Annotated in this window: 55 protein-coding genes (2 of these 55 running past the window's edge); 28 read left to right on the top strand and 27 right to left on the bottom strand. The window is 43.4% G+C overall.

Annotation, left to right across the window (positions count from 1 at the left end; translation table 11 throughout):
* The 3 genes from ilvD to F887_RS00080 all read left to right on the top strand — a co-directional run.
* Positions 1 to 63: the final stretch of a dihydroxy-acid dehydratase gene (gene ilvD, locus F887_RS00070; RefSeq protein ID WP_032863035.1), read on the top strand. The gene continues 1,767 nt to the left of window position 1, outside the view; 63 of the gene's 1,830 nt are visible here — the last part of the coding sequence; its start codon lies beyond the left edge, outside the window; it ends in the stop codon at positions 61 to 63.
* 143 nt (positions 64 to 206) lie between these two features.
* Positions 207 to 1,496, top strand: coding sequence for a hypothetical protein (locus F887_RS00075; RefSeq protein ID WP_005297761.1), 1,290 nt, complete (start codon positions 207 to 209; stop codon positions 1,494 to 1,496).
* A gap of 80 nt (positions 1,497 to 1,576) precedes the next feature.
* A complete protein-coding gene (locus tag F887_RS00080; protein ID WP_005297760.1) occupies positions 1,577 to 2,308 on the top strand; it encodes a sulfite exporter TauE/SafE family protein in 732 nt (243 codons plus the stop codon).
* A 12-nt stretch (positions 2,309 to 2,320) separates the two neighbouring features.
* On the opposite strand, the gene F887_RS00085 is transcribed toward F887_RS00080, so the two are convergent.
* The 4 genes from F887_RS00085 to F887_RS00100 all read right to left on the bottom strand — a co-directional run bounded on the left by F887_RS00085 (position 2,321) and on the right by F887_RS00100 (position 8,314).
* Positions 2,321 to 3,211, bottom strand: coding sequence for a LysR family transcriptional regulator (locus tag F887_RS00085; RefSeq protein WP_005297746.1), 891 nt, complete (start codon positions 3,209 to 3,211; stop codon positions 2,321 to 2,323).
* Between the two features lie 108 nt (positions 3,212 to 3,319).
* On the bottom strand, positions 3,320 to 4,615 hold the full coding sequence (locus tag F887_RS00090; RefSeq protein ID WP_004656921.1) for a solute carrier family 23 protein: 1,296 nt from the start codon (positions 4,613 to 4,615) through the stop codon (positions 3,320 to 3,322).
* Positions 4,616 to 4,924: 309 nt separating this feature from the next.
* Positions 4,925 to 7,606 carry a phosphoenolpyruvate carboxylase gene (gene ppc / locus F887_RS00095; RefSeq protein WP_005297744.1) on the bottom strand — a complete coding sequence of 894 codons (2,682 nt, stop codon included), beginning with the start codon at positions 7,604 to 7,606 and terminating at the stop codon, positions 4,925 to 4,927.
* 84 nt (positions 7,607 to 7,690) lie between these two features.
* Entirely contained in the window at positions 7,691 to 8,314 is a 624-nt protein-coding gene (locus F887_RS00100; protein WP_005297742.1) for a TetR/AcrR family transcriptional regulator, read from the bottom strand.
* A 151-nt stretch (positions 8,315 to 8,465) separates the two neighbouring features.
* On the opposite strand from F887_RS00100, the gene F887_RS00105 reads away from it, so the two are divergent.
* The 6 genes from F887_RS00105 to F887_RS00130 all read left to right on the top strand — a co-directional run bounded on the left by F887_RS00105 (position 8,466) and on the right by F887_RS00130 (position 16,145).
* Positions 8,466 to 9,566 (top strand): efflux RND transporter periplasmic adaptor subunit, encoded by a 1,101-nt coding sequence (locus F887_RS00105; RefSeq protein ID WP_005297740.1) that lies wholly within the window; start codon positions 8,466 to 8,468, stop codon positions 9,564 to 9,566.
* Between the two features lie 2 nt (positions 9,567 to 9,568).
* Positions 9,569 to 12,697: an efflux RND transporter permease subunit gene (locus F887_RS00110; protein ID WP_005297736.1), complete on the top strand. Its 3,129-nt coding sequence runs from the start codon at positions 9,569 to 9,571 to the stop codon at positions 12,695 to 12,697.
* 132 nt (positions 12,698 to 12,829) lie between these two features.
* Entirely contained in the window at positions 12,830 to 13,207 is a 378-nt protein-coding gene (locus F887_RS00115) for a hypothetical protein (protein WP_005297734.1), read from the top strand.
* A gap of 143 nt (positions 13,208 to 13,350) precedes the next feature.
* Entirely contained in the window at positions 13,351 to 14,463 is a 1,113-nt protein-coding gene (dnaJ, locus tag F887_RS00120) for a molecular chaperone DnaJ (protein WP_005297732.1), read from the top strand.
* Positions 14,464 to 14,577: 114 nt separating this feature from the next.
* Complete coding sequence (gene dapB / locus F887_RS00125) at positions 14,578 to 15,399, top strand: 4-hydroxy-tetrahydrodipicolinate reductase (protein ID WP_005297729.1); 822 nt, start codon at positions 14,578 to 14,580, stop codon at positions 15,397 to 15,399.
* A 95-nt stretch (positions 15,400 to 15,494) separates the two neighbouring features.
* Positions 15,495 to 16,145: an START domain-containing protein gene (locus F887_RS00130; protein WP_005297727.1), complete on the top strand. Its 651-nt coding sequence runs from the start codon at positions 15,495 to 15,497 to the stop codon at positions 16,143 to 16,145.
* 39 nt (positions 16,146 to 16,184) lie between these two features.
* Here F887_RS00130 and F887_RS00135 read toward each other — a convergent pair whose 3' ends face one another.
* Entirely contained in the window at positions 16,185 to 17,372 is a 1,188-nt protein-coding gene (locus F887_RS00135; RefSeq protein WP_005297725.1) for an MFS transporter, read from the bottom strand.
* A gap of 1 nt (position 17,373) precedes the next feature.
* Positions 17,374 to 18,180 carry a 2,5-didehydrogluconate reductase DkgB gene (gene dkgB, locus F887_RS00140; protein WP_005297723.1) on the bottom strand — a complete coding sequence of 269 codons (807 nt, stop codon included), beginning with the start codon at positions 18,178 to 18,180 and terminating at the stop codon, positions 17,374 to 17,376.
* Positions 18,181 to 18,317: 137 nt separating this feature from the next.
* On the opposite strand from dkgB, the gene F887_RS00145 reads away from it, so the two are divergent.
* Complete coding sequence (locus F887_RS00145) at positions 18,318 to 19,220, top strand: LysR family transcriptional regulator (protein ID WP_005297721.1); 903 nt, start codon at positions 18,318 to 18,320, stop codon at positions 19,218 to 19,220.
* Here F887_RS00145 and F887_RS00150 read toward each other — a convergent pair.
* On the bottom strand, positions 19,168 to 19,578 hold the full coding sequence (locus F887_RS00150; RefSeq protein ID WP_005297719.1) for a hypothetical protein: 411 nt from the start codon (positions 19,576 to 19,578) through the stop codon (positions 19,168 to 19,170). The genes F887_RS00145 and F887_RS00150 overlap by 53 nt on opposite strands.
* Positions 19,579 to 19,668: 90 nt before the next feature.
* Here F887_RS00150 and F887_RS00155 point away from each other — a divergent pair, with 90 nt between their 5' ends.
* Together F887_RS00155 and F887_RS00160 are read left to right on the top strand one after the other, a co-directional pair.
* Complete coding sequence (locus F887_RS00155; RefSeq protein WP_005297717.1) at positions 19,669 to 21,096, top strand: aminotransferase-like domain-containing protein; 1,428 nt, start codon at positions 19,669 to 19,671, stop codon at positions 21,094 to 21,096.
* Positions 21,097 to 21,134: 38 nt separating this feature from the next.
* Positions 21,135 to 21,953, top strand: coding sequence for an isocitrate lyase/PEP mutase family protein (locus F887_RS00160; RefSeq protein ID WP_005297716.1), 819 nt, complete (start codon positions 21,135 to 21,137; stop codon positions 21,951 to 21,953).
* A gap of 51 nt (positions 21,954 to 22,004) precedes the next feature.
* Here F887_RS00160 and ahr read toward each other — a convergent pair whose 3' ends face one another.
* From ahr to F887_RS18425, 7 genes are all read right to left on the bottom strand, one after another.
* Positions 22,005 to 23,030 carry an NADPH-dependent aldehyde reductase Ahr gene (gene ahr / locus F887_RS00165; protein ID WP_005297714.1) on the bottom strand — a complete coding sequence of 342 codons (1,026 nt, stop codon included), beginning with the start codon at positions 23,028 to 23,030 and terminating at the stop codon, positions 22,005 to 22,007.
* Between the two features lie 36 nt (positions 23,031 to 23,066).
* Positions 23,067 to 23,621: a DNA-3-methyladenine glycosylase I gene (locus tag F887_RS00170; RefSeq protein WP_005297713.1), complete on the bottom strand. Its 555-nt coding sequence runs from the start codon at positions 23,619 to 23,621 to the stop codon at positions 23,067 to 23,069.
* Between the two features lie 36 nt (positions 23,622 to 23,657).
* Positions 23,658 to 23,903, bottom strand: coding sequence for a hypothetical protein (locus tag F887_RS00175; RefSeq protein ID WP_005297711.1), 246 nt, complete (start codon positions 23,901 to 23,903; stop codon positions 23,658 to 23,660).
* 9 nt (positions 23,904 to 23,912) lie between these two features.
* Positions 23,913 to 24,464 (bottom strand): M23 family metallopeptidase, encoded by a 552-nt coding sequence (locus F887_RS00180; RefSeq protein WP_416201974.1) that lies wholly within the window; start codon positions 24,462 to 24,464, stop codon positions 23,913 to 23,915.
* Positions 24,465 to 24,487: 23 nt separating this feature from the next.
* Positions 24,488 to 25,525, bottom strand: a complete 1,038-nt coding sequence (mutY, locus tag F887_RS00185) for an A/G-specific adenine glycosylase (protein WP_005297707.1) — start codon at positions 25,523 to 25,525, stop codon at positions 24,488 to 24,490.
* A 589-nt stretch (positions 25,526 to 26,114) separates the two neighbouring features.
* Positions 26,115 to 26,852: a dienelactone hydrolase family protein gene (locus F887_RS00190; protein WP_005297705.1), complete on the bottom strand. Its 738-nt coding sequence runs from the start codon at positions 26,850 to 26,852 to the stop codon at positions 26,115 to 26,117.
* Between the two features lie 158 nt (positions 26,853 to 27,010).
* The gene (locus F887_RS18425) at positions 27,011 to 27,169 is read right to left on the bottom strand and encodes a DUF1328 domain-containing protein (RefSeq protein WP_004776391.1); all 159 of its coding nucleotides are present in this window, start codon (positions 27,167 to 27,169) and stop codon (positions 27,011 to 27,013) included.
* Between the two features lie 186 nt (positions 27,170 to 27,355).
* On the opposite strand from F887_RS18425, the gene F887_RS00200 reads away from it, so the two are divergent.
* From F887_RS00200 to F887_RS00230, 7 genes are all read left to right on the top strand, one after another.
* Positions 27,356 to 27,808 carry a YcgN family cysteine cluster protein gene (locus F887_RS00200; protein ID WP_032863226.1) on the top strand — a complete coding sequence of 151 codons (453 nt, stop codon included), beginning with the start codon at positions 27,356 to 27,358 and terminating at the stop codon, positions 27,806 to 27,808.
* A 108-nt stretch (positions 27,809 to 27,916) separates the two neighbouring features.
* Positions 27,917 to 29,080 carry a PQQ-dependent sugar dehydrogenase gene (locus F887_RS00205; protein ID WP_005297701.1) on the top strand — a complete coding sequence of 388 codons (1,164 nt, stop codon included), beginning with the start codon at positions 27,917 to 27,919 and terminating at the stop codon, positions 29,078 to 29,080.
* Positions 29,081 to 29,105: 25 nt separating this feature from the next.
* Positions 29,106 to 30,293 (top strand): class C beta-lactamase, encoded by a 1,188-nt coding sequence (gene ampC, locus F887_RS00210; protein ID WP_005297698.1) that lies wholly within the window; start codon positions 29,106 to 29,108, stop codon positions 30,291 to 30,293.
* 82 nt (positions 30,294 to 30,375) lie between these two features.
* On the top strand, positions 30,376 to 31,650 hold the full coding sequence (locus F887_RS00215) for a replication-associated recombination protein A (protein ID WP_171067499.1): 1,275 nt from the start codon (positions 30,376 to 30,378) through the stop codon (positions 31,648 to 31,650).
* 103 nt (positions 31,651 to 31,753) lie between these two features.
* The gene (yddG, locus tag F887_RS00220; protein WP_032863031.1) at positions 31,754 to 32,638 is read left to right on the top strand and encodes an aromatic amino acid DMT transporter YddG; all 885 of its coding nucleotides are present in this window, start codon (positions 31,754 to 31,756) and stop codon (positions 32,636 to 32,638) included.
* Positions 32,639 to 32,771: 133 nt separating this feature from the next.
* Positions 32,772 to 33,890, top strand: a complete 1,119-nt coding sequence (locus F887_RS00225) for an acyltransferase family protein (RefSeq protein WP_005297692.1) — start codon at positions 32,772 to 32,774, stop codon at positions 33,888 to 33,890.
* Between the two features lie 146 nt (positions 33,891 to 34,036).
* The gene (locus F887_RS00230) at positions 34,037 to 35,776 is read left to right on the top strand and encodes an amidohydrolase (protein ID WP_005297690.1); all 1,740 of its coding nucleotides are present in this window, start codon (positions 34,037 to 34,039) and stop codon (positions 35,774 to 35,776) included.
* 42 nt (positions 35,777 to 35,818) lie between these two features.
* On the opposite strand, the gene F887_RS00235 is transcribed toward F887_RS00230, so the two are convergent.
* The 4 genes from F887_RS00235 to dapA all read right to left on the bottom strand — a co-directional run bounded on the left by F887_RS00235 (position 35,819) and on the right by dapA (position 40,736).
* Positions 35,819 to 38,227, bottom strand: a complete 2,409-nt coding sequence (locus F887_RS00235; protein ID WP_005297688.1) for a TonB-dependent receptor plug domain-containing protein — start codon at positions 38,225 to 38,227, stop codon at positions 35,819 to 35,821.
* A gap of 242 nt (positions 38,228 to 38,469) precedes the next feature.
* Entirely contained in the window at positions 38,470 to 39,189 is a 720-nt protein-coding gene (gene purC, locus F887_RS00240; RefSeq protein ID WP_005186090.1) for a phosphoribosylaminoimidazolesuccinocarboxamide synthase, read from the bottom strand.
* Positions 39,190 to 39,224: 35 nt separating this feature from the next.
* Positions 39,225 to 39,827, bottom strand: a complete 603-nt coding sequence (locus F887_RS00245; protein ID WP_005297687.1) for a hypothetical protein — start codon at positions 39,825 to 39,827, stop codon at positions 39,225 to 39,227.
* Positions 39,828 to 39,842: 15 nt separating this feature from the next.
* Positions 39,843 to 40,736 carry a 4-hydroxy-tetrahydrodipicolinate synthase gene (dapA, locus tag F887_RS00250; protein WP_005297685.1) on the bottom strand — a complete coding sequence of 298 codons (894 nt, stop codon included), beginning with the start codon at positions 40,734 to 40,736 and terminating at the stop codon, positions 39,843 to 39,845.
* A 290-nt stretch (positions 40,737 to 41,026) separates the two neighbouring features.
* Between dapA and pncA the strand changes: the two genes are divergently transcribed.
* The 3 genes from pncA (at position 41,027) to F887_RS00265 (ending at position 43,071) form a co-directional block, all read left to right on the top strand.
* Positions 41,027 to 41,659 (top strand): bifunctional nicotinamidase/pyrazinamidase, encoded by a 633-nt coding sequence (pncA, locus tag F887_RS00255; protein WP_005297683.1) that lies wholly within the window; start codon positions 41,027 to 41,029, stop codon positions 41,657 to 41,659.
* A gap of 91 nt (positions 41,660 to 41,750) precedes the next feature.
* Positions 41,751 to 42,215 (top strand): Lrp/AsnC family transcriptional regulator, encoded by a 465-nt coding sequence (locus F887_RS00260; protein ID WP_005147848.1) that lies wholly within the window; start codon positions 41,751 to 41,753, stop codon positions 42,213 to 42,215.
* Between the two features lie 217 nt (positions 42,216 to 42,432).
* Positions 42,433 to 43,071 carry a YitT family protein gene (locus tag F887_RS00265; RefSeq protein ID WP_005297681.1) on the top strand — a complete coding sequence of 213 codons (639 nt, stop codon included), beginning with the start codon at positions 42,433 to 42,435 and terminating at the stop codon, positions 43,069 to 43,071.
* 79 nt (positions 43,072 to 43,150) lie between these two features.
* On the opposite strand, the gene glmS is transcribed toward F887_RS00265, so the two are convergent.
* The 8 genes from glmS to F887_RS00305 all read right to left on the bottom strand — a co-directional run bounded on the left by glmS (position 43,151) and on the right by F887_RS00305 (position 51,455).
* A complete protein-coding gene (gene glmS / locus F887_RS00270) occupies positions 43,151 to 44,989 on the bottom strand; it encodes a glutamine--fructose-6-phosphate transaminase (isomerizing) (protein ID WP_005297679.1) in 1,839 nt (612 codons plus the stop codon).
* 12 nt (positions 44,990 to 45,001) lie between these two features.
* Positions 45,002 to 46,366 (bottom strand): bifunctional UDP-N-acetylglucosamine diphosphorylase/glucosamine-1-phosphate N-acetyltransferase GlmU, encoded by a 1,365-nt coding sequence (gene glmU / locus F887_RS00275; protein ID WP_005297678.1) that lies wholly within the window; start codon positions 46,364 to 46,366, stop codon positions 45,002 to 45,004.
* A gap of 21 nt (positions 46,367 to 46,387) precedes the next feature.
* On the bottom strand, positions 46,388 to 46,909 hold the full coding sequence (locus F887_RS00280) for a phosphatidylglycerophosphatase A family protein (protein WP_005186069.1): 522 nt from the start codon (positions 46,907 to 46,909) through the stop codon (positions 46,388 to 46,390).
* On the bottom strand, positions 46,887 to 47,804 hold the full coding sequence (gene thiL, locus F887_RS00285; RefSeq protein WP_005297675.1) for a thiamine-phosphate kinase: 918 nt from the start codon (positions 47,802 to 47,804) through the stop codon (positions 46,887 to 46,889). Before thiL ends, F887_RS00280 begins: the two co-directional genes overlap by 23 nt.
* A gap of 15 nt (positions 47,805 to 47,819) precedes the next feature.
* The gene (nusB, locus tag F887_RS00290) at positions 47,820 to 48,269 is read right to left on the bottom strand and encodes a transcription antitermination factor NusB (protein WP_004803459.1); all 450 of its coding nucleotides are present in this window, start codon (positions 48,267 to 48,269) and stop codon (positions 47,820 to 47,822) included.
* 3 nt (positions 48,270 to 48,272) lie between these two features.
* Complete coding sequence (gene ribE / locus F887_RS00295) at positions 48,273 to 48,743, bottom strand: 6,7-dimethyl-8-ribityllumazine synthase (RefSeq protein WP_004803462.1); 471 nt, start codon at positions 48,741 to 48,743, stop codon at positions 48,273 to 48,275.
* A gap of 11 nt (positions 48,744 to 48,754) precedes the next feature.
* Positions 48,755 to 49,876, bottom strand: a complete 1,122-nt coding sequence (gene ribBA, locus F887_RS00300) for a bifunctional 3,4-dihydroxy-2-butanone-4-phosphate synthase/GTP cyclohydrolase II (protein WP_005147838.1) — start codon at positions 49,874 to 49,876, stop codon at positions 48,755 to 48,757.
* Between the two features lie 283 nt (positions 49,877 to 50,159).
* Entirely contained in the window at positions 50,160 to 51,455 is a 1,296-nt protein-coding gene (locus tag F887_RS00305) for a hypothetical protein (protein ID WP_171067412.1), read from the bottom strand.
* Positions 51,456 to 51,516: 61 nt separating this feature from the next.
* On the opposite strand from F887_RS00305, the gene serB reads away from it, so the two are divergent.
* The 3 genes from serB to F887_RS00320 all read left to right on the top strand — a co-directional run bounded on the left by serB (position 51,517) and on the right by F887_RS00320 (position 54,107).
* Positions 51,517 to 52,737, top strand: coding sequence for a phosphoserine phosphatase SerB (gene serB / locus F887_RS00310; RefSeq protein WP_005297670.1), 1,221 nt, complete (start codon positions 51,517 to 51,519; stop codon positions 52,735 to 52,737).
* A gap of 406 nt (positions 52,738 to 53,143) precedes the next feature.
* Positions 53,144 to 53,479 carry a ciprofloxacin tolerance protein AciT gene (gene aciT / locus F887_RS00315; protein WP_004803470.1) on the top strand — a complete coding sequence of 112 codons (336 nt, stop codon included), beginning with the start codon at positions 53,144 to 53,146 and terminating at the stop codon, positions 53,477 to 53,479.
* A gap of 148 nt (positions 53,480 to 53,627) precedes the next feature.
* Positions 53,628 to 54,107 (top strand): hypothetical protein, encoded by a 480-nt coding sequence (locus F887_RS00320; RefSeq protein ID WP_005147825.1) that lies wholly within the window; start codon positions 53,628 to 53,630, stop codon positions 54,105 to 54,107.
* 50 nt (positions 54,108 to 54,157) lie between these two features.
* Here F887_RS00320 and dtd read toward each other — a convergent pair whose 3' ends face one another.
* Entirely contained in the window at positions 54,158 to 54,598 is a 441-nt protein-coding gene (gene dtd, locus F887_RS00325) for a D-aminoacyl-tRNA deacylase (RefSeq protein ID WP_005297668.1), read from the bottom strand.
* Positions 54,599 to 54,795: 197 nt separating this feature from the next.
* Between dtd and F887_RS00330 the strand changes: the two genes are divergently transcribed.
* The 3 genes from F887_RS00330 to pncB form a co-directional block, all read left to right on the top strand.
* The gene (locus F887_RS00330) at positions 54,796 to 56,319 is read left to right on the top strand and encodes a catalase (protein ID WP_005297666.1); all 1,524 of its coding nucleotides are present in this window, start codon (positions 54,796 to 54,798) and stop codon (positions 56,317 to 56,319) included.
* Positions 56,320 to 56,445: 126 nt separating this feature from the next.
* The gene (locus tag F887_RS00335) at positions 56,446 to 56,931 is read left to right on the top strand and encodes an ankyrin repeat domain-containing protein (protein WP_005297664.1); all 486 of its coding nucleotides are present in this window, start codon (positions 56,446 to 56,448) and stop codon (positions 56,929 to 56,931) included.
* A 139-nt stretch (positions 56,932 to 57,070) separates the two neighbouring features.
* A protein-coding gene (gene pncB, locus F887_RS00340) for a nicotinate phosphoribosyltransferase (protein WP_005297663.1) crosses the window boundary here: on the top strand, positions 57,071 to 57,671 show its beginning. The gene runs 605 nt beyond the window's last position; 601 of the gene's 1,206 nt are visible here — the first part of the coding sequence; the start codon lies at positions 57,071 to 57,073; the stop codon falls past the right edge of the window.

Below are 57,671 nucleotides of genomic sequence, written 5' to 3'. Positions count from 1 at the left end.
TCATTGAAGATTTACGCAATGCATTCGACCAGTGCAGCCAAAGGCGCAGTACGAGTTTTGTAATCCCATTTAGTCCCTCTTTCAATTAAGGGGGACTTTTTTCTCATTTTATAAGATACTGAATACACTTATTGGCTCACTTGTTAGAGCACAAGTTTGAAAAAACTTTTCCATTTATAAATTTATGACCATTAGAGGCTATCGACATGTCTTTGTTACGTCGTTGGTTTGACCCCATTCGATCGAGTTGGTTCTATCAGAAACCTTCGCGTCAGGCGGTGTTACCCACGGAACAGGGTTTGAGTATTTACCTGCGTCTGGACGATGTTTATAGCTATCTTGCGGTACAACAACTGGATCAGCTCAATGAAATTTTGAGTGATGAGTTGAAACCTTTAAAAGTGATTATTTCCAGGCAAGATGCTGAACCTCCGAACGAGATGTCCAAGCAGGATTGGCAAAGCTATTGTCTAAATGATGCCAAAATTCTGGCCAAACAACACCGTTTTGGCTTCGATGACACCCCAGAAATCCCCAGCGCAGAAGCATTACAACAAGCTGAAACCATTCTTCGAAATACCCCGTTACGTGAACAAAACTTCTTACATTTGCTTGAAGATGTGTTCCATATGCTATGGCAGCAACAATATGGCAAATTGCGTACCTTATACGCAATGGCAAGCCAGCATCAAAGCCCTCAAGATTATCCTGAACGTATTTTTAAAGATGTGCCTGTTGCGGCCAGTTATTTTGAATTTGGTGAGCGTAAATACCAAGCGGTCGATGATCTATTGCGTCTGACTCGCCGTTTGAAACAACAAAAATTACTGACCGGAAATCCAATTTTCCTGATCAATCATATCGAATGGCGTGAGCATTTGATTAACGATGGTGAAGCTTTGGCAGAAGTTCAAGCTTTGCATCCTGAATTGGATCTGTATATTGCGCTTGAAGACCCGATGAGTTGGTTATTATTGGCCTATATCAAAGAAGAGTTGGCCAATTATTATAATATCCAGTTGAAGGTCTATCCCCTGAGCTATCATGGACGCGACTGGTTTGACTGGAGTCTTGCGACTCGTGTCTCCAAGCGTACCCAAGTGGCATTTACCCCATTCTGTCGTCCAACCAAAGAAGCAACCTATGAAATGGCGCGACTGTTTTATAGTGTGCCAGAAGAACAGCAAGTGGATTGTATCCATCAGATTTTTGAAGGGGTGTGGACGCGGGGCAAAGACTTGTCATTTAAAGCACATTTCCAACGCATGCAAAAACGCTTAGAGATTGAAAGCATCACCGAACAAGATGTTGAAGCTTTGCTAAAACAGAATGATGAATTGTGTCAGCAAAAGCATCAGCCAGATTTTCCGGTACTAGAATTACGCATCGACGGGCAGAGCTATGTGTTTAATAGCCTGTATCGAGTCTGGATGATTGAAAGCATTATTAGTAATGTTTTGGAAGATAAATATAAAACAGCCTCAAGCTCTGCCTGAGGCCTACTCCTAAAAATAAGAATAGGGCAAGCGTCCATTTTTTTCGTAGCATAACTCCGACGTAACATCGGAGATTCGGCGTGACTTTTTTAGCAATCATTGTGATGGTATTTGTCTTTGCGGGCATGATTAAAGGCATGATCGGCTTGGGTTTACCTGCGGTCTCGATGGGACTGCTCACGATTGCCATGAGTCCGTTTCAGGCAGCATCGCTACTTATTGTTCCTTCGATGATTACCAATATTTGGCAGTTGTTTGCAGAAGGTCGGGTGTGGTTATTTATTCGCCGCTTCTGGACTTTACTGGTTGGAATCGTAGTAGGGTCGATCTGGAGTTTCTTACCGACCTTAAGCCAGAGTCATGGCAAGACCAGTGAAATATTATTAGGCAGCATGTTGGTGCTCTATGGCCTGTATGGTCTATGTGTCAAAAATCTACCTCATTTGGCAGCGCATGAACGTTGGTTATCCCCTTTGGTGGGTTATATCGGTGGTGCGGTGACTGTCGCAACAGGTGTGGTCATTATTCCAGTCGTACCTTATTTGCAGTCTTTGCATCTGAAACGTGATGAGCTGGTTCAGGCTTTAGGATTGACCTTTACCGTGTCCACCATTTGCTTGGCCGTATTTTTACACCATAACCCGATGCAGGGGATCACATTGGATTATCGTCTATCGGTTGTGGCTTTGGTGGCAGCTTTGGTTGGGATGTGGTTGGGTAAAAAAATTCGCTATCAACTGAATGAACAACGTTTCCGCCGTTTATTTTTTATCGGCTTGGTGGCGTTAGGTGGATATATGCTGTCACATTAATCTTGCTATGAACTAAGGACGATGCTGTAACAGAAACTCAGAAAATTGCTGATAATTTTCGGGCAGTTGACTGAAATCTTGTGTTGCCAACAGCAGCTTGCGATTGGCCCATGCACCTAATAATTGAACCATGTGGAAATGATAGTCGGGTTGTAAACGTTGTGCAGCACGGGCAGGCATAATGGCGATACCAACGCCTTTGGCGACTACCTCTGCAATCGCAGCAAAATTAGGTAAGCGCAAACGGTATTGGATATTAAAGCCGAGCAATTTGGCTTGGGTTTCAATCGATTGTTGCAAAGAATGATGTGGCATCAGCCCAATAAAGCCATAACTCAGTGCCTCGACCAGATTCAACGACCTATGCTGAGCTAAGGCATGGACCGCAGGGCAGATCAACACCAGAGGATCGCTGGCAAATTCCTGTGTCTGTAAATGTTGAGTATCAAAAAAACTGGACACCAAGCCGAGTTTGGCAATGCCTTTGCTCAGTGCCGCGACGATTTCAGAACTTTCTGCTTCATGCAGATCGATATTCATTTCTGCATGGCGCATTAGAAATTGTGGTAACAGCGGTGGCAGATATTCACTTTGTGCAGAAGAGTTACACCACAGGGTTAATGATTCGGGCGGTTGTTGCCGAAAGCGTTGCATCTCGTGTTCAAGTTGATTTTTTTGTCCAATCAAACGGTGTGCATGTTCAGCCAAAGCATGTCCTGCCGTCGTGAGTTCAACCCCAGAGGTCTGTCGAATAAATAAGGCGGTATCGAAGTAATGTTCGAGTTTTTTAATCCGTTCACTGGCCGCTTGCAGCGAAATTGCAGAACGTTCAGCCCCTTTGGTGAGACTGCCAGTGCTGACGATATGCAGAAATAATTGTAAATCAAAAAAATCAAAACGCATGATGGCAACGTATTGAAATATAAAAAGCCATCATACTAAAAAGGCGCTAAATAAAGATAGGGCATTATTGTGGTGCAAAAAAAGGCAGCCTCAGCTGCCTTCAATCTTTTAATTTTTATCTTTTAAACTAAACAACAAGTTGAGGAAAATCGCAGCAAAGGTGGCGGTACCAATACCACCTAAATTGAAGCTACCAAACAGTAATTCAAAGTTACCTGCCCCTAAAATAATGGTGACAGAGGCGATGATGAGATTTTTATTATTTGAGAAATCGACTTTATTTTCGATCCAGATTTTCGCACCTGCAATGGTAATTAAACCAAATACCACGATCGAAGCACCCGTGAGGACTGCTGTTGGGATGGTGCTAATCACTGCGCCAAATTTAGGAGACAGACCCAAGAAAATCGCAAAGACACCAGCGATCACAAACACAATTGTGGAATAAACACGGGTCACTGCCATCACACCAATGTTTTCACCATAGGTGGTCATGCCAGGCGCGCCAACACTACCCGATAGCGTTGTGGCCAAACCATCGGCAACAAAAGCTTTGCCCAATTGTGGCGTAAGATTTTCACCAGTCATTGCACCCACTGCTTTGATATGACCAAGATTCTCTGCCACTAAAATCAGTGCGACTGGCGCAATGATCAGAATCGCATTTAAATCAAAAGTTGGATGTGAAAAGCTTGGAATACCGAACCATGGCGCTGCTGCGATTTGGGAGAAATCGATCGGTTTGCCATAGCCTAAAACATTGGTTGCAATGGCATAAATCGCATAGGCGATCAGCAGGCCCACCAGTAGCAATAACCGCTGTAATAGGCCTTTGGTAAACACTGCAATGATTCCCATACTGAGTACAGTAATGAGTGCCATCCACATTTCAAAAGGCTGTCCTGCAACGCCTTTGATGGTGACAGGTGCAAGGTTAAGCCCAATGATCATTACGATCGCGCCAGTCACCACCGGTGGCATCAGTTTTTCGATCCAACGTGTACCAGTGAGCATGACCGCAAAACCGATCAAAGCATAAAAAATACCGCAGGCCACGATACCGCCTAAGGCTACAGAAAGATTTGGGTTGGCACCTGATCCCGTGATATGGCCTGTCGCTGCAGCAACCACACCGATAAATGCAAAACTTGAGCCTAGGTAACTCGGTACACGTCCACCCGTGATCAGGAAGAAAATGATGGTACAGATCCCTGACATTAAGATGGCAAGGTTCGGACTAAAGCCCATCAATAATGGCGCAAGAACCGTTGCACCAAACATTGCAAATGCGTGTTGAACCCCGAGTACCGCACTTTGTAAGGGCGGTAAATATTCATTTGTCGCAACAGGGCGATGATCGATCTTCCCCTGATACGGCTGCCATTTTGGAAACCAACTTGACATAAATTAGACTCATTATGTGATATCAGCGCGTATGATACCCTGTCTTAAAACGAGCTTTCACCTATAAGCCATTGAGAATATTGCCAGAACAAGCATGGCGAGTTTGTATTTTTACCTTTTGGTAAAATTTGTTTTAAAATAAGCTAGCGGTTTTATTATTTATTTTCGTGCTGATGGTTTGAAAAGTTAACTCTCTTATTTTCAAAATATTTTTTGATTTTTTTCTCTTTTTTAAATTCAGATGGCATATTTTGCCAATCTCGCCATCAATCGGTGTGATTTCTATTGATGGCAAGGCTGACTTTTGAGTTAACCCGTGTTGCGTAGACCCGCAGCAATCCCTGCGATACTGACCATCAAGGCATGATCGACAGGACTGTGTTCGGTTTGGTGTTCCTGTAAATACAGACGACGACGTTTCATCAACTCTGCTTGCAATAAATGCAATGGCAATAAGTACGGTTTGCGCACTTGCATGGATTGATCCAAGACCTCATTGTTGCTCAGCAGTTTAGATTCACCTTTCAAACGGAGCAGGGTATCCACTGCATTTTGTAGCCGTTGGCGTAGCTCAACCCCCAATACTTTCAAGTCCTGATCTTGGGTCAAATGCGACTCATAATACAGAGCAATATCGGCATCAGATTTAGACAACACCATTTCCAGCATATCAATCAGCGTCTGGAAATAAGGCCATTGTTCCAACATCTCATTCAAGGTGTTTTTATGCTGTTCATGCACCTGATTAATCGCCGTACCTGTACCTAACCAAGCAGGTAGCATCAAACGGATTTGGGTCCATGCAAACACCCACGGAATGGCACGCAGTGATTCAATACCACCACTGACTTTGCGTTTGGCTGGACGGGAACCAAGCGGCAACATTTGCAATTCCAGTTCAGGGGTAACCGTACGCAGATAGCTAACAAAGTTCGGATTTTCGCGTACGGTTTGACGATAGACTTTAACTGATAAATCAGTCATTTGAGTCATCAGGTCACGCCATTCTTTTTTCGGTTCAGGCGGTGGGAGCAAGGTCGCTTCTAAGGTCGCTGCGGTATAGATTTCCAGATTTTGCAGCGCAATGCCTTCTAAACCAAATTTGAAGCGAATCATCTCACCTTGTTCAGTGACACGGATCGCACCTGAGATTGAACCTGGCGGTTGCGAGAACAGTGCTTGTTGCGTTGGCGCGCCACCGCGGCTGATTGAACCGCCACGACCATGGAACAAGGTCAATTGCACATCATGCTTTTGCGCGATGGCAGTCAACTCTTCCTGAGCACGATATTGTGCCCAGTTGGCTGACATAAAGCCCGCATCTTTGGCGGAGTCGGAATAACCAATCATCACCTCATGTTTACCCTGAATATGCTGTTTGTACCAATGCATATTGAACAAGGTGTTCATGGTTTTGGCTGCGCCGTCCAGATCCTTTAATGTTTCAAATAATGGGACCACACGAAGCGGATGCTGAATCCCGGCTTCCTTTTGTAGCAACAGCACTGCAAGCACATCACTTGGATATTCTGCCATCGAAATAATATAGGCACCTAAACTCTCAGTCGGTTGTTCCGCCAATGTGCGCATGGTGGCAAACACTTCAAGTACATCGGGATGCTGAATCAAGCTGCCTTCAGGTTCATTAAAAAACTTCGGTAATAATGGGCGCTTGCTTTGCAGTTCCTGAATCAGGAAATTTTGACGTGCTTGTTCAGTCCACGATTCAAAATTGCCTAGACCCAGATATTCAGTAATGGCTGAAATCGCTTGGCGATGACGACCTGATTCTTGGCGAATATCGAGTTTGAGCAGCTCAATACCGAAACAGTTGACTCGATAAATGAAATCGAGCAATTGTCCATTGGCGATCTCCGCCAGATTGCTGTCAATCAATGAGCGATAGCAAAGCAGTAACGGTGCTAATAGTTCATCTTTGTTTCTGATGATATTGCTGTCATCGGCTTCAGTTCCTTGCAGACGGTGTGCCAGCCATGCGCGTGTCGCTTTGAGACGTTCGCGAGTCTCACGTAAATATTCACGATACGGTTCTGGATGCTCATAACCTAAAGCTTGGGTCAGTTCTTCCGAACAGCTTTGAATCGACAATTCCCAACGTAAATTTTCAATATCACGCAGATACAAATCTGCTGCCTGCCAACGGGATAACCACAGTACTTCTTGGGTCACTTGATGGGTCACATTCGGGTTGCCATCACGGTCACCGCCGATCCATGAAGCAAAACGAATCGGAGCAATACTTAAGGGTAAGGTTTGCTCACAATGTTGCTGCGTCAGTTCATTCAGCTCACGTATGAATTTAGGCACAGCATTCCAAAGCGATTGCTCAATCGTTGCAAAGCCCCATTTGGCTTCATCCACTGGGGTCGGGCGATGCTGACGGATCTCATCAGTTTGCCATGCTGAACTGACCAATTGCTTAAGGGTAGCAATGGTCTGTTGGCGTTCTCTAGGCGTGAGTTTCTGTTGATCCAGCTGTGAGAGACAGTCGGTAATATCATCATATTTTTGAATCAAGGTGCGACGGCTGACCTCGGTTGGGTGAGCAGTCAGCACCAGTTCAATTTTTAAATCACAGATCTGCTGAAACAGTTGCTGTGTATTGATCTGTTGGCTTTTAAATTTTTCAAATAAATGCGGCAGTGGATTTGGACTAGGTGCCTGTTCATCAAATTCGGCCTGACGACGGCTACGAACCACATGATATTGTTCAGCAATATTGGCGAAGTTGAGGAAATGTGAGAATGCGCGAGTCAGTGGCAGAATCTCTTCATCTTTTAAACCGAGGAACAGTTGTTCTAGCTGTTTTTCAGCTTCGACCTGGCCGTCACGTGCGCCTTTGGCTAATGCGCGAATTTGCTCAATCTGATTAAACAAATCTTGCCCAGCATGTTGCTTTAAGGTCTCTCCAAGTAAATTGCCCAGTAATCGGACATCTTCACGTAATGGAGCAGTGATTTGCTGAATCATTCTAATTCTCCTGTTGTTCTCATTCGACTATAGCGCGATTGAGAGACAATCCAAGAGCAGAACGTAAAAAAATGTGAATTTTCTCTAAGTTTTAGCTTGATATTTAAGCAAAAAAATCTCGATGGCGTGTTGAATCATCTGATCGATTTCAGTCGGGGTTGGTACAGGTGCTAAACCCAGTAGTACCTGTTGATGACGAATCCCTAGCATCAAGGAAATAATCAGTTCAGTTTGCTTGAGCGGCTCATCGGCTTGAATAAATTTAAATGCGATGGCTTGCTCAAAAAAATCACACCAGACATGACACATACGGGTATGCGAGGCATCAAAAAACTGTTTGGCCAAAGGGCTTTGTTCAGCTGCCAGTTCAAACAGCAAACAGTCCAGTTTCAAGGCTTCAGGTAGATAAATAATCCCTAAAGCACGTTGACACATTAAGCTCAGTGCCTGTTCAAAATTGGATTCAGCGGTCAGTTCAAACTGTTTGGTTCGAATCGATTCTTCACAACTTTCTTCGATGGCACAGATAAATAGATTGCCTTTATCTTGGAAGTGGTTATACACCGTGAGTTTGGTGACACCTGCATCTTTGGCAATCTGGTTCATACTGGTGGCGTGATAGCCCATTTTTAAAAATATAGATTTTGCAGCCTGTAAAATCTTGGCTCTTTTTTCTAAATCTTTAGGACGGCCACTACTGATTTGCACGTTATCGTTCTCTTTTAATTGATTTAAAAATCAAATTTCTAGGTTTAATTTTTAATTAGTGTACTCATGGGTATATTAATTAAAAAATAAACAATCTATGATAATGCTCATATCACGCCTTAAAAATCAATTTGAATAAGAGCGCAAAGAGATGAATCAGATTAATCGTATCATATTGGGGTTACTCATTGTCAGTAGTCTACTCCTCAGCGCATGTCAAAAAGAGGTGCCCAAGACTGAGGAAATTCCCTATGTCATGGTGACACAACCAAGTAGCAATCATGTTGATCAAAAAAGCTATGCTGGGGATGTGCAGGCGAGACAGCAAACTGCTTTGGCCTTCCGTGTCGGGGGACAGATTACGGAACGTTATGTCGATGTTGGTGATCGGGTCAAAGTGGGACAAGTGCTGGCGAAATTAGATGTAAAAGATGCACAATTGCAGATGAATGCAGCCAAGGCTCAATTAAATAGTGCACAGGCTGCTGCAAAGATTGCTGCTGAAGAATATCAGCGTTATCAGCAACTTTTACCTGTCAACGCGGTGAGCCGTTCGCAATTTGATGCAGTCAAAAATCAATATGAATCGGCACAAGCAAGCCTGCAACAAGCACGTTCAAACTATGAAGTGTCGTCTAACCAAACGGGTTATAACCAGTTAGTCTCCAATAAAAATGGTGTGATTACTCAACGTCAAATCGAGATTGGACAGGTCATTGCAGCAGGGCAAGCGGTTTATCAATTGGCGATTGATGGTGAACGTGAAGTGGTGTTTGGTGTGCCTGAGCAAGCAGTGAGTAGCATTAAAGTCGGGCAACCTGTATGGGTCACTTTATGGTCACAGCCAGATGCACGGTTTGCGGCGAAAGTACGTGAGGTTTCACCCGCAGCAGATCAGTCACGCACTTTTACGGTAAAAGTCTCTTTGCTTGAAGGGCAATCCACTATTCAGTTAGGACAAAGCGCACGGGTGTTCTTTGTCGCAAATGAAAATAACGTGTTGAGCGTACCGCTCTCCAGTGTCACTGCCAATGATCAACAAGCTTATGTTTGGGTGGTCAATGCCAATCAAAGTATACGCAAAGTGCCTGTTACTTTAGGAACTTATGGGCGAGATAGTGTACCTGTGGTGTCTGGATTAAAAGCAACGGATTGGGTTGTGGTCGGTGGCGTTCATTTACTGCGTGACCAGCAAAAAATTCATCCAGTTGATCGTGATAATCGTGAAGTCACCATAAAAGCGGGAGGTTAAACATGAAATTTAACCTTTCAGAATGGGCACTCAAGAATAAGGGGATTATCCTTTATTTTATGCTGTTGCTCGGTATCGTCGGCATCATGTCTTATTCCAAACTTTCACAAAGTGAAGATCCGCCGTTTACTTTTAAGGTGATGGTGGTACAGACCTATTGGCCAGGGGCGACTGCAAAAGAAGTGTCGACCTTGGTCACGGATCGAATTGAAAAAGAATTGATGACCACGGGGCAGTACGACCGCATCATGGCCTATTCACGACCAGGTGAGTCTTTGGTGACCTTTGTGGCCAAAGACAGTTTGCCATCCAGTGCTATTCCTGACGTTTGGTATAACGTACGCAAGAAGGTCAATGATATCCGATCGCAATTGCCGAGTGGTGTACAAGGGCCTTTTTTCAATGATGAGTTTGGTGACACCTTCGGTAATATTTATGTACTGACAGGCAAAGACTTTGACTATGCGGTAATGAAAGAATATGCCGACCGTTTGCAGCTGCAATTGCAACGGGTCAAAGATGTCAACAAGGTCAATCTAGTTGGTCTACAAGATCAGAAAATTTGGATTGAACTATCTAATACCAAAGCGGTACAGCTAGGTGTGCCTGTCACTGCGATTCAGGAAGCCATTCAAAAACAAAATGACATGGCGGGTGCTGGTTTCTTTGAAACAGGTACAGACCGTATTCAAATCCGAGTGAGTGGACACTTACATAGTGTTGATGACCTGAAAAAAATGCCGTTGTTGGTGGGGGATAAAACCATTCAACTCGGTGATGTTGCTGAGGTCTATCGAGGCTTTAGTGAACCTGCTCAGCCACGTATGCGTTTTATGGGCGAAAACGGTATTGGTATCTCCGTTTCGATGCGTAAAGGCGGTGACATCATTGCATTGGGTAAAAACCTTGAAACCGAATTCAATCGCCTACAAAAAACCTTACCTTTGGGTATGAAACTGCAAAAAGTGTCTGATCAACCTGTCTCGGTACAACGCAGTATTCAAGAGTTTTTAAAGGTTCTCGCAGAAGCAGTCATTATCGTTTTATTGGTGAGCTTCTTCTCACTGGGTTTCCGTACTGGTTTGGTGGTGGCATTGTCTATTCCACTGGTATTGGCCATGACCTTTGCAGGTATGAATCTATTTGATGTAGGTCTACATAAGATTTCATTGGGGGCATTGATTCTCGCCCTCGGGTTGCTGGTTGATGATGCCATTATCGCTGTTGAAATGATGGCGATTAAAATGGAGCAGGGTTATAGCAGGCTCAAAGCGGCTGGTTTTGCATGGCAAACCACCGCCTTTCCGATGTTGACGGGAACGCTGATTACCGCAGCAGGCTTTTTGCCGATTGCGACAGCCCAATCGGGTACAGGTGAATACACCCGTTCTATTTTCCAAGTGGTGACCATTGCGCTGATGGTGTCATGGATTGCGGCGGTTTTATTTGTCCCTTATTTAGGTGAAAAGCTATTACCCGATTTCAGCAAACAGAATCAACAGGCTGCCTGGTATCTTCGTTTATGGGCGCGACTGCGTAAGCAGCCTGCACCTGTGGTAGAAGCGCATGGGCAGCATCACGATCCATATCAATCCAAGTTCTATCAGTCTTTTGGTCGGGTGGTTGAAATTTGTATTACCTACCGTAAAACTGTGATTGCAGTGACGGTCGGGATCTTTGTGCTGTCGGTCGCGATGTTTAAATTGGTGCCGCAACAATTCTTCCCGCCATCGAACCGTGCAGAAATTCTGGTGGATTTAAAACTTGAAGAGGGGGCATCACTGACCGCAACTGAACAAGCGGTACATAAGGTGGAGCAGTTCCTGTCCAAGCAAAAGGGAATTGATAACTATGTGGCCTATGTGGGAACAGGTTCACCGCGTTTCTACTTACCGTTAGATCAGCAATTACCACAAGCCAGTTTTGCTCAATTTGTCGTGTTGGCTTCGTCTTTAGATGATCGTGATGAAATCCGTCGCTCTTTGGACAAGCAGATTAAGCAGTTATTGCCTCAAGTGCGAACACGGGTATCGTTACTGGAAAATGGCCCACCAGTCGGTTATCCATTGCAGTATCGTGTGTCGGGTGAAGACCTTGGAACCGTACGTCAATGGGCGCAAAAAGTTGCCAAAGTTCTGAGTGAAGATCCCAATACCACCAACGTGCATTTGGATTGGGGCGAGCCAAGCAAAATCATTGCGATTGAAATTGATCAGGATCGTGCACGTCAAATGGGTGTTTCCAGTGTTGATCTCGCCAATTTCCTCAATGCATCGGTGACGGGTGCGGTAATGAATCAATATCGTGAAAAACGTGAATTGATCGAAATCCGCTTACGTGGTGATAAATCTGAACGCGTTGAAGTGGCATCTTTGGCAAGCTTGGCAGTACCGACCAGCAAAGGTACAACAGTCCCGTTGGCGCAAATTGCCAACATTGAATCGCGTTTTGAAGAAGGTTTAATTTGGCATCGTAATCGCCTGCCAACCATTACCGTTCGTGCGGATATCCGTACCCACTTACAACCTGCAACCGTAGTGCAACAGTTGGCTGATCAGATGCAGAGCTTACGTGCAGATCTGCCAAGTGGTTATCTACTGGAAGTGGGGGGGACGGTTGAAGAATCGGCTAAGGGACAAAATTCGGTTAATGCGGGTATGCCATTGTTCTTGGCAGTAGTGATGACTTTGTTAATGATCCAGCTGCGTAGCATGTCACGGGCAACCATTGTGTTGCTGACAGCACCACTGGGTTTGATTGGTGTGGTTGCGTTCCTACTGTTGTTCAACAAACCCTTCGGTTTCGTCGCAATGCTCGGGACGATTGCATTGTCTGGGATGATTATGCGTAACTCGCTGATTCTGATTGATCAGATTGAGCAAGATATTCAGGCTGGGCATGCGCCATGGGATGCGGTGATTGGTGCAACTATGCGTCGTTTCCGTCCAATTGTGTTGACGGCATTGGCTGCGGTGTTGGCGATGATCCCTTTATCACGCAGTATTTTCTTTGGTCCGATGGCTGTTGCGATTATGGGGGGGCTGATTGTTGCCACCTTATTAACCTTATTTTTCCTGCCTGCACTGTATGCGGCATGGTTTAAGGTTAGAAAAACAACACAACTATCGTAATTATTTTGTGAATAAAGGTGCGAAAGATTGAAAATTTCAATATAGTAGCACCTATATTTTAAGACCAAAAAATAATTGAATTTCATAGCATGACAAATTTTGCATAATGCTGTGAATGAGGTGATAGAGAGCATGGGGCAAGACGGTATTGAGCAGCATCGCCGCTATGTGGCGATTTCTTATGTGTTCATGTTTCTTGCATTATTTACAATAGTGTTTGCTGTATTTGCGTACCTATTAGCACGAAAAGTTGCGATTGTGGATAATGCCGAAGTATGGATACATGCGCATGCACTCTGGATTATGCGTAATGTGATGTTATTTTTGCTGATGGCCTTCTTTGCAGCGCTCTGGTTTATTCCACTGTTCTTTTTTGCTTGGAACAGCGCACTTTGGGTGACCGCAATGACGGTTGCTGGAGTGGTATTTAGTTCAATTGCATGGTTATTTTTATTGAATGCTTGGCTGAAAGGTATTGCGAAGTACTTTAAGAATAAAGCCGTTTTCTAAATTTATCGCTTTTTTATTGCAATAGACCTTGTAAATTTATTGTACAGCCCCTATTAAGGCTCTGTTGACTTTTTATTTCTAAAGTCAGTAGAGCCTATTTGTTTTTTAGATTTAAGTAAATTCCGTGAGGAGCACCGCCAACCATGGCTAAACGTGATTATTATGAGGTTTTAGGCGTTTCGAAAACCGCAAGTGATGATGAGATCAAAAAAGCCTATCGTAAGTTGGCGATGAAGTATCATCCAGACCGTAATCCTGACAACGCAGAAGCTGAAGAAAAGTTCAAAGAAGCTGCAGAAGCATATGAAGTGCTTTCTGATGATGAAAAGCGCAGCATGTATGACCGCGCAGGGCACAGTGCCTTTGAAGGTGGCTTTGGTGGTGCGGGTGGTGGCTTCGGTGGTTTTAGCGCAGAAGATATTTTCAGTCAGTTTGGCGATATCTTTGGTGGTGCGTTTGGTGGCGGTGGTCGTCAACAACGTCAACGCCGTGGTTCAGACCTTCGTTATGTCATGGAACTTACACTTGAAGAAGCTGTAAAAGGCGTGAAAAAAACCATTACGTTTACTGCGCCAGCGCCATGTGAAACCTGTGATGGGAAAGGATCTAAAAATCCGAAAGATGTCGAAACTTGCCGTACCTGTCACGGTGCAGGTCAAGTGCGTATGCAACAAGGTTTCTTCTCGGTTCAACAAACCTGTAGCACCTGTCGTGGTCAAGGCCAGATTATTAAAAACCCGTGTAATACCTGTCATGGTTCAGGCGTTGCAGACCGTCAGCAAACACTTGAAGTTACCATTCCAGCCGGTGTGGACAATGGCGATCGTGTACGCTTAACGGGTAAAGGCGAAGCCATCCGTGATGGTCAAGCTGGGGATTTATACGTTGAAGTCGTTGTTCGTGAACACGAAATTTTCCAACGTGATGGCGCCGACCTGTATATGGATGTACCGATCAGCATTGCCGATGCTGCTTTAGGTAAAGAAATTGAAATACCGACCCTTGATGGGCGTGTCAGCTTAAAAATTCCTGAAGGTACACAAACAGGTAAATTGTTCCGTTTACGTGGTAAGGGTGTTCGCCCAGTACGTAGCAGCATGGTGGGTGATTTACTTTGCCGTATCGTGGTTGAAACGCCAGTGAATTTGACTGGTCGTCAACGTGAATTGATGAAAGAGTTACAAGCCTCTTTCGAAGGTGATGGTCATGCTTCATCACCAAAGAAAAAATCGTTCTTTGATCGTCTATTTGACTAAATTAGATCTCCATAAAAAACCTGCTGCGGCAGGTTTTTTATTGGAATTTTTTAGCGCAAGCACAGAGTTTTGCTATAGTAGCTGAATTGTTTAAATAAAAGACTGGGAAAAATTATGTCATCTTCTCCACGCATTGGAATCTTGGGTGCAGGCGGACGCATGGGGCGTATTCTGATTCAAGCGGTACAACAAGCAGGCTATCAACTTGCAGCGGCTGTTGAGCGTCCAGAAAGCAGTTTGGTCGGTGCAGATGCAGGTGAGCTTGCGGGTATTGGCAGCATCGGCGTCAAGATCGTGGGAAGTTTGAGTGAAGTGTTGAAAGACTGTGATGTGGTGATTGATTTCACCGCGCCTGTCGCAACTGAACAGCACTTAAAGTTATGCCGTGAAGCGGGTGTGGCCATGGTGATCGGGACCACAGGGATGTCGGATGAGCAAAAGGCCTTCTTGGATGAAACAGCCACACAGACACCTGTCGTGTACGCTGCCAATTATTCAGTAGGTGTGAACGTTTCGATTAAATTATTGGAACTTGCTGCAAAAGTGTTTGGTGATACGGTGGATATCGAAATCATTGAAGCGCACCATCGTCATAAAGTCGATGCGCCATCAGGCACGGCATTTATGATGGGTGAGGCAATTGCAGATACTTTAGGTCGTAACTTGAAAGAAGTTGCGGTCTATGGTCGTGAAGGTTATACCGGTCCGCGTGATCGTCAAACCATTGGTTTTGAAACTATTCGCGGTGGCGATATCGTGGGTGAACATACGGTGATGTTTATCGGTGAAGGTGAACGTGTAGAAGTGACGCATAAAGCAACCAACCGTATGAATTTTGCCTCAGGTGCAGTTCGTGCAGCGGCGTGGGTTGTTGGTCGTGAAGCGCGTAAATATGATATGAAAGATGTTTTAGGCTTTAACGATATTGAAGTATAAAACGTTCCTTTTTTGTACTATAAAAGAGCTTGCTGCGATTTCTTCCCTGTGAAGTCACGCAAGCTCTCCTGACCATTACAACAATTGAGCATGACATGAATAAAAAACACATTGTTCTTGCCACACTGCTAAGTATCAGCAGCTTGGCTGTAACTGCTGCAACCGATACCGCTAAACTGAGTTTAAATCGCAATAATATTAAAGTTTGGACCTACCAAACAGAAAGTAATCCGATTATTCAATATAAAGCTGAAACAACCTTTGATGTACCTTTAGAACGTGCCGTGGCTGTGGTACTGGATGTAGAACGTACGCCACAATGGGTGCCGTATGTGGGTAAGGCTCAAATGTTGTCACGTGATGATAAGAAAGGTGAATTCACCCTGTATATGGTTTTGGATTTTCCATTTCCTTTAAAAGACCGTGATGTGGTGATTAAAGGGAAAATGAGTAAGAATGCGGATGGCAGCATTAGTATTAAAAACAATGCCATTCAAAATAATTATCCTGAGCAGCCTGATGTGGTGCGTTTAAGCAAATATGCGGGTGATTGGACCTTTCAACGCTTGGCAAATAACAAAGTTAAAGTGACCACCAGTGGCTATGCAGATCCAGCAGGAGCGATTCCATTGAGCTTTGTGAATATGTTTGTGCAGCAACAACCCTATCAAATGCTCATGAAAATGAAAAAAGAAGTGAATAATCCGTTATATACGCAACCAAAGTTGCCAGATTTATTGAAATAATAAAAAAGCCTGATTTCAATCAGGCTTTTTTATGTGAGCTTAAGCTTGCGGGCATTGTTGTAATGGCGTGTCTGGTTTGGCTGCTAATCTCATTTGAATGAAAACCAAGATTAAACCAATACCTGCCAGCACCGCACCGATTATGGAAACAGCCGCGTAGTTCAAGCCGAGACTTAATACTGCACCACCTGCTGCCGCACCAATGGCATTGCCTAAGTTAAACGCACCAATATTCACAGAAGAGGCCAGTCCAGAGGCTTCATGTGCAACTGACATCACGCGCATTTGCAAGGGCGGAACGATGGCAAAGGCCGCTGCACCCCAGATCACCAATCCGATCGCTGCACCTAATTGTGTTTGGGCAAGGATAGGGAAAACAACCATTAACGTGATCAGCAAGACCAAGAAACCAATCAGGGTCTTATCAATTGATAAGTCAGCGAACTTACCACCAAAGTGATTACCAATCGAGAAACCGATCCCGATCAAAACCAGCATGAGGGTGATAAAGGTCGGTGACGCATGGGTGAACTCAACCAGACTTGGCGCGATATAGGTGTATAAGGTAAACATCGCGGAGGCACCAAACACCGTCGTGAGCAAGGCCAAGACCACGGGTAAGCGAGTAAGAACGCCTAATTCCATTTTGACATTCGGCTTTTGTCCAACCGATCCGACAGGAAGTGCTTTCCAGAGTGACAACATGGTGATCACACCGAGGGCTGAAATCGCAAGGAAAGACATTCTCCAACCAATATTTTGCCCCACCCAAGTTGCCAGCGGGACACCACCAATATTGGCGATGGTCAGACCCATAAACATGGTGGCCACTGCACTGGCCTGTTTATTTGCAGGGACCACACTGGCTGCCACCACAGAGCCAATCCCGAAGAAAGCGCCGTGGTTTAAGCTGGTAATCAACCGAGCACCCATTAAGCTCATGTAGTTGGGGGCAAAGGCTGCGATCAGGTTGCCAATGGTAAAGATTGCCATGAGTAGAATCAGGGCATTACGACGGGCAAAGCCACCAAACCATAAGGTCATGATCGGTGCGCCCAGCATTACGCCCAGCGCATAGCCTGTAATGAGCATGCCGGCACTTGGGATGGATACACCGAGATCATTGGCAATATTGGGCAACAGGCCCATGGGCGAAAATTCGGTGGTTCCGATGGCAAAGGCACCAATCGCCAATGCCAATAACGGCAGATTAATGCGGCTGCTCATGTTATTTGTCCCATTCAGGCGCAAATGGTTCGGGACTCACTTCTCGCCCATTACGTTCAAGCTGAGCGATCAACTGCATTTCCTCTGCACTTAAGGTTAAGTCTTGAGCTTTTAAGTTGCTGATCAGGTTTTCGCGTTTGGTTGATGATGGAATCACAGCAAAACCATTTTGTAATGCCCAAGCCAAGGCTACCTGTGCAGTCGTTGCTTGATGTTGTGCTGCAATCTCCAATAAAGTTGGATCGTGCAACACTTTGCCATAAGCCAAGGTCATGTATGAGGTCACATCAATATTCTGTTCACGTAAAAAATTGACCAATGTGCGGTTCTGCAAATAAGGACTTAACTCAATCTGGTTGGTTGCAATGTGCTCTACACCAATGCTGTCAATCGCTTGCTGAGTCAAAGCAATATTGAAATTCGAGATCCCAATTTGCTTGGTCAAACCTTGTTGTTTGGCTTCTAATAGCAATTGCATCACACTTGGGATGGACACACCGAGTTGTGGAGCAGGCCAGTGGATCAAGGTGAGATCGATAGCATCCGTACGAAGCTTTTGTAAGCTGTCTTTTAAGCTGGGAATGAATTTGTCTTCAGCAAAATTGTCGACCCAGATTTTTGTGGTGAGGAATAAGTCTTGACGTGCGACACCACTTTCAGCAATTGCTTGACCAACTGCCGTTTCATTTTCATAAACCTGTGCGGTATCAATTGCACGATAGCCTACTTCTAGGGCTGTTTTGACGGAATCAATTACCGCTTGTTCTTTAAGACGGAAAGTACCTAAACCAAATTGAGGGATACGCATATTTTTCACCTAATCTTTTTGCATGCTCGGTAGAGCTATTTTGTGGATGGCTGTTATTTTGCGATGATTATTGTTGCTAAAAAATAGATGAATTTGCAAAATACAGTTGACTAAATATCAATAATTGAAGGGTGGCAATGAAATCAACCGTAGAAGAACTGCTGGCTTTTATGACCATTGTCGATACAGGTTCCTTTATTGCCGCTGCAGAACGACTGGGGCAGACCGCATCTGGATTGAGTCGTTCGCTTAGTCGCTTAGAATCTAAACTTGAAGTGACATTGTTAGAGCGTACCACTCGAAAATTAAAACTGACACAGGAAGGACAGCAATTCCTGCAACAGGCCCGTAAAATTTTAAGTGATCTCAATGCCGCCGAAGAGGCACTACAAAAATCAGATCAGGATACCTCGGGGGTAATACGAATAGATTCCGCGACACCATTTATCTTGCATGTGATCACACCATTGGTACATAAGTTTCGAAAGTGTTATCCCAATATTGAAATCGAGTTGAATAGCAATGATTTGGTGATTGATCTTTTGGAACATAAGACCGATGTTGCTTTCCGTTTTGGTGAATTACATGATTCTAGCTTACATGCCAAATTGGTGTGTAAAAGTCGTATTTATATTGTTGCTAGTCCAGACTATTTACAACGCAAAGGTAAACCCTTACATCCCAAGGCATTAACTGAGCATGATGTGATTGGTTTTACCCGTCCTACCTATATCAATACATGGCCAATTAAAGTTGGTGCTGAATATTTTCAGGCCCAGCCCAAAGTAAAAGCATCGAGTGGTGAAACGGTACGCCAATTATGTTTGCGTGGGCAAGGCATTGCGAGACTCTCCGAGTTTGAAATCTGGCAGGACATGCGAGAAGGGCGTCTAGAAGCACTGTTTGAAGATCAGATAGAACATTCTTATCAAAGCATCCATGCTGTTTATTATCAACAAGAGCACTTGCCGAAACGGGTCCGTTTATTTATTGAGTTCTTGACTGAGCAACTAAGTCAGGGCTTCTCGGTTTGCCAATAGTCTCATTTTGAAGTTGTACATTCAGCACTGGAATTGATGGTCCCGTTTTTTGTATTACAGAAACCACAATATGTTGCTGTTGTAACTTGCATTCAAGTTCGACCGTTGGCAGAAAGTTGCTTGAGAGCATCAGACCATTTTCATTGGGCTTTTTATAGGTCATTTTGATGATCCGAGTTTGCTGCGGAGCTTCAGCTTTCTCCATTTTCCATAATTCATAGGTCGGTTGATTTTGAAGCCTTAAGTATCCTTCTGAAAGAGACTTACACACCTGTTGTTGCTGGTAGGTTGCTTGGTCAGTGAGGTTGCAGCCTGTAAATAAAACAGTGCTTAATATAAATAAGATATTATTTTTCATGGTTTTATCCTTTGGCTGTTGATTTTTATAGCTTAAAGGTGTTGTATAAACCAATACAGATACAGAAATTTATAAAAAAGCAGTACAGAGATGACTTTTCACTATCAGCGCTTGGCAGAACAATTGGCTCACAAGATTTATCAACATGAGCTGCAACCCCAGCAGAAATTAAGTTCCTTAAGGGAATTTGCACGTCAGCAAAGTGTGAGTTTGAGTACGGCACAGCAGTGTTATGAATTGTTGGAAGCAAAAGGGCTGATCTATGTGAAAGCAAAATCGGGCTATTTTGTGAATTCTAGACAATATCAAAGTGCGGTACCTGACAGCCCGAATTTTGAGTCCAAAGCTCGTCAGGTTTCAAATTTAGATCTGCAAAATCAAATCCAGACTGCATCGATTCAGCATCATTTAACGCCGTTGGGTGCGATTCAACTGTCTCCGCATTTGATTCCTGTTGATGGCTTGCGTCGCTCTTTGCAACGTGCATTGAAACATTGCCAGCCTGAAGATTTTTTATATTGTAATAAACAGGGACATCAGCAACTTCGTAAAGCCTTGTCTGATCATTGGCGTGAAGATGGTATCTATGTTGCGACCGATGATATTTTTATTACCAATGGTTGTATGCCTGCCTTATCGCTGTTGATCCAACAGATCAGCAAAGAGGGCGATAGTATTTTAGTTCCGACCCCGACCTTTAATGGTCAGTTGCAAATGTTGGCTAGCCTGAAACGCAAGATTATTGAGATTCCAGCAGATCATCGTGGAATTGATCTAGAGCGCTTAGAGTTTTTTATGAAACAGGGCAGTGCTAAGCTTTGTTTACTGACTGCTAATTTTCAGAATCCATTGGGATATTGTCTCAGTAATGAGCAAAAACAGCAGATTGCTCAACTGGCCCAGCAGTATCAATGTTTTATCTTGGAAGATGATATTTATGGCGAATGTAGCTTTCAAAAAGAACGACCTTTACCCATCCGCTATTGGGATCATGAGGGCTATGTCATCTGGTGCGGTTCGGTCTCGAAATCATTATCTACAGCTTATCGTGTTGGTTGGTTTTGCTTGGGTCAACAGCTGCAATATTTAAGACCGCAATTGTTGGCCAACAATGTGGGGGTGAATACGCCGTTGCAACTCGGTTTAGCCGATTTTATTTACAGCCGCGGCTATCGAGAACATTTGGATCAGTTAAGACCTAAACTGATGCGGCAGGTTGAGCAGTATCGGGCTTATATTCTCGAGGTATTTCAGGGTATTCCGATTGGATTAAGCCAATCACAAGGGGGCTATGCTTTATGGATGCAACTACCAAATAGTATTACAGGTTTGGAATTGTATTATTTGGCACAAGGCCAAGGGATTAATATTGTGCCAGGGGAAGTATTTGGAGAAGATCGGCGTTATCAGCACTTTTTGCGTTTAAATGCAGGTCATGCGTTAACAGCAGAAATCCGCCAAGCGATTCAACAATTGGCAGATTGGACACGGGCGAGTTTAAGTTCATTAGAGCATTAAGATCTAATCAACAATCTGAGTTAAAGGGGCACGAAAAAATGCAACGCACGATTGCTGAAAAAAGAAAAATATTTCGTGATCTGCATCAGGCAGGATGTTTTGTATTGCCCAATCCATGGGATGCAGGTAGTGCAAAAATGTTGCAGCAACTCGGTTATCAGGCTTTAGCAACCACCAGTGCGGGTTATGCATGGTCTTGTGGCAAAACGGATGGACAGTTGTCACGAGCAGAGGTACTCGCTCATCTTGGTTATATAGTTCAATCAACCGATCTACCTGTGAATGCAGATTTTGAAAGTGGTTTTGCAGAAACAATCGAGGGCGTTGTTGAAAGCGTAACAATGGCGATTGCAACAGGTGTTGCAGGGATATCGATTGAGGATTCGACTGGAAATACGGAAAAGCCATTACGAGAGCTTGAGGAGGCTGTTAAGAGGATAGCCGCAGCACGTAAAGCGATTGATGAAAGTGGTGAAGACGTGATGTTGATCGGACGTGCTGAAAATTTTTTTATTGGCGTTCCAGATTTAGACGATACCATTACTCGGCTGAAAGCCTATTCTGCTGCGGGTGCTGATTGTCTTTATGCACCTGGTATAAAAACAGCAGATCAGATTGTTGCGGTGGTTCAAGCTGTAGCACCCAAACCAGTGAATGTTCTGATTGCATGGGACAGTGAGCTCAGTGTGCAAGAGCTGGCATCTTTAGGCGTTCGACGAATCAGTGTAGGGAGTGCATTGGCACGGACCGCATGGCATGCTTTTATTCAAGCAGCCACTTCGATTGCGGAAACTGGTCATTTTAACTGTTTTGCAGAGAATATCTCTGGGGCTGAGTTGAATAAAAGACTGAGATGAAATCCGCCAAGCGATTCAACAGTTGGCGGATTGGGTACAGAAAAGCATGAATTAATCGAAATCAGCTTTGAGTACGATACGATAACGCGCTTGGCCCGAATGCAGTCTTTCAATCGCTTCATTCAGCTGTGACATTGGAAATAACTCAACCTGCGGTGCGATATTTTTGCGTGCAGCGAACTGTAAAAGTTGACGAAGTGCCAAAGGTGAACCAGTCGGCGAAGAGGTGACAGATTTAGCACCTCCCATGATTGCACCGACAGAAACAGGGATCGGTTCTAAAGTTACTCCGAGGAAATGTAGACTGCCTTTCGGTGCCAAAGTATTTAAGTAGGCTTGCCAATTCAGCGTTACATTGACCGTACTGAGCAATAAATCAAACTTGCCACGTTGTGCTTTAATCGCTTGCGCATCACGGCTATTGACCACGTGATCGGCACCCATAGCTTTGAGTTCTTCGGTTTTATCTGGGTTCGAGCTGAAAGCGGTAATTTCACAGCCCCATGCTTTAAGCAACTTAATTGCGATATGACCGAGACCACCAATACCAATCACCCCGACATGATGTGTGGCTTGGATTTTGTGTTTCAGCAAAGGATCAAATACCGTGATGCCACCACAGAGCAGTGGGCCAGCACTTTCGGGATCTAAATCGTCTGGAAGGGGAATGACCCATTGCCAACCTGCACGGACTTTATCTGCAAAACCGCCTGCATGACCAACGATGGTCGCTGTTTTCTCACCTGTACATAAAACCTGATTGCCACCAATACAAGGATCACAGGCTTGGCAGGTTTCAGCAGTCCAGCCAATCCCCACGCGTTGACCGACTTTTAATCCTTTGGCTTCTGATCCCAGTGCAAGGATGGTACCAATGATTTCATGTCCAGCAACCGCAGGATAAACCGATGATTGCCACTCATTATTAATCACAGACAGGTCGGAGTGACACAGCCCACAATATTCAACTTTGACTTCAACTTGATGGGCTTTTAAGTCTCCCGCATCAAATTGGTACGGCACCACTTGCTCACCTGCTTGCATTGCAGCATAAGCGCGAATTTGATTATTGCTCATTGGAACTCCCATTCAAGGAAAATCGATGATGATTTGTTATTTAAATTGGCAATGATTTTCGTGGTCATTGACCATACCAACCGCTTGCATAAACGCATAACAGGTGGTTGGGCCCACGAATTTAAAGCCACGTTTTTTTAAGGTTTTTGATAGTTTCTGGCTAAGCTCAGTTTGTGCAGGTGCTTCGCGGTAATTCGCCACATCATTATTTTCGGTTTGATGATCGACAAAACTCCATAACCAAGCGGGGACATCGTTGACCTCATCTTTGAGTTTGAGCCAAGCAATCGCATTATCACGGATGGCTTTTAACTTACCGATGTGACGGATTAAGCCTGCGTCACTGAGTTTGAATTCGAGTTGATCATCCGTCAGTGCCGCGACTTCGGAAATGGAATGTTGAAAGAAATGTGAGCGGTAGTGATCACGTTTTTTCAGTACCGTAATCCATGAAAGTCCGGCTTGTTGTCCTTCTAGACAGAGCATCTCAAACAAATGGGTTTCGTCATGTTGAGCCTTGCCCCATTCTTGATCATGGTAGGCGATATAGAGGGGATCATCGGAGCACCAGCCACAGCGTTGAGTTGACATATTTGATGCTCCTTATTGTTATTTGAACAGCATAATTTAAAGTTGGAATGCCACCCATTCATTTGGGCGAGTATCCCAATAATACAGTTCTGCGCTATTTAAATCAGTAAATTTAAGCCAAAAGTCTTTACCTGATTTATCGGCAAAGCCTGTACTAATCAACAAAGCATCTTCGGTAATTTCCATGATCCAACCTTGATAGCTGGTACCCTGAATGATGATTTTCTGCTGATTTCCAGACTCTGCAAATTCAACCAGACGTTCAATCAATGCTTCTGACATTGTAGATTCCTAACGTAAATACGGGTATGGATTGACTGCACCACGCCCTTTGCCATTTAAATAAATTCCGTAGTGTAAATGTGGAGAGGTATAACGAGCATTACCAGTATTTCCCACATAACCGATCAGATCACCTTTACGCACATAGTCACCAACCTTGAGACCGCGTTTATGACCGTCCAAATGCGCATAATAGTGCCAAGAGCCTGCTGGTCCAATGATCCAGATCACTTTGCCACCTAAATTATTATTACGTAAATCAGCAACTAAGCCTTCGGTCGCACTATACACTTTCGTACCACGCTCTGCCATGATATCGATGCCTTCATGGCTACGACCCTGACTACGTGCAGCACCCCAAGTATCACGTAATTCGTTTTGACTCACACCTTTGACTGGAACGGGTAGGCGGCTATCTAGACGCATATTTTTCAGTTTATTCACCTGTGCGTTGGGCAAGGGTGTTGGTTTTTTTGGGGCAGTGGTACATGCTGAAAGTAGAACCATCAGAACACCAAGAACGGTATAGGAAATCGAACGACGCACACAAACTCCTTGCATTTTGATCGACAGCATAAAGCGCTTTAAGTGTTTTGCTTGGCTGTAATCAATTTTTTCATGGCTGTTGGAATGCCTTTGGCAATCGCATTTTCTGGGCTTAGCCATATGCCATTTAATTCGATGCTTAACTGTTCTTTTTGATCATGTTCCACGTGGAACAGTTTTTCATGCAGTAACCAAGTGAAGTGAGTAAAGCTATGGCTAATCTGCAATGATGATACTTGAGCTTGTAGTTTAAAGTGCTGCTCAATCTGTTGTAATTCGGTTGCTTGTTCAATAATCGGAAGACAATACAATCCTCCCCACAGACCATGCGCTTCACGTTGTTGCCAGAACCATTCATCTCCAGATTGGATCAGTAACACATTGGCTGTTCTAACTGGAACGGGTTTCTTGGCTTTTTTGAAGGGGAGTTCCTGTTCGATGCCTTGTTGATAGGCTTGGCAGTGTTGTTGCATCGGGCAATATAAACACAGCGGTTTTTTGGGGGTACACACGGTAGCCCCTAAATCCATGATCGCTTGAGTATAATCATGATTGCGCTCTTTTGGACAAAGATCTTCTGCAATTTGCCATAGCGCTCGTTCATGTTGTGGCTTGGACAAATCATCTTCGATCGCAAGAAAACGCGCTAAAACACGTTTCACGTTACCGTCCATAATCACGCCATACTGGCGTAAGCCCAGCGACATCAATGCTCCAGCAGTGGAGCGGCCAATGCCTGGGAGTTCGATCCATTGTTCTAGGGTTTCTGGAAACTCACCTTTTTGGCTAACGATCCCTGCCGCTTTATGTAGATTGCGTGCGCGAGCATAGTAGCCGAGTCCTGCCCAATACGGGGCGACATCATCCCAGCTGGCTTTTCCTAGGGTTTCTACGGTTGGAAATCGTTCAATAAAACGGTCGAAATATTGCAGTACAGTTTTGACTTGCGTCTGTTGCAGCATGATTTCTGAGACCCATACCTTGTACGGATCATCGGCAACTTGCCATGGTAAGTCATGGCGACCGTGTTGGTCGAACCATGTAAGCAGGGCATCAGAAAATGAAAAATCAGGCATGAATCAGAACAGTAAAAAGCAGGGGTGTAGTATAGCGGAAATAGGTTTTTTAGGCGTTAAAATTCTATTGGAACATTAACGAGATTGGGGCGTGGGTTTAGATCAAGGTTTGATTCAAGTCTCGTCTATATTTGCCTGAGCAAAGGCATGGATGCCGCCCAATGAGCTGCTTTGACAATTGCTCAGGCAGTATAATCAGCCCAATAGAGGGGGGCCTTGCGTTGCGTTAGTCGAAACTCATGACCCGTCAAAATAAGGCATCGCCCTACATGTAATGATTGCAATTTTGAGTATAAAATGGGGCAATGCTAGCACTGCGGAGCTATGCTAAGCTCTTATCTAACTTTTCATCAGCCTGCGGCTCGCCTTACTTTTCAAGGATGAAAAGTAAGCAAAAATCCTTTATTGAACTGACATTACGTCCTTGTAATGCAGTTCAATGGGCGACATCCATGTCGCCTTTGCTCTAGTAAACTTTTACGAGCGTTTAGATTCTGGTTTTACAAACAGCAAAGATTATCGAGTGATTAAACAAAAAAAGTTATTTTGTTTCATTCTTTGCCTCTAGACTTTTAGCAATATTTTCAAATCACTTTAAATGTTTATCCAACAGCTCATACATCGCTTCAAGACTTTGACGCTCAGCTTCAGCGTTATAACCTAAGTCAACATTGTTGGCTTTAGCACGTTCATCAGCAAGTGGGTTACTAAAACCATGCTTTGCGTCTTCAAAAATAATCACGTCGTGATCAACGCCTGCATCATGCATTTCCTGACGGAAGCTTGCGACATTGTCTAAGGTCACCATGCTGTCCAACTCACCATGTAGCACTAAAATCTCGGCTTTAACTTTGCCTTTCTCAGCAGGGGCTTTAGGACTCAAGATGGCATGAAAGGTTGCAACTGCTTTGAGATCTGCACCTGAACGAGCTAAATCCAATACCACTTTACCACCATAACAGAAACCGACTGCTGCAAGTTTATCTGCATTGACTTCTGCTTGAGCTGCTAAAGTTTCTAAGCCTGCTTGAGCACGATTGACGATGGTATCTGCATGCTCAAAAGTTTGATTCATCCATTCTGAAGCTTGGGGTACAGCCGTGGTCACTTTTTTATCGCCATACATATCAATTGCTAGAGCAGCAAAACCATGTTCGGCAAGCTCATGTGCGCGTTGCTCAGTGTATGCATTACGCCCCCACCATTCAGGTGCAACAATCACGCCTGCAACAGGCATATCAATTGCGGGTGCAGCGAAATAACCAATTAAGAGTTGACCATCGGGAGCGGTATATTCAATTTCACGGGTGTTAATCGGGAAGCTCATTCTATAATCCTGATCTGTATTTTTAGAATGCATTGATTAAAACATAAAAAGGATGGCAGCGTAAAAACAGAATAAATACGCTTGTTTTAGCGGCGATTAAAAATAAAAAAGAAGAATACCAAGATTCTTCTTTTTTATTTTTTGGGTAAGTCAGATAACTAGACTTTACCTCTAGATATAAACCCAACGATTGCTAAGATGACAGCAACAACCAATAAGATGACTGCGAAATCTTTGGATAAACCTGCCACACCACCAAAACCTAATAAACTGGCAATGAGCGCGATTACAGCAAAAATAATGGCCCAACGGAACATGTCGTGTTCTCCTAATTTTTCGTTATGAGTCCACTATAGCGTGTGTTTTTTAAGCGAAATGTGGTGTTTATGTGGTTTAAATGTTTAATACTTAAAGAAGTGTTAAATGAGTTAAAAGAGATTGGGCCAAGTTGAGCATGGATGAATGCTATAATGCAAAGCTCCTTTAAAATTGAAACAACTGGTATGTCCGTCGAATTGCGCCCCAACTTTTGGAAACAATATCCGCTTGATCAGCTCAGCAATGCGGAGTGGGAAGCATTGTGTGATGGTTGTGGTTTATGTTGTCTGGTCAAGTTAGAAGACGAAGAAACCGCAGAAGTGGCTTATACCAAAGTGTCGTGCAAATTGTTGGATTGTAAAACCGCGCGTTGTTCAGATTACCCCAACCGTCAGCAACAAGTGCCTGACTGTATTCAGCTGACACCTGAGCGGCTCAGTACGATTTCTTGGTTGCCGCCAAGCTGTGCGTACCGTCGTTTAAGTGAAGGCAAGAATTTGCCGTCTTGGCATTACCTCAATACAGGTTCGCGTCAAAGTGTGATCAAGGCGAAGAAGTCCGCAGCCGGGCGTTGTATTTCAGAAACTGAAATTGATGAGGAACAGATTGAAGATTATATTGTGCGTTGGATACGCTGATCTTTACCTAGGCAATCAAGAAAACTCAGTCATCATAACAACAACACTTTTACAGTATTTTTATGAATGCAATTCCCTAAGATAAGAATAAAAAGAGGGAGATATGCCGTGAATAAACTGTTGATGACACCTGTGTTATACAGTGGCATTTTATTTCTGGTCGCTTGTGGTGCCAACGAAAGCAATTCCAAAACGCCAGAGCAGAATACAGCCCAACATGCTTCGAGTCAGAGCATTGCGCAAACGTATCGAACTGAGTCTGTGGCCGAATTCGATGAACCTTGGGCGATCACCAAGTTGCCTGATCAACGGTTATTGATTACGGAACGCAAAGGAAAATTAAAATTATTCGATCCTAAAAGCAAATCCAGTATCAATATAGCTGGTGTTCCAACAGTGAGTTATGGTGGGCAAGGCGGTTTAGGCGATATTATTTTACACCCCGATTTTCAGCATAATCACGAGCTGTATTTGAGCTATGCCAGCAAAGGGCAAGCTGGATATGGTGCGGAGATTGCACGCGCCACGCTGGATTTATCCAATCCTGCACAACCCAAACTCACCGATTTAAAAACCATTTGGCAGCAAGTGCCTAAGGTCTCAGGACAGGGACATTATGGGCATCGTATGCAATTTGGACCAGATGGCAAACTGTGGGTCAGCTCGGGCGAGCGGCAGAAATTTGACCCTGCTCAGGATTTAAAAAGTAATTTAGGCAAAGTCTTGCGCTTGAATGAGGATGGAACTGCTGCGGAGGGGAATCCATTTTATCAACAGGGTGGCGTCACTGCTGAAATCTGGTCTTTAGGCCATCGTAATCCACTGGGTATGGCATTTGATGCGCAAGACCAGTTGTGGGTGGTTGAAATGGGCCCTCAAGGCGGTGATGAGTTGAATCGTATTGTGAAAGGTGAAAATTATGGCTATCCCGTGGTTTCAAATGGAGATCATTATTCGGGTTTGCCCATTCCAGATCATCATACCCGTCCAGAATTTAAAGCTCCTGCAATTGATTGGACGCCTGTGATTTCACCGTCCAGCATGATCATTTATTCAGGTCAGCAGTTTCCTTTATGGCAACATAAGGCTCTCATCGGTGGTTTATCTTCGAAAGCCGTTGTGGTGGTGGACTTGAAATCTGAACCTGTGCGAGAAGTACAACGGCTCGATATGAAACAGCGAATTCGTGGGCTACAGCAAGCCACGGATGGTTCGATTTGGGTCATCGAAGATGGTCCGCATGCCAAGTTACTGAAACTCAGTGCCAATTAAATTTTAACTAACAGTGAAATAATCCATGAATCAGCCGAATACCTTTTCTATGACTTTAAAAAAACTATGTTTACTGACAGGATTAGTGTCTAGCAGTTCAGCACTTTGGGCAGGAACTTTGACGGAGCAACAAGTTCAAAAAATTGTAGATCAGCAGTTCAAGCCCTTGTTAGCACAGTATAAAATCCCTGGTATGGCGGTTGCAGTCACATTGAATGGCAAGCATTATTTCGTGAATTATGGGGTAGCGTCGAAACAAAGCCAGCAACCCATTAGCAACCATACCTTATTTGAACTTGGCTCGGTGAGTAAGACCTTTAATGCAACTTTAGCGGGTTATGCACAAGCACAAGGCCAGCTTTCATTTGCTGATCATCCTGCCAAATATTTCCCTGAACTCAAGAACACTGCGGTGAATCGTGCCACCTTACTGAATCTCGGCACCTATAGCGCAGGTGGTTTTCCTTTGCAGTTTCCTGATCAGGTGACCCAGCCACAGGATATGGTCAAGTATTTTCAAACATGGCAACCAAAGACCAAAGTTGGTGCGGCAAGACAGTATTCCAATCCAAGTATCGGCTTGATGGGCTATGTCACGGCATTGGCGATGAAGAAACCCTATGCTGAATTATTGGAGCAAACCCTTTTCCCCCAATTGGGACTAACACACAGTTTTATTCAGGTACCTGAGCAACAGATGCAGCACTATGCTTGGGGCTATAAAGCGGATCAAGCCATGCGTGTATCGCCAGGCATGTTGGATGCCGAAGCCTATGGTGTGAAAAGTAGCAGTGCGGATATGCTGAAATTTCTGGATGCACAGATCAACCCGCAGCAGTTAAAACAGCCGCTTCGCAAAGCAATAGAGAACACCCATGTGGGGTATTTTAAAGTCGGTGCGATGACACAAGGCTTGGGATGGGAACAATATGCATATCCTGTGAAATTAGAGACCTTGTTAGAAGGTAACTCCAGTAAAATGGCCTTAGAAAGCCATACTGCGCTCGCGGTTAAACAACCAAAAATTGCTTCAGCAGCAACGTTCTTTAATAAAACAGGATCAAGCAATGGCTTTGGTGCGTATGCAGCCTTTATTCCACAACAAAAAATCGGGATTGTCATGTTAGCCAATACCAATTTTCCGAATCAAGAACGGATTAAAGCCAGTTATGGCGTGATGCAGCAATTGATTCAAGTGAACAGCGCGCAATAGAATGTCGCATGTCTACAGATTCAAATTGTAGATTTGTGTCAGACACAATAGACTAGGGTAAAAGATCATAAAGCCAGTGATGATGTCAGATACGCATATTCCTTTACCTGAACGCTTACGCCCTCGTGACTTATCCGAAATTATTGGACAAGATCATTTGCTAGGTGAAAACGCCCCTTTACGTCAGATGATTGATCAAGGGCACTTGCCTTCAATCATCTTCTGGGGCCCGCCAGGCGTCGGGAAGACCACGATTGCATTGTTATTGGCTCAAGCTGTAGATCGTCCTTTTATCAGCTTATCTGCGTTGAATACGGGCGTAAAAGAGCTTCGTGAAGTGATTGCGGAAAGTGGTGACTTGTTGACACCTGTGGTCTTTATTGACGAGATTCATCGCTTCAATAAATCTCAGCAAGATGCCTTACTCAATGCGGTTGAGAAAGGCAAAATCACCTTGATTGGTGCAACCACTGAAAACCCATCTTTCGAGGTCAATAGTGCGTTGCTGTCCCGCTGTCAGGTCTATACCCTGAATAGTCTGGATGCAGATGCCATTCAAACCTTACTGAATAAAGCCATTCAGAGCGATAAGTTCTTGAAAGAGCGTTTTATTCAGATTGAAGAATACGATGCCCTGATTCAATTCGCTGCGGGTGACGCACGTAAGGCGCTCAATCTGATTGATCTGATTGCCAGTACCTTTGAGCCGGATATTGAAAATATCGTGACCAATGCGATTGTGGTCAAAGTGGCGCAGCAAAATATTGCCCGCTATGACAAATCGGGTGAGCAACATTATGATCTGGTTTCGGCATTTATCAAATCTATTCGTGGCAGTGATCCAGATGCGACACTGTACTGGATGGCTCGGATGCTGAAAGGTGGTGAAGATCCAGTCTTTATTGCGCGTCGTATGCTGATTGCTGCATCGGAAGACATTGGTAATTCAAATCCAAATGCCCTGTTACTGGCAGGAGAATGCTTCCGTTCAGTACAAGCGGTAGGGATGCCCGAAGCACGAATTATTTTGGGGCAATGTGCAGTTTACTTGGCGACCAGTCCAAAAAGTAACAGTACCTATTTAGCCATTAACCGAGCGTTGGAGCTGGCAGAAAAAACTGCAAATCTTCCTGTGCCATTACATCTGCGCAATGCACCGACCAAGTTAATGAAACAGCAAGGTTATGGGGTGGATTATCTGTATCCGCATAATTATCCAGAGCATTTTGTGTTGCAGGACTATTTGCCGCCTGAACTACGCGGTACCAAGTTGTATGAGCGAGCCTTAAATAAACGTGAAGTTGAAGGTGAACGTTTACAACAGCGTCGTTGGCAGCAGGAACAACAACAGCAGTAAGCGAATAATCTCGGATATTCCCTCATTTTAAATTTTCCAAAGCGAAGTTCTGTTTTAAAACGAGGGGATTTTGCTTTGGTCTAAACTTTCTATTTGTATAAAAATGAACACAAAAAAAGCGACACTGGTTGGATTGATTGCGATCTTGTTATGGAGTTTGATTGTTGCTTTGATCAAGGAGGTCAGCAGTCATTTTGGCGCAGTGGGCGGTGCAGCACTGATTTATACACTGGCCTCAATTTTCCTGTTTTTCTCGGTCGGTTGGACCAGTCTCAAAAGTTTTCCCAAAGCTTATTTAATTTGGGGCAGCATTTTATTTGTTGCCTATGAGGTTTGCCTGTCTCTGTCGATTGGCTATAGCAGTAATAATCGACAGGCGATTGAAGTGGGCATGGTCAATTATTTATGGCCAACTTTTACCATGGTGGCCGCAATTGTGTTTAATCAGCAAAAGGCCAATTTTCTCATTATTCCTGGTTTTGTATTGTCGTTATTGGGGATCTGCTGGGTACTTGGTGGTGAGCAGGGCTTTGACCTCGCTGGAATGATGCAAAACATACAGCACAATCCACTCAGTTATGGGCTGGCATTTATTGGAACCTTGTTATGGGCGGCTTATTGCACGCTCACTGCTAGAATCGCCAAGGGCGTGAATGGCATCACTTTGTTCTTTATTCTGGTGTCGGTGGTACTTTGGATCAAGTATTTCTTGATGGGTGGGGCAGCGTTTCATTTCGATTGGCCATCTTCAATTTCATTGTTTTGTGCGGCAGCAGCGATGGGCTTTGGTTATGCAGCATGGAATGTTGGAATTCTGCATGGCAATGTGACTCTATTGGCAGGCGCATCTTATTTTATTCCAGTTTTATCTGCTTTTTTCTCAGCCATTTTACTTAGCACGCCACTGACAATTTCCTTTTGGTATGGCGCATTTATGGTGTGTTTGGGCTCAATTCTGTGCTGGATGTCGACACGAGCAAAGCACTAAATCGAAGTCGGGTTTGAGCTGAGTGTGAAGTGGAGATACACCTCAGTAGTCACTGTATTTTTGTAAGTGACCACTAGACACTGTAGATAAAAGGTCGCATCATCCCGCCTATCAAGGATGATCAAGCTCCACCATGACCACAAACAAAATTAATGCTGCGGAAAGTATCCGAGGTTTGGCATGTCTCGCCGTTGTGTTGTCACATCTATCACTGACTTTCTTTCCGCAACTGCATAATTTTGATGTCAGTGCGGTGCCGCAATATGATTTCTTTGCACAGTTACATCATTCACCTTTGGCTTTTTTCTATTCAGGTACAGGTGCTGTTTTTGTATTCTTTGTTTTAAGTGGATTTGTACTGACCTTATCCAGTTTTAAAAAGCAAAATACGGCGGCCCAACTGAAAACCTCCTTGATTAAGCGCTATCCGCGTTTGGCTATTCCTGCTTTTATCTCCTGTGTGATTGCCTATCTGGTTTGTTTTGTACCCGTTGATGTCTCCCATGTTTCAGAATGGGGGACTGCATTGGCCAACCCACATCCACAACTGCGTACCGCATTGTATGAAGGCAGTATTGGTGCATTCTTATTTGGAGACTCCAGCTATAACTGGGTGCTGTGGACCATGCAAATTGAGTTGCTTGGGTCGTTGGTGATTTATCTGGCCTGTTATTTTTATGGCAAATTGCCGATTCTTTGTGGCATCTTTTTGCTGTTCAGCGTGATCACGGCTTATACGATCTCGCAAACGGTCTTGTTGGGCCTGCTCAGTTTTATTCTGGGGATGGGGCTATTTCTTTATGCGGTAGAATTAAGTACGACGATTTCAATCCTGTTGTTTCTAATCGGGCTATATTTTTGTGGTGCACATAACAGCAGCGCCAGTTATCAGGTTTTTACCCAGTTTTTGGGTGAACAAACTTATGATTACCTCAATTTCCTTGGCGGTTTTTGCATTGTGTATGCTGTGCTGAAAGGCAAGTGGTTAGCGCAATTCTTTGATCAGCGTTTTCTAGTGTTTCTCGGCAAGATTTCATTCTCGATTTATCTGATCCATCTTGCTGTGATTTATGCTTTGGGTATTCCATTGTTTAATCTATTCCACGTGCAATTACAGCTGTCTTATCTCAATGCAGCTCTGTTGGCGAGTATATTGACTGTGCTGCTGAGTGTTGCATTGGCACAACCTTATAGTCGTTATGTTGATGATATTGCGATTAAAGCATCGAATAAACTGGCAAAAATGTTTTAACTGATCTGCCAGATCTGTGCATGTCAGAGGTTACAGCATAGGAAAAAATTGACCAATCATTACAAAAATAATTCATAAATGCTTTCTATCACCTGCGGAATCCGTTTTAATCAAAAAAGACATAATAAAAATATGGATTTCAATATATGAACCGCACTTATCTGAATCGATTGACGTTATTCACTTCTATATCAGTGGCGATCGCAGGCTGCGCGACGACATCAATGCCAATCGCACCCACTGAACAGCTGTTTTATGGCGGCTCGATTTTAACCATGTCGGGCAATGCACCTGAATACGCAGAAGCACTTTTAGTGAAAGATGGCAAAATTCGTTTTGTCGGCTCTAAGCAGCAGGCTGAACGCTTGGCGGATAAAAATGTTCAATCTATTGATTTAAAAAATAAAACTTTATTGCCGAGCTTTATTGATGCACATAGCCATGTGAATATGGTTGGTTTTCATCAAATGGTGGCTAATCTTTACCCGATGCCTGATGGTCAAGTGTCTGACATAGATTCGCTTGTGAAAGTATTAAGCACATGGAAAACGCAAAATCCAACTGTGATTAAAACCATGGGCGGTTGGATCTTGGGCAATGGCTATGATGATGCACAATTAAAACAGCAACGTCATCCGACGGCAACGGATCTTGATCGTGTATCTAAAGACCAGCCCGTGATGATTTTGCATCAATCTGGGCATTTGGCTTCGGTCAATCATAAAGCACTTGAGCTGCTCAATATCAATCAAAATACGCCAAATCCAGAGGGTGGCGTGATTCGCCGTGAAGCCAATTCTAATGTGCCCAATGGTGTGTTGGAAGAGTCCGCTTTATTTACAGCGATTGGCTCAATCTTTAAAGATGTACCACCTGCGGTGATGTTTCAGATTGCAGAAAAAGGTATTGATGCCTATGTGAAAAATGGGTTTACCACGGTACAAGAAGGACGTGCTGATCAAGGCACCACTGAAATGTGGCATGCTTTAGCCAAGCAGAGTCGATTGCCAATCGATGTTGTTTCTTATCCCGATATCACCACCAGCCAAGACTATATGCTGAAACAGGGCAGTAGTCGCCAGTATGATCATCATTTCCGTATTGGTGGCGTCAAAATTAGTTTGGATGGTTCACCTCAAGGTAAGACGGCTTGGCTCACTCAGCCTTATTTAGTTCCACCTGAAGGCAAAGATAAGACCTACAAGGGCTATCCTGCGATGAGCAATGATCAGCAGGTCAAGGACTATATTAATGTAGCGTTTAAGCAAGGCTGGCAGGTACTTGCGCATGCCAATGGTGATGCGGCGATTGATCAATTTATTGGGGCTGTGAAAGATGCCACAGCAAAACAAGGCCAAGCAGATCGACGCAGTGTGTTGATACACTCGCAAACTATTCGTAATGATCAGTTGGATCAGCTCAAAGCACTTGATATTATTCCGTCATTTTTCTCCTTACATACTTTTTATTGGGGGGACTGGCATCGCCAGCAAACCTTAGGTGAAAGCAGAGCTGCACATATTTCACCAACAGCGACGGCTTTAAAAAAGAATCTGATCTTTACTGAGCATCATGATGCGCCCGTTGTACCACCAAGCAGTATGATGATGCTGGATGCGACGGTAAATCGAGTAACGCGTAGCAATTATGTCTTAGGCGCAGAGGAGCGAGTAAGTCCTTATCAGGCATTAAAGTCGATGACAGATTGGGCCGCTTATCAATATTTTGAGGATCAGACCAAGGGCACTTTAACGCAGGGTAAGCTTGCTGACTTGGTGATTTTGGATCAGAATCCACTGACGATACCAAGTCGACAAATTAAAAATATTAAGGTACTGGCAACCTATAAGGAAGGCAAACTGATTTATCAAGATTCGAACAATTAAAGACATAAAAAACCGAGCTAGATCGCTCGGTTTTTTTAATTATTACCAACGATAATTGATTTTGCCGTAATAGAACGCGCCATTAAACCCAAAAGGCGAGAACTGGCTATAAGGCAAACTACCGCCAGTCGGCTGGTTAATATCATAGACATCTTTATCAGGATAAACATCGGTAATATTGTCGCCACCGACGGTAAAGTTCCAGTTCTGATATTGGTAAGAAAGTGCTAGATCCAGTAACCATTTTGCCGAGAATTTCTGGTCTTTGGCTTCGCCTGCATTGCTAAATGTTTTAAAGCTGCCATAGCGCGTGACATTGGTATTCACGCTAAAATTTCCGAGCTTATAATCATTGGCCAAGCTCAATTTATGTTCAGGTGTACTACCGGCCAATAAACCGTATTGCTCGCGACGATCAAGCCGAGTGAGGTTAATACCCAACGCATCTAAGATAGCTGGGTTTCCATCCACATGGGTCACTTTATTTTTATTGTAGTTATAGGCCAGTGAGGTATTCAGTTCCCCATAAGGCAATACATTCCATTTATAGGTGGCAACTAAGTCAACGCCACGCGTGCGGGTATCGCTGGCATTGTTGAAATAACGAATGGTGCTGAAGTTGGTGTCAGTAATGCCTTTTGAATTCAGGTATTGCCGAACGGCAGCACTGCTGGCACTGATATTGGAAGACAGACTAATTCGATTATCAATGTCGATTTGATAAGCATCCAAAGTCACATACAGTTGATCGGTTGGGGTAAAAACAAAACCAACACTGTAGTTTTTGGATTTCTCTGGTCTAAGCTCTTCGGCACCCAATAGTTGAGCAACTTGAGACGTCGTTGGGAAGGTGCCTGCTTCAGCAAATTGACCATTGATCAGTTGTGAAGAGGTTTGGGCAAAGTATTGCTGGGCAAGACTCGGCGCGCGGAAACCTGTAGAGGCACTACCACGTACCGCAATTGCGGGATGAATCGCATAACGCAACGATAGTGATGCATTATTGGTACGGCCAAAATCATTGTAATATTCATGACGATACGCGGTAGATGCTGAGAGTTTTTCGGTTAAATTGGCTTCTAAATCAAGATAGGCGGCATAACTATCTCTTGACCATTCACCTGCATCGGCTGATCGATAACCTGCGAGCCCTGAAGAACCACTTTTATAATAGGACGCGGGATCACCTGCTTGAATTTGATATTTCTGATTTAGATATTGTGTCCCAAACGCAACATTCAGTGGGCTGGCTAGTGCTGCAAGATTGAACTCTCGAGAAACATCGAAATTCACCACAGTTTGAGCATTCTTCAGTGTGCCATTTTGAAAGCCGAAAGGGGTTGCGGCTGTATCTTTATAGAGATCGACGTTGATGGTCTTGGTATCGATATCATAACGATTCAAGCCATAGTTCACCGAGGCGTCGTAATGCCACTCTGACCAATCACCTTTTAAACCGGCAACCATACCAAAATCATCGAGTTGTCCTTGTATGATCGGTAGATAGCCATTGGGAAACAGGGCTGGCACATTATTAGAGGCATTGCTTAAACGGTAGAATCCAGCAGTTTCTGCATTGCGATGGCTATAGGTTGCAAAAGAATATAGTTCAGCATGATCACTGAGGTCATAACCTAAGTTAAAGGCTGCTTTGACTTCATCGGAATCTGGGTCGCCAAAACGGAAAGTTTTTTGCCCATAGGTCGTTGAGGTTGGATCACGCAAGTCAGGCCCTGCACGATTGGTGGCTTGGCTATCTTGCCATTCACCACTAAAGATTGCATAACCGTAATTATTCAGTTTGGTGCCACCTGAAACAAAAGACTGTTTTTGTTCACCATCACCTTTGTCATAAATCCCGTATTTGATGCCTGCCTCATTCTGCTTGGGATTGGATTTCAAAATAATATTAATCACACCTGCAATTGCATCGGAGCCATAACGTGCCGATGCACCTTCACGCAGTACTTCGACACGGCTAATTGCTGAAATGGGAATTGTATTTAAGTCAGTAGGCGCAGAACCCCGACCAATGGTACCGCCCAGATTAATAAAGGCACCTGTGTGGCGACGTTTTCCGTTGACCAAAACCAGCACCTGATCAGGTGCAAGTCCTTTTAGCTGTGCTGGTCGTACCAATTCAGTGCCATCGACGACTGTAGGACGGGGAAAGTTAATCGAAGGAATAATCCTTGATAATGCTGTGCCGAGTTCATTGGAGCCAGTACGTTCAGTGAGTTCTTTGGCACTAATTACGTCAATCGGCTGTAAGGATTCTGTTTGGGAACGATTGTTGGTCCGTGTTCCTGTCACCACAATTGTGGCCAGGGTTTTCACTTGTTCAGGTTCTTTCGGATGGTTTTCAGCTGCATGCGCATTGCTATAAAGGGCAAGTAGAATCAGGCTAATACCCAGACTTAAAGGAAAATTTTTTAAAATAGGCGTATTCATTTTGATCTTCTGACTCAAGTTCTGTAAACATTTGTGAACATGGTAGGAGGATCAAAAAAAAATCAAAAACAATATAAAAACATAAGATTAGAATAAAACTCGCAAAGCTATTTCTATGAATTTTAAGTTGATGATTTATATGGTGTTGATATTTAAAATGAAGTTGCTCATTTTTGAATAGGCAATAAAAAACCAGCCCGATTGAGCTGGTCTTTTTAAGCGTGTTAAATGCTTAGATAGACTTAGATATTGTCTAAGTTAATGCCTAAACGTGCAGCAACTTCTTCATAAGCTTCAACCACACCACCTAAACCTTGGCGGAAACGGTCTTTATCAAGTTTTTTCTTAGTGTCTTTGTCCCATAAACGGCAACCATCTGGAGAGAATTCATCACCCAGTACGATACGGTCATGGAATACGCCGAATTCAAGTTTGAAATCAACCAGAATCATATTACCTGCGTCAAATAATGCTTTAAGCACATCATTCACTTGGTAAGTGAGTTCTTTCATTTTTTCAAGTTGTTCCGCTGTTGCCCAACCTAAAGCAATTGCTTGAGATTCGTTCACCATTGGATCGCCAAGTGCATCATCTTTAAAGAATAATTCAAATGTTGGCGGTGTTAACTCTTTGCCTTCTTCAACGCCTAAACGACGGCAAAGTGAACCAGCAGCATAGTTACGAATGACACATTCAACAGGGATCATTTGAAGTTTTTTAACCAATACTTCAGTTGGAGAAAGTAACTTCTCAAAATGCGTTTCGATACCCGCTTCAGCCAGTTTTTCCATGATGAAGGCGTTAAAACGGTTGTTGACCTTGCCCTTACGATCGAGTTGCTCAATTTTTTCGCCATTAAATGCCGAGGCATCATCACGAAAGACCAAAATCAGGTGATCAGCGTTATCTGTCTCGTATACAGATTTTGCTTTACCAGTATAGAGCAAGGTTTGTTTTAACATGGAGGAACCTTTTGAAAAATATGCCTAGTAAACGACTAGGCTGGCCAATTTTGGTAAATCTGGGCTAACACTTCAGTTGCAACTTTAGGATCGGCAAAGGTAGTGTCGAGTTTGAAGAGGGCAATGGTATTGCTTGAGCCAACAGCAGAAAGCTTCAATACATAGCTTTGATTGTCGACCTGAATGGTTGCCTCATAGCCATGATCTGCTTGAGAGATGACTTTGTAGTTGAGGCTGCTGACCGTTGCAAAGGTATATTGCCAAGCACTTGCTGTTGGACCTTCCACTTTAAGTAACGGATTTTTATTGCCATCCATCACCAGTTGTGGACGACCCAAGCTGGTTGCTGTCGCTTCAGTAGTATTGGTTGCGGCTTGCATTGACTCTGGGCGAGGTAATGCGTAACGGTTGCCAGTCTTGCTCTCAAATGTTGGCGCATGCTGAATCGCAAGTGGATCAACCGTTGGTGCTGGATACAAAGGCGTGAATGGTCTTACCGTTGCATTCTCAGGGAACTTGAGTGGTTCAAGCGCTTGCGCTTTTTTATAATCTAAAGAATGATTATTGAGGGCAAAACGACCACAACCAGCCAAACTTAAAGCTGAAATGACTAGGACAACACCAAGACGTAATTGCATCATAAATTGCTCGTATTAAATAATGCCCGCAGTTTTTAAATCTGTGCGGAGCGGTTCACGATATTGTTCTGCGAGAGCGGTTAGTGGCAGGCGTAAACCTGTACTAATGTATCCCATCTCATGCAACGCCCATTTCACAGGAATTGGGTTTGATTCGCAAAACAAAATATTGTGTAGATTTGCAATTTGTTGATTCAGACTTTGCGCTTTTGCTTTATCGCCCGCCAAGGCAGCTTCACAAACTTCGCTCATTTGTTTTGGCGCAACATTGGCTGTAACCGAAATATTACCTTTGGCACCCAATAAAATCAGTTCCCAAGCAGTTTCGTCGTCGCCCGAGTAAACCGCGATTTTGTCGTTTAAACCTTCGATGAGGGCTTGACCACGTGGTACATCACCTGTTGCATCTTTAATCCCAACAATGTTTTTAAGATCGGCAAGACGAATGACTGTCTCATTTTGCATGTCGACACCAGTACGACCTGGAACATTATAAAGAATTTGTGGAATATCAACTGCTTCAGCGATAGCTTTGTAGTGTTGATATAAGCCTTCTTGTGTTGGTTTATTATAATATGGCGTAACGAGCAACGCTGCATCAGCACCGAGTTCTTTGGCTGCTTTAGTGAGTTCGATTGCTTCGTGAGTTGAGTTTGCACCTGTACCCGCGATAATTGGGATGCGTTTATTGGCTACACGAATCACTTCTTTGATGACCTGTGTGTGCTCGTCCATGCTTAATGTAGACGCTTCGCCCGTTGTGCCAACAGCAACAATACTATGTGTACCTTGTTGGATGTGCCACTCAACGAGCTTCTCAAGGCTCTTCCAATCTACGCGACCATCTTCAAACATAGGGGTGACGAGTGCGACAATTGAACCTTGAATATTCTGTGCTAGCTGAGTCATTTTAAAAAACTATCCTATTTTCCCATCCGAGATTGAATTAGTTGAAACGAAATATTGGATGGTTGCAGTATTTTGATTCGCCGTTCAATAATGAATTCGATTGAATGACAATTATGCAAATTATGACTGATCGGCGGCATAAGAACAATATGCTTTAGTCAAACAGCCGAAAACTTTCATTCATCTTTGTCCTGAATGATTTTCATCTTATGAAAAGTTGACGGATGGCTAGTCAGACGATGATAGGCAGCGTATGGTGTAGCAAGAAGCGATCTAGATTGAATAATGAGATGCAGACAGACTCGAAACGCAGCGCCCTAATTGTCGTCGACGTACAAAATGGATTTACCTCTGGTGGAAACTTGGCAGTCACTGCGGCTGATCAGATTATCCCACTCATTAATCAACTGGCGCGCCAGTTTGAAACAGTGGTGCTAACGCAAGACTGGCATCCCGATCAGCATATTTCTTTTGCCGACAATCATGAAAATAAACAGCCATTTGAAACCATTGAATTGCCGTACGGAACTCAAGTGTTATGGCCAAGACATTGTGTACAGGGCACACATGATGCTGAATTTCACCCTGATCTTGATATTCCAACGGCACAATTGATTATCCGTAAAGGCTTTCATGCCGAGATTGATAGTTATTCTGCCTTTATGGAAGCGGATCGCAGAACACCGACGGGTCTTAAGGGCTATTTAACCGAACATCAAATTGATACGGTCTATATCGTGGGTATTGCTACAGACTTTTGTGTAGCATGGACAGCCTTAGATGCCGCACAAATGGGATTTAAAACCTATGTGATTGAAGATGCCTGTAAAGCCATTGATTTAAATGGTTCGTTGCAAAATGCATGGCAAAGTATGTTAGAGCAAGGGATTCGGCGCATTCAATCGACTGCAATTTTGCCATAAGCTTGAGCTGCTTGATCTAAAGGCGTTAAACTTCTAAAACTGATGTATCAGCATCAGTGAAACCGTGACTTAAGGCAAAATTGAGCATTTTATGACAGTCGAACTTGATGATTTTGATCAGAAAATTATTCATCATTTACAAATGAATGGACGTTTGGCCAATCAGGAACTCGCTGAATTGGTGGGTTTGTCGACCTCACAATGTTCACGCCGTCGCGTTAATCTCGAGCAGAAAAAAATTATTACAGGCTATTATGCACAAATCGCATTGAGTGCAGATCCAGCACCGATTATGGGCATTATTGAAGTGAAATTGCAGAATTACCATGATGCAACGCATGATCGTTTTGTTGAATTTCTGATGCATGAGCCTGCGGTGAAAGATATTCATAAACTGACGGGGAGTTATGATTTTGCCCTGAAAGTTGCGGTTAAAAACTTGGATGAAATGGTTAAGCTGATTGGGATTCTGTCTTCACAAAATTTTGGGGTGAGTAATCTGAATACCTCTATCGTACTTGAAAAGTTAAAAGAAAACGGGATTGCGATTAAATAAATACAAGCTTGATCTGCTGAAATCACATTCAAAATAACAGGGCTAGTCAAGTAAAAGGGATTGATTATTCGAATTGGCGTATTTTGAATATAAATTGCATTTATGGCAAAAATATAAGAATAAATTGCGAAATATTAATAAAAATGATCAAATATGCCATGTCTTTCTTTGAAAGCATTCTCTCCCTTCTGTTGTTCTCCTATTGAGTTGTACTGTTATGAATACCGATCAGAATGTATCTTTGGTCAGTCCAGTCGTGCCTATAATCGACCAACACTCCAAGATTGAAGATGCATTGGCAATGTTGATTGGGACATTTATTCTTTCTTTTGCCATGACGTTACTCCAGCAAGCAGGGATTATGACGGGTGGTACAGCGGGCTTATCTTTATTGCTGCACTATATTACCGACATTAAATTTGGTGTTTTGTTTTTCCTGATCAATATCCCATTTTACTATTTCGCCTATAAAAAAATGGGTGTTGCGTTGGTGGTAAAAACTTTTATTGCAGTTGCATTATTGGCTGGTTTTACTGAAATTATTCCGCAATTTTTTCATCTTTCGGATGTAAATCCAATTTATGCGACCATTTTTGCCAATGTGTTGATGGGGGTAAGTTTTTTAATTCTGTTTAGACATCGTTCTAGTCTAGGAGGCATTAATTTACTGGCGCTGTATTTGCAGGAGCGCTTTCACATCGCAGCAGGAAAAGTACAGTTGGGTATCGATCTGATCATCTTATTGGCTTCATTGTTCTTTGTGGATTGGAAATTAATTCTAATTTCAATTTTAGGTGTGATTATTCTCAATTCGATTGTTTTACTAAATCATAAAACCACTAGATACGTGGCTTAAACCTAAGATTTTTATTCTAATTCACTAAAAATATAATGAAAAACTCGAAGAAGGGCGAACCCTCCTTCGAGTTAAAATATTATTCTACCGTTACACTCTTGGCAAGGTTACGTGGCTGATCGACATCAGTACCGCGTAAAACAGCAACATGGTAAGACAACAGCTGTACCGGTACGCTATAAACAATTGGCGCTAACCATTCATTTACCGCAGGGATATGTACAACATGTTGACGGTCTTTGCCATGAATACCGCTGTTCTCATCTGCAAAAACAAATAGTTCACCACCACGTGCCTGTACTTCTTCCATATTCGATTTGAGTTTATCGAGCATGTCATCTTGAGGTGCCAAAATAACCACTGGCATTTCATTATCCACCAAAGCAAGTGGACCATGCTTCAACTCACCCGCTGCATAACCTTCGGCATGAATATACGAAATTTCTTTCAGTTTCAATGCGCCTTCAAGTGCGATTGGGAAGTGTGTTCCACGGCCCAAGAATAAGCAGTGATTCTTCTCAACAAACAATGCCGACAAACGCAGAATTTCAGTATCACCTTGTAAGGTATCTAAAATCACTTTCGGGCAGTGCCATAATGCAGTGGTAATTTCATTCAGCTGGGCATCAGATAAGCGATTTTTGACTTGACCAACTTTCAGGATTAATAACATCAATGCCGCAAGTTGCGTGGTAAATGCTTTGGTTGAAGCAACCCCAATTTCAGGGCCAGCAAGGGTAAGCAAATGATGATCTGTTTCGCGAACCATTGATGAGGTTGCAACGTTACAAATCGTCATGGTGCTGATGTCAATGTTGTTTGCCTTGGCACGTTTTTGGGTTTCACGTAATGCAGCTAATGTATCGGCGGTTTCACCAGATTGTGAAATACAGATATACAAGGTATTGGCAACAATTACAGGCGTGCGATAGCGGAATTCACTGGCAATTTCAACTTGGCAAGGCACACCAATCAGTTGTTCAAACCAATATTTGGCAATCATCCCTGCATGGTAACTGGTACCACAGGCAATGATTTGGATTTGCTGAATTTTATCAAAATCAGCATTGGCATGGCTGAGGAAATCTTCACGTAAGCTGTTGCCATTCAATGCTTGAGAAATGGTTTGTTGAATTGCTTCTGGTTGCTCGTAAATTTCCTTGAGCATGAAGTGCTTATATTCACCCTTAGATACATTGCTAACGGTTGCATCTAACTCTTTGACTGGACGCTCAACACGTTGACCCTTTGCAAAGACTTCAATGCTGGTACGTGTTAGGCGAGCGATATCACCTTCTTCTAAATACACGAAGCGATTGGTGACGGGCAATAAGGCCAATTGGTCAGAGCTGATAAAGTTTTCACCAATACCTACACCAATTACTAATGGTGAACCTTCACGAACAGTAATCAGTTCATCTGGATGTGCAGTGTGAACAATCCCTAATGCAAAAGCACCTTTTAGCTGAGGAATGACTTTCTGTACAGCTTCCAACAGGCTATAGGTTTGCTTCAACGCATCATTGACAAGGTGCGCAACAACTTCGGTATCGGTTTGTGAACTAAACACATAGCCTAAAGCTTGTAGTTCATCTTTGAGTTCTTGGTAGTTCTCAATAATCCCGTTATGAACGACAGCCACATTGCCTGAAACGTGCGGATGCGCATTATTTTCAGTCGGTTTACCGTGGGTTGCCCAACGTGTGTGCGCAATCCCGACATTTCCAGTTAAGTGCTGTTCTGACACCGCTTCAGCCAAGTTAGCAACTTTACCAACACGACGTTCACGTAAGATTTTTTGATTATTTAATAAAGCTAAGCCTGCAGAGTCATAGCCACGGTATTCAAGGCGTTTCAGTCCTTCAATAAGAATATCTGTTACACAACGTTCAGCAACGCCACCAACAATACCACACATAATTTTATCCTCTTATTTTTTCAGCTTTTGGGGACGTTGATAATTTGCTTTTTCAAACTGTTTTGATCGTTCGACAGCTAAACTATGCTCAGCCACATCTCGGGTGAGTGTTGATCCTGCACCTGTTGTTGCGCCTTGACCAATTCTGATTGGTGCAACCAATGAGTTATTGGTACCAATAAATACATTGTCTTCGATAATAGTACGATGTTTATTCGCGCCATCATAATTACAGGTAATGGTTCCTGCACCAATATTACAGCCCGCACCAATATCAGCATCACCTAAATAGGTGAAGTGATTGGCTTTGGAACCGAGTCCGATATTTGAATTTTTCACTTCAACGAAGTTGCCAATATGCACTTCATTGGCAAGATTGGCACCTGGACGTAAACGCGCGAAAGGACCAATTTGAGCACTTTCACCAACCACTGCATTTTCAAAAATGCTATAGGCTTGAACTTTAGTGCCCGCAGCAATACGGGTATTTTTTAAAATACATCCTGCGCCGAGTTGTACGTTATCGCCCAGTTCACAGTCACCTTCGATGATGACATTGACATCAATTTGTACGTCTTGACCGCATTTTAAACTACCACGTAAATCAAAACGATTTGGATCAATCAGGTGAACACCTTGTAGCATCAATTCTTTGGCTTGCTGCTGCTGAAATTGGCGTTCCAAGGTAGCAAGTTGTAAGCGGTTATTCACACCTTCAACTTCAAACGCAAGCTCTGGTTCAACTGAGGCAACTTCTAAGCCATCTGCAATTGCCATCGCAACAATATCGGTGAGGTAGTATTCACCTTGCGCATTTTCATTTGAAAGTTGAGGCAACCACTCATGCAGTTTTGCATTACTGACACAATAAATGCCTGTATTAAATTCTTTAATTTGGCGTTGTTCTTCGTTGGCATCTTTATGTTCAACAATGGCCTGAATTTTGCCATCTTTGCGAACAATACGACCATAGCCTGTTGCATCATCTACAGTGAGCGTCACTAAGCCAATGCCTGTTTGAGTTGATGCATCCAATAATTTTTGTAGCGTATCTGCCTGAATACAGGGTACATCGCCAGATAAAATCAGTGAAACACCTTCTTGCGGTAAAACAGGCAAAGTCATTTGCACGGCATGGCCTGTTCCGAGTTGTTCTGCTTGTTCAACCCATTCAATTTGTTCAGCAGCAAAGTTTTGTTTAACCAGTTCGCCGCCATGTCCATAAATGGTAATAATATTTTGGGCATGGAGTTTTTTTGCTGTCTGAATCACATGTCCAAGCAGTGGACGACCTGCCAGTGGTTGTAATACTTTTGGTAGTTGTGAACGCATTCGCGTTCCTTTCCCTGCTGCAAGAATAATAACAGTCGTTGACATAACTAACTCTAATTCAATGGCTTAAGTCAAAATATAAAAATGAAGAATAAAAATACAGAGTGCTGCCCAAATTCCCGCAATAATGTCATCCAGCATAATCCCGAAGCCGCCAGATACTTTTTGATCTGCCCAACTAATTGGAAAAGGTTTCCAGACATCAAATATACGGAATAATACGAATCCAACAATGACCCACAGCCAATTCATTTGCTGTAAATACAGCAAAGGTAATAGGGTAATCGATTGACCTGCAAACTCATCCCAAACAATACGTCCGTCATCATGAACATTGATGACTTTTGCAGTATGCCCACAGATATAAATGCCAATTAAGGACATGAATATGATCGCAATCAGGCTTGCTGACAAGCCAAGGTACAACCACAGTGGGACAAATAACAGCGCAAAGGCAGAACCAAAAGTTCCAGGTGCTTTAGGTGCTAAACCAGAGCCAAAACCGACACCGCAGAATACGATAAAGCGGTCAAACCAAGTCATTTGGTTAAAGTGAATGGGAGGCTTATGCAAAGTGTTGGTATCCATGAACATGTAATGGGTGTGCTTTGCCCATATACTCAAATAACAATCCAGTTTGTTGGGTAATTTCGCCGATTATTGTAAGCGGAACATCTAATTGTTGTCGCGACAGTTCTTTGAAGTTTTGCGGTGATATTGTAAAGCATAATTCGTAATCATCACCACCTGCAAGTGCATAATGCCAAGCCTGTTGCAAATCAAGCTGTTTGAGTGATGGATCTATCGGAAGCTGATCAAGCTGTAATTTGGCACCCACATTGGATGCTTTGAGAATATGCCCCAAGTCTTGGGCCAAACCATCTGAAACATCAATCATACTGGAGGCAAACCCTTTGAGCTGTTGTCCGAGCTGGCAGCGTGGGGTTGGGTAGTCTAGGCGGTGCTGTAACGCATGGCCGAGATGCTGTAATCCAAAGGCTGCATCTCCCACTTGCCCACTCACACAAATATAGTCGCCAATTTGAGCGCCTGCACGTGTGATGGCCTGACCGTGTTCAATCCAGCCTAAGGCCGTCACACTGATGGTCAGTTGAGCACTTTGCGTGGTATCACCACCAATCAGGCTGACACCGAACTGATCGCAGCAATCAAACAAGCCCTGACTAAATCCAGCCAGCCAGTCATGATCAACTGTCGGGAGACTAAGCGCGAGTAAAATACTATGCGGTTTTGCTCCCATTGCCGCTAAGTCCGATAAATTGACAGCCACACTTTTCCAGCCGATGGCATGAGCAGCAGTATCTAAAGGGAAATGACGGCCAGCAACCAGTGTATCTGCACAGATCACCAATTGTTGTGAAGGAGGGGGGGTAACGATGGCTGAGTCATCACCGATGCCTAAACTGACATCGGATTTTGATGCGCGTTTAAAGTAACGTTCAATAATGGAAAACTCAGCCATGCAACATCAAGCCTATTATTTTGCTTGTTGTTTTTCAGCTTCACGAAGCTTTGATGAAAGACGGTCTAATACACCATTGATGTATTTATGACTATCTGCGCCACCAAAGTGTTTAGCTAGCTCAATCGCTTCATCAAGTACAACACGGTACGGAACTTCGAGATGATCTCGTAATTCATAAGCACCCAGTCGTAACGTTGCAAGTTCGACACCATCCAGTGCACTTAATTCACGATCAAGCACAGGAATGAGTAACTCATCTAAAGCTTCATGTTGAGCAATCACTTGAGTGAGTAATTCATGGTAATAGTTAAGGTCAACTTTGTGCATGGCATTTTCTACACGCGTGCGCGCTTCAATTTCATGTACTGGGTTCTGACTCATTTGCCATTCATAAATCCCTTGTACAGCAAAACGACGTGCTTTGCGTTTCGCTGCATAAGCGGCCTGAAGTGTTTGCGACATGCTTTAAATTGCCTTTAATAAGTTAACCATTTCGATTGCAGTCAATGCAGCTTCGCTACCTTTATTTCCTGCTTTCGTACCCGAACGTTCGATTGCTTGTTCAATGCTGTCTGTAGTCAATACACCATTGATTACAGGCATTGTGCTTTCAAGAGCAACCACACCTAAGCCTTTCGCACATTCACCTGCAACAAAGTCAAAGTGAGGTGTGCTGCCACGAATCACTGCACCTAATGCAATGATGGCATCAAATTTATTTGAAGCTGCTAATTTTTTCGCAACAATTGGCAGTTCCCATGCACCTGGTGCATGAATAACAGTAATCGCTTCTTCTGCAACGCCATGGCGTTTTAGAGTGTCGATTGCGCCTTCAAGTAAATGTTCAACAACGAAGCTGTTGAAACGACCCACTAAGATCGCATAACGACCTTCGCTTGCGAGATGTAATAAACCTTCAATTCGGCGAATTGCCATAGCAACCTCGATTATTTTGCTGTGATTTGATCGGCAGTGATGTATTCCACTACCTCTAAATTGAATCCAGATAAAGCATTGAAACGAAGTGGAGAACTCAACAACTTCATTTTCTCAACGCCTAAATCCCGTAAAATCTGCGCGCCCACACCAATGGTTTGATATTGATGAGACAGTGCTGCATTGGATTTGAGTGGTTTTGGCTGATTTAGACTCTGCAATGCAGGACCAAGATCTTCTAATTGACCCTGACCAATCCATACCAATACACCACGATCACTTGCTGCAATGGTTTGCATGGCAAGGTCTAAGTTCCACGCAGGAGAACCGTCAGCTTTATTGAGTTTTAATAAATCGCGGATTGGGCTGAAACCATGAACACGCACTGTAGTAATGCCTTGTTTCGGCTCACCTTTAACTAAGGCAACATGAATATCAGGATTGCCGATTTCACGATACTTATACAGCTCAAAAGTGCCGTATTCGGTCTCAATAGTTTCTTGAGACAAACGTTCAACAGTTTGCTCATTGGTCATGCGGTAATGAATCAGATCCGCAATCGTACCAATTTTTAAGCCGTGTTTTTCTGCAAACACTTCTAAATCAGGACGACGCGCCATGGTGCCGTCATCATTGATGATTTCACAGATCACTGAGGCTGGCTCTAGACCAGCTAAGCGGGTAAGGTCACAACCTGCTTCGGTATGACCTGCACGGTGTAAAACACCACCTGGTTGTGCCATTAACGGGAAAATATGACCTGGTTGTACGATATCACTTGGTTTGGCATGTGCTGCAACCGCAGTACGAATGGTATGTGCGCGTTCAGCTGCTGAAATACCTGTACTGATGCCTTCTGCCGCTTCAATCGAAAGCGTGAAGTTGGTTGCGTGCTGTGCGCCGTTCTGATCAACCATCAATGGAAGGTTAAGTTGTTTACAGCGGTCGCGACTGAGTGTCAGGCAGACCAAGCCACGTGCATGTGTAATCATGAAGTTAATATCTTCAGGGCGAACATGTGTTGCAGCGATGACTAAGTCACCTTCATTTTCACGATCTTCATCATCCATTAGGATGACCATTTTGCCTGCACGAATATCTGCAACAAGCTCTTCAACATGACTCAGCGGCATTCGCTTTCACCTTTTATCTTGCCTTTGTTAGGCACTAGTATTCGATAAATCTGGCATAGTTTACCGCATTTAAAAAAATTTCGCCTGTGCTTCTTTATCAATAAAAAGAGAGGACCAGCAAATGATAAGACAACACTTTATCCTGACCAGCTTTGCTGCTTTACAAGACGGTGTGATGCGATTGTCAGCTTTCTATGTGCGGGCTAAATAAAAAAACACAAGGCTTTGTTGGAGACAAAGCCTTGTGTTTAGGATGACTGAGTTACCACAGTCGAAGTACTATTTATTCAAGCTCTGTCGATGCTTTGGCTTTTTTACCCATTAAAATTTCGGTACGCAGCGTTTGAGCAACGGTTGCACATTGTTCGTTCATACCATTAATCATAAAAGCATGACGGGTCATGATATTACTTGGATTTGGCATAGCCACTAATTCATAACTGTTTTGAATGCTTTTGAGCTGCTCATGATTTAAATGCAAAGCGGCTTCTTTGGCATGTAAATGCTGTGCCAAGCGTTTTGCTGCTTCAACTGCATCTAACTGCATGGCGTCGACTGCACTTGCAACTGCACCACGGGTTTGTAAGGCAAAACGTTTATCTTCACGATAACGTTTATACAGTACATCGGCCAATAACTGGAAAACAGCACCAACCATCATCAAGCATTCAAGGGCATGACTGCTGTCCGCTGTCGTTGCTAAGCTTGCACCATCTGCATTGAATTCTTGAACCACCTGAATTTGAGCCGCATCAATCTGGTAATGCTTGGCACAGAGCGCAATACTTTTATCTAAAAATAATTGGCATAATTTGAAATAAGGCACGGAAACAGATTGGTTCACGCTACTCAATAATTGTTTAGGATCATAAAACTGAATATTGAGCGCCAGAGCTTGATCGTCCAGTGATACGGATTCAACTGGATTTTTTTCAACACGCGGTTTGGCTTGCGCTTTTGCCTGCTGTTGTGCCTGAGCAACCAAAGTCACAGCATTTTGTTTTTCAAGTGCAAGGGCTTGGGTTAAACGTTGAATCTCATGCTTGAGATGATTTTCTTGATTGATACGTGCTAAGTATTCGCTACGTGTTGGACGTGCGATGGCACGATAGGCCAACCAAATCAGCCCATGGATGAACAGTGAAACTAAAATCGCTAACCATTGAGTCCGCAAAATCTCACCGATACTCGGCTGGATCAAGGTAATTTCAACCGTACCAACTTTCTTTTCATTTTGTAGTGCATCACGAACGAACACTTCACCTTGGCGGGTTTTGGCCATGCCACTGGTTGCAAGCACTTGTTTATTCGCATCGAGGATACGAATGGACGCAACACTAGGATTGGTTGCATAACGATTCGCCACCAATGCCAGCGAAACGGTATTGGCGGGTTCCAACTCAGCAAGACTATCTGCCACTAACTGACTGGTCATCAGTTGTCCTTGGCTAGCGCGATTTTCATTGAGTTGATGTGTCGTTGCAATCACCAATAAAAAGGTATGCAATGCAAAACTTACGATCAGTAGGCTAGCAAATAGCCCTTGGCGAGGCGCATTCAAGTTAAATTTCCAAGGCAAATAGATTCATGGGTTATGTTATGATTCTTACAATAGTTGTCGCTCAACCACGAGTCAATTCATGCGAGAAATCATTCTTATATCCTTTCTAGGACCAGATCAACCGAATCAGTTTACTCGATTAATGCAGGTACTATCCGTACATTCTTTGCAAATACTCGATGTGGGGCAGGCAGTTATCCATAATCAACTGACCCTTGGGATCGTTGTTGCATCGGATAATGAGACTGCAACTGCACTAGCAATGAAAGAGATTTTGATTTTAGCACATGATATTGGCTTAACTGTGCGATTTAAACCAATCTCCAACGCAGAATATGATCAATGGGTGAGTGAAGGCGGCCGAACTCGCTATATCGTAACTGCGCTTGCACCTGAACTTACCGCTGCACACCTGCAAGCCGTGACTAAAATTGTATCAAGTCAGGGCTTTAATATTGAAACAGTCACCCGTTTATCGGGACGTTTAGATCTCGATGCAGAAAGCCAATTTCCACGTCGTGCCTGTGTGCAGTTTGGTCTCAGTGGGCAAATGTTGGATGCGCAAGCGATGCGTGCTGCTTGTTTGAGTTTGTCGGGTGAGCTCAATATTGATGTGGCGGTGCAAGAAGACAATGCTTACCGTCGTAATCGCCGATTGGTTTGCTTTGATATGGATTCTACCTTGATTGAGCAAGAGGTCATTGACGAACTGGCATTAGAAGCCGGTGTTGGTGCTCAAGTTGCTGAAATTACGGAACGTGCCATGTTGGGTGAACTTGATTTCCAACAAAGTTTTTGCGCACGTGTGGCGTTATTAAAAGGTTTGGATGCTTCGGTATTACCGAAAATTGCAGAACGTTTGACGGTCACCGAAGGAGCAGAGCGTTTAATTTCAACCTTGAAAGCTTTAGGTTATAAAACGGCAATTTTATCAGGTGGTTTCCAGTACTTTGCTGAGTACTTACAAGCAAAACTTGGGATTGATGAAGTACATGCCAATATTCTTGATGTTGAAGATGGCTTTGTCACTGGTGAAGTGAAAGGTGCCATAGTTGATGGTGCTCGTAAAGCAGAATTACTGCGTCAATTGGCTGAAAAAATGGGAATTTCACTAGAGCAGGCGATGGCTGTTGGTGATGGTGCCAATGACTTACCGATGCTTTCAATTGCAGGCTTAGGTGTTGCATTCCGTGCCAAGCCGTTGGTCCGCCAAAATGCCAATCAAGCCATTTCAAGTGTTGGTTTAGATGGTGTGCTGTACTTGTTGGGTATGCACGATAAGGATTTAAACCGCGCTTAGCCCAAAGTTTATAGGGTTTAAATAAGGTCGTTTTTATTGCGGCCTTATTCATTTTTTGAACGTCATTTATTCGTCATAATTATGTCTAAATGTATAGAAAAACAACGATAAAAAAATTCTGAAAAAAGTTTTTTTGCAGCAAAAAAGCGGCATAGTTTTTTGTAATGACACGCTGTAATCGATGCTATATGGACATTCAAGACTTTTATATGTTTTAAAAATGTAATGACAAAAGCATATTGCGACAGCTTGTGTCGTAAGGTTAATTTCAGGCTCTTTTTTTCTAAAAAAAACGCTCCATAATGCATAAAGACGTTAATGCAACACGAAGTACTGTTAGAGATTACAGAACAATATAGAGGTCTGAATATAAATACAGGCCACCCCTTTTAAGACGGAGGTTTCTATGGAAGCAGCGAATTTCACCATGTGGGTTGGATTTGGCTTAATCGCTGTCGCAGTTATTGCTGTTTTCTTTTCTCCTTATCGTCGTTGGTTAGGTTTTATGTTGGCGGGTATGCTGTGCTGGGGACTGTTAGAAGTGGTGCGCTTTGGTGCGCAAACCATATTCGAGATGTCCGTCGCCTATAGTTATTTGACCGCGTTGAGCCTTGCGATGATAACGGTTACATTTATCCTTTTACGTGAAGACAAACAAGCACAAAAACAGCTGGCAAATCGTCAGTATATTGAACATACCCCTGTATATAAGGACGACCAGCAGCAATGTTCTAGCAGATAAATGATAATAATTTGAACAACATCAAAGGCATGCTCAGCATGCCTTTTTTGTACTAATTTTCTGCAACAAAGCTTTTACAGACCTAGATACAATTGTGCTAGGATACGGTTGTCTTAATTTTCATCATAATACTGTAGGCATAAATGTCATGAAGCTTTCTTCTTTACCTGTGGTTAAGTTACCTATCGTTGATGTAAGCACTGATCCACTTGATTTATTGGTGGCAGGTTTGGCGTTACGTATGAAGCAATTGGCACGTACGAGCCCAAAGTTTATTGAATTGGTTCATGACCGTGAATTCCGTATTCAGATTGGTACAGATTTAGGTTTGGCACGTCAGATCATTGTGAACCGTGGCAAGATCGAGACAGTGGCAGGTAGTCCAGAAAAAGCTGATTTTATTTTACAATTTGCCTCGAGTGAGCAAGGGGTAAAAACGCTGGTGAAAGGCGACCCAACAGCATTCATGACGGGTATGCAAGATGGCAGCATCAAAATGGAAGGCGACTTTAGCCTGTTAGTTTGGTTTAACCAAGCAGCGAAGTTGATTCCACCTAAAGTGCCAAAACCGGTCAAAGAAAAAATTCGTCAAGCACGTGCGTTTATTAAAGAAAAAACTGGCAAATAATCAGCTGGCAATAAAAAACTCCCAAATCGGGAGTTTTTTATTGTTTAGAATTATTCGATCTCTAAATTAAAGGTGACGGGTCCATCATTGATTAAATGGACTTTCATGTCCGCTGCAAAAATCCCAGTTTGCACATGCTCAAATTGTTGTTGTGCATAGGCAACCAATTGCTCATACAGCGCTTTAGCTTCTGTAGGCGGCATGGCGGGTCCAAAGTCAGGACGTAACCCTTTCTGGGTGTGTGCCATTAAAGTAAACTGTGAAACCAATAAAATCCCACCCTTGGCTTGGCTGACATTCCAGCCCATTTTGCCTTGTTCATCATCAAAAATACGATACTTCAAAATCTTATCAATCAACTTTTGGCCTTTCTCTAAGGTGTCTTCCTTACCGAGACCTAGAAAGACCAATAAGCCTTGTTGAATTTCGCCAGTGGTTTGCCCTTCAACCACAACTTTGGCTTCGAGGACACGTTGAATTAATGCACGCATAAAAATGAAGATCGGTATTGAATCAGGGCAGCAGTCTAACAGATTTGCTCATTCAGCATCGACCTCAGCACGGAACTTGATTGTCTTTGATCTTATTTTTCGATTTGTTTTATTAAAATTATCTTTTTTATCTATTGATAGAATCTTTGTATAGTCCCTGTGCAGGAAAGGTATTTTGATTTTTTGGATTGAACAGCATGTTTAAGCGAACTTTTTTATTTACAATTATGGCAGCAACGCTCAACACAGCGTATGCAGCACCTTTAACAAAAGACAATGGTGCACCAGTTGGTGACAACCAAAACTCGATGACGGCTGGGGCAAACGGTGCAACCTTGTTGCAAGACGTCCAGTTGATTCAAAAATTACAACGTTTTGGCCGTGAACGCATTCCAGAGCGTGTTGTACATGCCCGTGGTACAGGGGTATATGGTGATTTCGTTGCCACCAAAGACCTCTCTGATTTAACGGTTGCTTCCATGTTTAAAGCAGGTACCACAACGCCTATTTTTGTTCGATTTTCAACGGTGATTCATCCTAAAGGTTCACCTGAAACTGCACGTGATCCACATGGTTTTGCGGTAAAGTTCTATACACAGCAAGGTAACTGGGACTTGGTGGGGAATAACCTACCCGTGTTCTTTATTCGTGATGCAATCAAGTTTCCTGATTTTGTACATGCGATGAAGCCGGATCCAGTCACCAATGTTCAAGATCCAAACCGAATTTTTGATTTCTTAAAGACTCAACCTTGGTCAATCAATATGTTGACCTATGTCTATTCAAACTTGGGCACACCTGAAAGCTATCGTACTTTGGATGGTTTTGGCGTCCATGCTTTCAAGCTTTATAACGACAAGGGCGAATATAAATACGTCAAATTTAACTGGCGTTCGAAACAAGGGGTCAAAGGCCTGAATCTAGATCAGGTTCGCGAAGTACAAGGGCGTGACTGGAATCATTTGACCAATGACATGTATAAAAATGTCTATGCAGGCAATTATCCAAAATGGGATTTGTATATTCAGGTACTAGATCCAAAAGACTTGGATAAATTTGATTTTAATCCATTAGATGCGACCAAAATCTGGCCGAATGATCTGGTGCCTGAAACGAAGGTCGGAACGTTGACTCTCAATCGTATGCCGAAAAACTTCTTCCAGGAAACCGAACAATCGGCATTTGCGCCTGGCAACTTAATTCCTGGGATTGAACCCTCAGAAGACCGTCTGCTGCAAGGTCGTATTTTCTCTTATTCAGATACACAGTTGTATCGTTTAGGGGCGAACCATCAACAGATTCCAGTGAATCGTCCTCGTGTTGCGGTGAATAACAATAATCAGGAAGGCTTTATGAACATGGGACAAACGGAGTCTCATGTGAATTATGAGCCAAGTACGATTGAACCAAAGCCATCTTCTGAGATTGCCAGAGCTGTACAAACACCTTTGCAGGGTACAGTGATGCAGCACGCGATTCAGAAACAGCAGCCATTTAAACAGGCTGGTGATTTATATCGTAGTTATTCAGCATTGGAAAAGAATGACCTGATTCGTAACCTTACGGCTGATTTAAGCGCGGTCAAAGATATCGAAACAAAAACCATTATGGTGTCTTACTTCTATAAGGCAGATGCTGACTATGGAACGCGTCTTGCCAAAGCACTAAACGTGAATCTGAACAATGTGCAAAGCAAAGCAGCTCAACTGAAAGACGAATAAACGCTTTGCTGATGTGGTAACAGGTGCCTGAATGTTACCCCTAGAAAGTCCTGTAACCTCAATAGCCTTTCCTGCACCTAGGGCGAGTGTTACAGGCACTCATTTCAGATTTTTAAGGATATGTTTATGATCCAATTACGTTCGATCTTGTTTGCTGCGTGCTTGTTTTGCAGCAGTGTGGGGGCTTCCGTCTATGCCGCAGCACCATCTGAACAGGGCAATGCTTCCGAAGAAGTGGTTGAGCTGTTTTTCTCCGCAGCCAAAGTGGGGAATGTCGAGGTCTTGCAAGAGTTTCTAAAGCATGGATTTCCCATTGATATTCAAGATCATTCTGGTTATAGCGCATTGATGATGGCGAGTTATTATGGGCAGAAAGATGCAGTAAAAATATTGCTGCAGCATCATGCGAATCGTTGTCTTCGGGACAAACGGGGGCATACGGCACTGATGGGTGCGATTGTGAAAGCCGAATGGAGTATTGCCAAACAGTTGCGTCAGGTGGATTGCGACATCTATGCGGAAAAAACGGGACAGCTCACCGCAGAACAATTCGCGATTCAGTTTGGACAACAGCAACGTTTAAAAGAGATTCAACCTTCGCTATCGAAATAAGCTTACCTCTATTAAATATTTGAATTTAAAAAGACTCTAAAAAAGATTATTGAGAAGGAAATATCCATCGTCGTAGACAGACTCATTTCTGCGTAAAAGTATGCTTTAATGCTTAAACGAGAATAGATCCAAGTCAGTCATGTCTACACCAATTATTCAATCATTACTTGATACCGACTTATATAAATTCACCATGTTACAGGTGGTGTTACATCAGTTTCCGCAAACGCATAGTGTTTATTTATTCCGCTGTCGTAATTTAGAAGATACGGCCTATCCGTTGGTTGAAATTTTGGATGATTTGAATCAGCAGTTGGATTTGCTGTGTGAACTGCGCTTTGCGGAAGATGAATTACAATACTTACGTTCATTGCGTTTTATCAAAAGTGATTTTGTTGATTACCTTGAATTATTTCAGCTGAAGCGTCGTTTTATTCAAGCCAGTATCGATGAGGCAGGACGTTTAGATATCCGCATTGAAGGCCCAATGGTGCAGGCGATGATGTTTGAGATTTTTGTCTTGGCAATTGTCAATGAGCTGTATTTCCGTCGTATCCGTAATGATGATGTCTGGGTAGAAGGCGAGCGCCGACTACAACAGAAGCTGGTGCAACTGCAACAATATGAACAAGAACAACTAAAAAATGATCCACCTTTCTTAGTTTCAGATTTTGGTACACGCCGTCGCTATAGTTTTGAGTGGCAAAAACATGTAGTACAAGCATTTCATGCCGCTGCGC

The sequence above is a fragment of the Acinetobacter sp. NIPH 2100 genome, assembly GCF_000369805.1.
GTDB lineage: Bacteria > Pseudomonadota > Gammaproteobacteria > Pseudomonadales > Moraxellaceae > Acinetobacter.
Note: the sequence above shows the minus strand (reverse complement) of the source record. Positions and strands in the feature narration are given on the sequence as shown.

What these genes read in the sequence shown, in the direction of transcription:
- F887_RS00335 (WP_005297664.1), top strand. Translation starts at nt 56,446, where the DNA reads ATGATCCAATTACGTTCGATCTTGTTTGCTGCGTGCTTGTTTTGCAGC.
- F887_RS00115 (WP_005297734.1), top strand. Translation starts at nt 12,830, where the DNA reads ATGGGGCAAGACGGTATTGAGCAGCATCGCCGCTATGTGGCGATTTCT.
- F887_RS00155 (WP_005297717.1), top strand. Translation starts at nt 19,669, where the DNA reads ATGACTTTTCACTATCAGCGCTTGGCAGAACAATTGGCTCACAAGATT.
- nusB (WP_004803459.1), bottom strand. Translation starts at nt 48,269, where the DNA reads ATGTCGCAAACACTTCAGGCCGCTTATGCAGCGAAACGCAAAGCACGT.
- dnaJ (WP_005297732.1), top strand. Translation starts at nt 13,351, where the DNA reads ATGGCTAAACGTGATTATTATGAGGTTTTAGGCGTTTCGAAAACCGCA.
- dapB (WP_005297729.1), top strand. Translation starts at nt 14,578, where the DNA reads ATGTCATCTTCTCCACGCATTGGAATCTTGGGTGCAGGCGGACGCATG.
- F887_RS00170 (WP_005297713.1), bottom strand. Translation starts at nt 23,621, where the DNA reads ATGTCAACTCAACGCTGTGGCTGGTGCTCCGATGATCCCCTCTATATC.
- F887_RS00320 (WP_005147825.1), top strand. Translation starts at nt 53,628, where the DNA reads ATGAAGCTTTCTTCTTTACCTGTGGTTAAGTTACCTATCGTTGATGTA.
- dapA (WP_005297685.1), bottom strand. Translation starts at nt 40,736, where the DNA reads ATGACTCAGCTAGCACAGAATATTCAAGGTTCAATTGTCGCACTCGTC.
- pncA (WP_005297683.1), top strand. Translation starts at nt 41,027, where the DNA reads ATGCAGACAGACTCGAAACGCAGCGCCCTAATTGTCGTCGACGTACAA.
- F887_RS00105 (WP_005297740.1), top strand. Translation starts at nt 8,466, where the DNA reads ATGAATCAGATTAATCGTATCATATTGGGGTTACTCATTGTCAGTAGT.
- aciT (WP_004803470.1), top strand. Translation starts at nt 53,144, where the DNA reads ATGGAAGCAGCGAATTTCACCATGTGGGTTGGATTTGGCTTAATCGCT.
- F887_RS00200 (WP_032863226.1), top strand. Translation starts at nt 27,356, where the DNA reads ATGTCCGTCGAATTGCGCCCCAACTTTTGGAAACAATATCCGCTTGAT.
- F887_RS00160 (WP_005297716.1), top strand. Translation starts at nt 21,135, where the DNA reads ATGCAACGCACGATTGCTGAAAAAAGAAAAATATTTCGTGATCTGCAT.
- F887_RS00235 (WP_005297688.1), bottom strand. Translation starts at nt 38,227, where the DNA reads ATGAATACGCCTATTTTAAAAAATTTTCCTTTAAGTCTGGGTATTAGC.
- F887_RS00330 (WP_005297666.1), top strand. Translation starts at nt 54,796, where the DNA reads ATGTTTAAGCGAACTTTTTTATTTACAATTATGGCAGCAACGCTCAAC.
- serB (WP_005297670.1), top strand. Translation starts at nt 51,517, where the DNA reads ATGCGAGAAATCATTCTTATATCCTTTCTAGGACCAGATCAACCGAAT.
- ahr (WP_005297714.1), bottom strand. Translation starts at nt 23,030, where the DNA reads ATGAGCAATAATCAAATTCGCGCTTATGCTGCAATGCAAGCAGGTGAG.
- F887_RS00085 (WP_005297746.1), bottom strand. Translation starts at nt 3,211, where the DNA reads ATGCGTTTTGATTTTTTTGATTTACAATTATTTCTGCATATCGTCAGC.
- F887_RS00225 (WP_005297692.1), top strand. Translation starts at nt 32,772, where the DNA reads ATGACCACAAACAAAATTAATGCTGCGGAAAGTATCCGAGGTTTGGCA.
- glmS (WP_005297679.1), bottom strand. Translation starts at nt 44,989, where the DNA reads ATGTGTGGTATTGTTGGTGGCGTTGCTGAACGTTGTGTAACAGATATT.
- F887_RS00260 (WP_005147848.1), top strand. Translation starts at nt 41,751, where the DNA reads ATGACAGTCGAACTTGATGATTTTGATCAGAAAATTATTCATCATTTA.
- mutY (WP_005297707.1), bottom strand. Translation starts at nt 25,525, where the DNA reads ATGCCTGATTTTTCATTTTCTGATGCCCTGCTTACATGGTTCGACCAA.
- F887_RS00175 (WP_005297711.1), bottom strand. Translation starts at nt 23,903, where the DNA reads ATGTCAGAAGCATTGATTGAACGTCTGGTTGAATTTGCAGAGTCTGGA.
- dtd (WP_005297668.1), bottom strand. Translation starts at nt 54,598, where the DNA reads ATGCGTGCATTAATTCAACGTGTCCTCGAAGCCAAAGTTGTGGTTGAA.
- F887_RS00190 (WP_005297705.1), bottom strand. Translation starts at nt 26,852, where the DNA reads ATGAGCTTCCCGATTAACACCCGTGAAATTGAATATACCGCTCCCGAT.
- ppc (WP_005297744.1), bottom strand. Translation starts at nt 7,606, where the DNA reads ATGATTCAGCAAATCACTGCTCCATTACGTGAAGATGTCCGATTACTG.
- thiL (WP_005297675.1), bottom strand. Translation starts at nt 47,804, where the DNA reads ATGGCTGAGTTTTCCATTATTGAACGTTACTTTAAACGCGCATCAAAA.
- purC (WP_005186090.1), bottom strand. Translation starts at nt 39,189, where the DNA reads ATGTTAAAACAAACCTTGCTCTATACTGGTAAAGCAAAATCTGTATAC.
- F887_RS00230 (WP_005297690.1), top strand. Translation starts at nt 34,037, where the DNA reads ATGAACCGCACTTATCTGAATCGATTGACGTTATTCACTTCTATATCA.
- F887_RS00135 (WP_005297725.1), bottom strand. Translation starts at nt 17,372, where the DNA reads ATGAGCAGCCGCATTAATCTGCCGTTATTGGCATTGGCGATTGGTGCC.
- ribE (WP_004803462.1), bottom strand. Translation starts at nt 48,743, where the DNA reads ATGGCAATTCGCCGAATTGAAGGTTTATTACATCTCGCAAGCGAAGGT.
- F887_RS00245 (WP_005297687.1), bottom strand. Translation starts at nt 39,827, where the DNA reads ATGCAATTACGTCTTGGTGTTGTCCTAGTCATTTCAGCTTTAAGTTTG.
- F887_RS00145 (WP_005297721.1), top strand. Translation starts at nt 18,318, where the DNA reads ATGAAATCAACCGTAGAAGAACTGCTGGCTTTTATGACCATTGTCGAT.
- ampC (WP_005297698.1), top strand. Translation starts at nt 29,106, where the DNA reads ATGAATCAGCCGAATACCTTTTCTATGACTTTAAAAAAACTATGTTTA.
- yddG (WP_032863031.1), top strand. Translation starts at nt 31,754, where the DNA reads ATGAACACAAAAAAAGCGACACTGGTTGGATTGATTGCGATCTTGTTA.
- F887_RS00075 (WP_005297761.1), top strand. Translation starts at nt 207, where the DNA reads ATGTCTTTGTTACGTCGTTGGTTTGACCCCATTCGATCGAGTTGGTTC.
- F887_RS00110 (WP_005297736.1), top strand. Translation starts at nt 9,569, where the DNA reads ATGAAATTTAACCTTTCAGAATGGGCACTCAAGAATAAGGGGATTATC.
- ribBA (WP_005147838.1), bottom strand. Translation starts at nt 49,876, where the DNA reads ATGCCGCTGAGTCATGTTGAAGAGCTTGTTGCAGATATTCGTGCAGGC.
- F887_RS00150 (WP_005297719.1), bottom strand. Translation starts at nt 19,578, where the DNA reads ATGAAAAATAATATCTTATTTATATTAAGCACTGTTTTATTTACAGGC.
- F887_RS00130 (WP_005297727.1), top strand. Translation starts at nt 15,495, where the DNA reads ATGAATAAAAAACACATTGTTCTTGCCACACTGCTAAGTATCAGCAGC.
- F887_RS00265 (WP_005297681.1), top strand. Translation starts at nt 42,433, where the DNA reads ATGAATACCGATCAGAATGTATCTTTGGTCAGTCCAGTCGTGCCTATA.
- F887_RS00215 (WP_171067499.1), top strand. Translation starts at nt 30,376, where the DNA reads ATGTCAGATACGCATATTCCTTTACCTGAACGCTTACGCCCTCGTGAC.
- F887_RS00280 (WP_005186069.1), bottom strand. Translation starts at nt 46,909, where the DNA reads ATGGATACCAACACTTTGCATAAGCCTCCCATTCACTTTAACCAAATG.
- F887_RS18425 (WP_004776391.1), bottom strand. Translation starts at nt 27,169, where the DNA reads ATGTTCCGTTGGGCCATTATTTTTGCTGTAATCGCGCTCATTGCCAGT.
- glmU (WP_005297678.1), bottom strand. Translation starts at nt 46,366, where the DNA reads ATGTCAACGACTGTTATTATTCTTGCAGCAGGGAAAGGAACGCGAATG.
- F887_RS00090 (WP_004656921.1), bottom strand. Translation starts at nt 4,615, where the DNA reads ATGTCAAGTTGGTTTCCAAAATGGCAGCCGTATCAGGGGAAGATCGAT.
- F887_RS00180 (WP_416201974.1), bottom strand. Translation starts at nt 24,464, where the DNA reads ATGCAAGGAGTTTGTGTGCGTCGTTCGATTTCCTATACCGTTCTTGGT.
- dkgB (WP_005297723.1), bottom strand. Translation starts at nt 18,180, where the DNA reads ATGCGTATCCCTCAATTTGGTTTAGGTACTTTCCGTCTTAAAGAACAA.